This is a genomic window from Sulfitobacter sp. KMM 9851 (assembly GCF_057178245.1).
Genome location: NZ_CM169991.1, coordinates 3,122,738 through 3,180,408 on the forward strand (window position 1 = coordinate 3,122,738; position 57,671 = coordinate 3,180,408).

The 57,671-nt window shown below is 58.4% G+C and carries 50 protein-coding genes (2 of these 50 running past the window's edge); 24 read left to right on the forward strand and 26 right to left on the reverse strand.

Going from position 1 to position 57,671, the window contains the following annotated elements; genetic code table 11:
* The 3 genes from AC1965_RS15510 to AC1965_RS15520 all read right to left on the reverse strand — a co-directional run.
* Nucleotides 1-523, reverse strand: partial view of an ABC transporter permease gene (locus AC1965_RS15510; RefSeq protein WP_483884748.1) — the 5' portion only. 398 nt of this gene lie to the left of the window's left edge; the window shows 523 of its 921 coding nt (coding positions 1-523); the start codon lies at nucleotides 521-523; its stop codon lies beyond the left edge, outside the window.
* Nucleotides 524-593: 70 nt separating this feature from the next.
* On the reverse strand, nucleotides 594-2,042 hold the full coding sequence (locus AC1965_RS15515; RefSeq protein ID WP_483884749.1) for an ABC transporter substrate-binding protein: 1,449 nt from the start codon (nucleotides 2,040-2,042) through the stop codon (nucleotides 594-596).
* Between the two features lie 139 nt (nucleotides 2,043-2,181).
* Entirely contained in the window at nucleotides 2,182-2,796 is a 615-nt protein-coding gene (locus AC1965_RS15520; RefSeq protein WP_483884750.1) for an RraA family protein, read from the reverse strand.
* Nucleotides 2,797-3,193: 397 nt separating this feature from the next.
* Here AC1965_RS15520 and AC1965_RS15525 point away from each other — a divergent pair, with 397 nt between their 5' ends.
* Entirely contained in the window at nucleotides 3,194-4,126 is a 933-nt protein-coding gene (locus AC1965_RS15525) for a LysR family transcriptional regulator (RefSeq protein WP_483884751.1), read from the forward strand.
* Nucleotides 4,127-4,557: 431 nt separating this feature from the next.
* Here the strand turns inward: AC1965_RS15525 and AC1965_RS15530 are convergent, their stop codons facing one another.
* Genes AC1965_RS15530 through AC1965_RS15550 form a run of 5 tightly spaced genes read right to left on the reverse strand, consistent with a single transcriptional unit; the run spans nucleotide 4,558 to nucleotide 8,947 of the window.
* On the reverse strand, nucleotides 4,558-5,802 hold the full coding sequence (locus AC1965_RS15530) for a Zn-dependent hydrolase (RefSeq protein WP_483884752.1): 1,245 nt from the start codon (nucleotides 5,800-5,802) through the stop codon (nucleotides 4,558-4,560).
* A gap of 31 nt (nucleotides 5,803-5,833) precedes the next feature.
* Nucleotides 5,834-7,117 (reverse strand): TRAP transporter large permease, encoded by a 1,284-nt coding sequence (locus AC1965_RS15535; protein ID WP_483884753.1) that lies wholly within the window; start codon nucleotides 7,115-7,117, stop codon nucleotides 5,834-5,836.
* On the reverse strand, nucleotides 7,114-7,587 hold the full coding sequence (locus AC1965_RS15540; protein WP_483884754.1) for a TRAP transporter small permease: 474 nt from the start codon (nucleotides 7,585-7,587) through the stop codon (nucleotides 7,114-7,116). Before AC1965_RS15540 ends, AC1965_RS15535 begins: the two co-directional genes overlap by 4 nt.
* Nucleotides 7,584-7,961, reverse strand: coding sequence for a cupin domain-containing protein (locus AC1965_RS15545; RefSeq protein ID WP_483884755.1), 378 nt, complete (start codon nucleotides 7,959-7,961; stop codon nucleotides 7,584-7,586). Before AC1965_RS15545 ends, AC1965_RS15540 begins: the two co-directional genes overlap by 4 nt.
* The gene (locus AC1965_RS15550) at nucleotides 7,958-8,947 is read right to left on the reverse strand and encodes a TRAP transporter substrate-binding protein (protein ID WP_483884756.1); all 990 of its coding nucleotides are present in this window, start codon (nucleotides 8,945-8,947) and stop codon (nucleotides 7,958-7,960) included. The genes AC1965_RS15545 and AC1965_RS15550 overlap by 4 nt, the downstream gene beginning before the upstream one ends.
* Before the next feature lie 599 nt (nucleotides 8,948-9,546).
* Between AC1965_RS15550 and AC1965_RS15555 the strand changes: the two genes are divergently transcribed.
* From AC1965_RS15555 to AC1965_RS15585, 7 genes are all read left to right on the forward strand, one after another.
* Nucleotides 9,547-10,035, forward strand: coding sequence for a GNAT family N-acetyltransferase (locus tag AC1965_RS15555; RefSeq protein WP_483884757.1), 489 nt, complete (start codon nucleotides 9,547-9,549; stop codon nucleotides 10,033-10,035).
* A 382-nt stretch (nucleotides 10,036-10,417) separates the two neighbouring features.
* Nucleotides 10,418-11,638 carry a hypothetical protein gene (locus AC1965_RS15560; protein WP_483884758.1) on the forward strand — a complete coding sequence of 407 codons (1,221 nt, stop codon included), beginning with the start codon at nucleotides 10,418-10,420 and terminating at the stop codon, nucleotides 11,636-11,638.
* 1 nt (nucleotide 11,639) lies between these two features.
* The gene (locus AC1965_RS15565; protein WP_483884759.1) at nucleotides 11,640-12,740 is read left to right on the forward strand and encodes an aKG-HExxH-type peptide beta-hydroxylase; all 1,101 of its coding nucleotides are present in this window, start codon (nucleotides 11,640-11,642) and stop codon (nucleotides 12,738-12,740) included.
* The gene (locus tag AC1965_RS15570; protein WP_483884760.1) at nucleotides 12,733-13,932 is read left to right on the forward strand and encodes a SagB family peptide dehydrogenase; all 1,200 of its coding nucleotides are present in this window, start codon (nucleotides 12,733-12,735) and stop codon (nucleotides 13,930-13,932) included. The genes AC1965_RS15565 and AC1965_RS15570 overlap by 8 nt, the downstream gene beginning before the upstream one ends.
* A gap of 125 nt (nucleotides 13,933-14,057) precedes the next feature.
* Nucleotides 14,058-14,618: a JmjC domain-containing protein gene (locus AC1965_RS15575; protein ID WP_483884761.1), complete on the forward strand. Its 561-nt coding sequence runs from the start codon at nucleotides 14,058-14,060 to the stop codon at nucleotides 14,616-14,618.
* Nucleotides 14,612-15,511: a trypsin-like serine peptidase gene (locus AC1965_RS15580; RefSeq protein WP_483884762.1), complete on the forward strand. Its 900-nt coding sequence runs from the start codon at nucleotides 14,612-14,614 to the stop codon at nucleotides 15,509-15,511. Before AC1965_RS15575 ends, AC1965_RS15580 begins: the two co-directional genes overlap by 7 nt.
* A 182-nt stretch (nucleotides 15,512-15,693) precedes the next feature.
* On the forward strand, nucleotides 15,694-16,197 hold the full coding sequence (locus AC1965_RS15585) for a hypothetical protein (protein WP_483884763.1): 504 nt from the start codon (nucleotides 15,694-15,696) through the stop codon (nucleotides 16,195-16,197).
* 443 nt (nucleotides 16,198-16,640) lie between these two features.
* Here AC1965_RS15585 and AC1965_RS15590 read toward each other — a convergent pair whose 3' ends face one another.
* The 5 genes from AC1965_RS15590 to AC1965_RS15610 form a co-directional block, all read right to left on the reverse strand.
* Nucleotides 16,641-18,092, reverse strand: coding sequence for a sensor histidine kinase (locus tag AC1965_RS15590; RefSeq protein WP_483884764.1), 1,452 nt, complete (start codon nucleotides 18,090-18,092; stop codon nucleotides 16,641-16,643).
* A 347-nt stretch (nucleotides 18,093-18,439) separates the two neighbouring features.
* On the reverse strand, nucleotides 18,440-20,032 hold the full coding sequence (locus AC1965_RS15595) for a tripartite tricarboxylate transporter permease (protein WP_483884765.1): 1,593 nt from the start codon (nucleotides 20,030-20,032) through the stop codon (nucleotides 18,440-18,442).
* 10 nt (nucleotides 20,033-20,042) lie between these two features.
* Nucleotides 20,043-20,663 carry a hypothetical protein gene (locus tag AC1965_RS15600; RefSeq protein ID WP_483884766.1) on the reverse strand — a complete coding sequence of 207 codons (621 nt, stop codon included), beginning with the start codon at nucleotides 20,661-20,663 and terminating at the stop codon, nucleotides 20,043-20,045.
* Nucleotides 20,660-21,598 (reverse strand): tripartite tricarboxylate transporter substrate binding protein, encoded by a 939-nt coding sequence (locus AC1965_RS15605; protein ID WP_483884767.1) that lies wholly within the window; start codon nucleotides 21,596-21,598, stop codon nucleotides 20,660-20,662. The genes AC1965_RS15600 and AC1965_RS15605 overlap by 4 nt, the downstream gene beginning before the upstream one ends.
* A 34-nt stretch (nucleotides 21,599-21,632) precedes the next feature.
* Nucleotides 21,633-22,391 (reverse strand): GntR family transcriptional regulator, encoded by a 759-nt coding sequence (locus tag AC1965_RS15610; RefSeq protein ID WP_483884768.1) that lies wholly within the window; start codon nucleotides 22,389-22,391, stop codon nucleotides 21,633-21,635.
* Nucleotides 22,392-22,521: 130 nt separating this feature from the next.
* Between AC1965_RS15610 and AC1965_RS15615 the strand changes: the two genes are divergently transcribed.
* Entirely contained in the window at nucleotides 22,522-24,198 is a 1,677-nt protein-coding gene (locus AC1965_RS15615) for a gamma-glutamyltransferase family protein (RefSeq protein ID WP_483884769.1), read from the forward strand.
* Nucleotides 24,195-24,683 (forward strand): GAF domain-containing protein, encoded by a 489-nt coding sequence (locus AC1965_RS15620; RefSeq protein ID WP_483884770.1) that lies wholly within the window; start codon nucleotides 24,195-24,197, stop codon nucleotides 24,681-24,683. Before AC1965_RS15615 ends, AC1965_RS15620 begins: the two co-directional genes overlap by 4 nt.
* Before the next feature lie 724 nt (nucleotides 24,684-25,407).
* On the opposite strand, the gene AC1965_RS15625 is transcribed toward AC1965_RS15620, so the two are convergent.
* Nucleotides 25,408-27,687: an adenosylcobalamin-dependent ribonucleoside-diphosphate reductase gene (locus AC1965_RS15625; RefSeq protein WP_483884771.1), complete on the reverse strand. Its 2,280-nt coding sequence runs from the start codon at nucleotides 27,685-27,687 to the stop codon at nucleotides 25,408-25,410.
* 156 nt (nucleotides 27,688-27,843) lie between these two features.
* On the opposite strand from AC1965_RS15625, the gene AC1965_RS15630 reads away from it, so the two are divergent.
* Nucleotides 27,844-28,275, forward strand: a complete 432-nt coding sequence (locus AC1965_RS15630; RefSeq protein WP_483884772.1) for a DUF1489 family protein — start codon at nucleotides 27,844-27,846, stop codon at nucleotides 28,273-28,275.
* A gap of 56 nt (nucleotides 28,276-28,331) precedes the next feature.
* Here the strand turns inward: AC1965_RS15630 and AC1965_RS15635 are convergent, their stop codons facing one another.
* The 9 genes from AC1965_RS15635 to hisS form a co-directional block, all read right to left on the reverse strand.
* The gene (locus AC1965_RS15635; RefSeq protein ID WP_483884773.1) at nucleotides 28,332-30,152 is read right to left on the reverse strand and encodes an AMP-dependent synthetase/ligase; all 1,821 of its coding nucleotides are present in this window, start codon (nucleotides 30,150-30,152) and stop codon (nucleotides 28,332-28,334) included.
* Nucleotides 30,153-30,162: 10 nt separating this feature from the next.
* A complete protein-coding gene (locus AC1965_RS15640) occupies nucleotides 30,163-30,960 on the reverse strand; it encodes an ABC transporter ATP-binding protein (RefSeq protein ID WP_483884774.1) in 798 nt (265 codons plus the stop codon).
* A gap of 82 nt (nucleotides 30,961-31,042) precedes the next feature.
* Nucleotides 31,043-32,251: an ABC transporter substrate-binding protein gene (locus tag AC1965_RS15645; protein WP_483884775.1), complete on the reverse strand. Its 1,209-nt coding sequence runs from the start codon at nucleotides 32,249-32,251 to the stop codon at nucleotides 31,043-31,045.
* A gap of 35 nt (nucleotides 32,252-32,286) precedes the next feature.
* Nucleotides 32,287-33,357: a branched-chain amino acid ABC transporter permease gene (locus AC1965_RS15650; protein WP_483884776.1), complete on the reverse strand. Its 1,071-nt coding sequence runs from the start codon at nucleotides 33,355-33,357 to the stop codon at nucleotides 32,287-32,289.
* Nucleotides 33,354-34,358, reverse strand: coding sequence for a branched-chain amino acid ABC transporter permease (locus AC1965_RS15655; RefSeq protein ID WP_483884777.1), 1,005 nt, complete (start codon nucleotides 34,356-34,358; stop codon nucleotides 33,354-33,356). Before AC1965_RS15655 ends, AC1965_RS15650 begins: the two co-directional genes overlap by 4 nt.
* Before the next feature lie 79 nt (nucleotides 34,359-34,437).
* Nucleotides 34,438-35,199, reverse strand: coding sequence for an ABC transporter ATP-binding protein (locus AC1965_RS15660; RefSeq protein ID WP_483884778.1), 762 nt, complete (start codon nucleotides 35,197-35,199; stop codon nucleotides 34,438-34,440).
* 276 nt (nucleotides 35,200-35,475) lie between these two features.
* On the reverse strand, nucleotides 35,476-36,165 hold the full coding sequence (hisG, locus tag AC1965_RS15665; RefSeq protein ID WP_483884779.1) for an ATP phosphoribosyltransferase: 690 nt from the start codon (nucleotides 36,163-36,165) through the stop codon (nucleotides 35,476-35,478).
* Nucleotides 36,162-37,244, reverse strand: coding sequence for an ATP phosphoribosyltransferase regulatory subunit (locus AC1965_RS15670; protein WP_483884780.1), 1,083 nt, complete (start codon nucleotides 37,242-37,244; stop codon nucleotides 36,162-36,164). The genes hisG and AC1965_RS15670 overlap by 4 nt, the downstream gene beginning before the upstream one ends.
* The gene (gene hisS / locus AC1965_RS15675) at nucleotides 37,244-38,740 is read right to left on the reverse strand and encodes a histidine--tRNA ligase (RefSeq protein ID WP_483884781.1); all 1,497 of its coding nucleotides are present in this window, start codon (nucleotides 38,738-38,740) and stop codon (nucleotides 37,244-37,246) included. Before hisS ends, AC1965_RS15670 begins: the two co-directional genes overlap by 1 nt.
* A gap of 196 nt (nucleotides 38,741-38,936) precedes the next feature.
* On the opposite strand from hisS, the gene AC1965_RS15680 reads away from it, so the two are divergent.
* Nucleotides 38,937-39,143 (forward strand): SlyX family protein, encoded by a 207-nt coding sequence (locus AC1965_RS15680; RefSeq protein WP_483884782.1) that lies wholly within the window; start codon nucleotides 38,937-38,939, stop codon nucleotides 39,141-39,143.
* Here the strand turns inward: AC1965_RS15680 and AC1965_RS15685 are convergent, their stop codons facing one another.
* Together AC1965_RS15685 and dnaE are read right to left on the reverse strand one after the other, a co-directional pair.
* Complete coding sequence (locus tag AC1965_RS15685) at nucleotides 39,144-39,905, reverse strand: hypothetical protein (protein WP_483884783.1); 762 nt, start codon at nucleotides 39,903-39,905, stop codon at nucleotides 39,144-39,146. It lies immediately after the preceding gene.
* A gap of 106 nt (nucleotides 39,906-40,011) precedes the next feature.
* Entirely contained in the window at nucleotides 40,012-43,545 is a 3,534-nt protein-coding gene (dnaE, locus tag AC1965_RS15690; RefSeq protein WP_483884784.1) for a DNA polymerase III subunit alpha, read from the reverse strand.
* A 263-nt stretch (nucleotides 43,546-43,808) separates the two neighbouring features.
* Between dnaE and xdhA the strand changes: the two genes are divergently transcribed.
* The 12 genes from xdhA (at nucleotide 43,809) to AC1965_RS15750 (ending at nucleotide 57,176) form a co-directional block, all read left to right on the forward strand.
* Nucleotides 43,809-45,212, forward strand: a complete 1,404-nt coding sequence (xdhA, locus tag AC1965_RS15695; RefSeq protein WP_483884785.1) for a xanthine dehydrogenase small subunit — start codon at nucleotides 43,809-43,811, stop codon at nucleotides 45,210-45,212.
* On the forward strand, nucleotides 45,209-47,647 hold the full coding sequence (gene xdhB, locus AC1965_RS15700; protein WP_483884786.1) for a xanthine dehydrogenase molybdopterin binding subunit: 2,439 nt from the start codon (nucleotides 45,209-45,211) through the stop codon (nucleotides 47,645-47,647). The genes xdhA and xdhB overlap by 4 nt, the downstream gene beginning before the upstream one ends.
* Nucleotides 47,644-48,402, forward strand: coding sequence for a xanthine dehydrogenase accessory protein XdhC (gene xdhC / locus AC1965_RS15705; protein ID WP_483884787.1), 759 nt, complete (start codon nucleotides 47,644-47,646; stop codon nucleotides 48,400-48,402). Before xdhB ends, xdhC begins: the two co-directional genes overlap by 4 nt.
* Nucleotides 48,399-49,916 (forward strand): ABC transporter ATP-binding protein, encoded by a 1,518-nt coding sequence (locus tag AC1965_RS15710; RefSeq protein ID WP_483884788.1) that lies wholly within the window; start codon nucleotides 48,399-48,401, stop codon nucleotides 49,914-49,916. Before xdhC ends, AC1965_RS15710 begins: the two co-directional genes overlap by 4 nt.
* 48 nt (nucleotides 49,917-49,964) lie before the next feature.
* On the forward strand, nucleotides 49,965-51,047 hold the full coding sequence (locus AC1965_RS15715) for an ABC transporter permease (RefSeq protein WP_483884789.1): 1,083 nt from the start codon (nucleotides 49,965-49,967) through the stop codon (nucleotides 51,045-51,047).
* Nucleotides 51,047-51,967: an ABC transporter permease gene (locus tag AC1965_RS15720; protein ID WP_483887063.1), complete on the forward strand. Its 921-nt coding sequence runs from the start codon at nucleotides 51,047-51,049 to the stop codon at nucleotides 51,965-51,967. Before AC1965_RS15715 ends, AC1965_RS15720 begins: the two co-directional genes overlap by 1 nt.
* Nucleotides 51,968-52,024: 57 nt before the next feature.
* Nucleotides 52,025-53,098: a BMP family ABC transporter substrate-binding protein gene (locus AC1965_RS15725; RefSeq protein WP_483884790.1), complete on the forward strand. Its 1,074-nt coding sequence runs from the start codon at nucleotides 52,025-52,027 to the stop codon at nucleotides 53,096-53,098.
* A 271-nt stretch (nucleotides 53,099-53,369) separates the two neighbouring features.
* Nucleotides 53,370-53,963, forward strand: a complete 594-nt coding sequence (locus AC1965_RS15730; RefSeq protein ID WP_483884791.1) for a cysteine peptidase family C39 domain-containing protein — start codon at nucleotides 53,370-53,372, stop codon at nucleotides 53,961-53,963.
* Between the two features lie 79 nt (nucleotides 53,964-54,042).
* Entirely contained in the window at nucleotides 54,043-54,660 is a 618-nt protein-coding gene (locus AC1965_RS15735; protein ID WP_483884792.1) for a glutathione S-transferase family protein, read from the forward strand.
* Nucleotides 54,661-54,799: 139 nt separating this feature from the next.
* Nucleotides 54,800-55,738 (forward strand): aldo/keto reductase, encoded by a 939-nt coding sequence (locus AC1965_RS15740; protein WP_483884793.1) that lies wholly within the window; start codon nucleotides 54,800-54,802, stop codon nucleotides 55,736-55,738.
* A complete protein-coding gene (locus AC1965_RS15745; RefSeq protein WP_483884794.1) occupies nucleotides 55,735-56,391 on the forward strand; it encodes a DUF938 domain-containing protein in 657 nt (218 codons plus the stop codon). Before AC1965_RS15740 ends, AC1965_RS15745 begins: the two co-directional genes overlap by 4 nt.
* On the forward strand, nucleotides 56,388-57,176 hold the full coding sequence (locus tag AC1965_RS15750; RefSeq protein ID WP_483884795.1) for a glycoside hydrolase family 25 protein: 789 nt from the start codon (nucleotides 56,388-56,390) through the stop codon (nucleotides 57,174-57,176). Before AC1965_RS15745 ends, AC1965_RS15750 begins: the two co-directional genes overlap by 4 nt.
* 58 nt (nucleotides 57,177-57,234) lie before the next feature.
* On the opposite strand, the gene AC1965_RS15755 is transcribed toward AC1965_RS15750, so the two are convergent.
* Nucleotides 57,235-57,671 carry the 3' portion of a GcvT family protein gene (locus tag AC1965_RS15755; RefSeq protein ID WP_483884796.1) on the reverse strand. 2,056 nt of this gene lie beyond the right edge of the window, so 437 of the gene's 2,493 nt are visible here — the last part of the coding sequence; the start codon falls outside the window, past its right edge; the stop codon is at nucleotides 57,235-57,237.

Here is a 57,671-nt window from a genome sequence, read left to right on the forward strand (position 1 = left end):
GGAGGATATAGCCTTGCCATGTCTCAGCGCCGGAAATCGGCACCCAGCCATACCAGACCCCGAAGACGACAATCGCCATCAGACCAAGCCAGAAACTCGGGATGGCTTGTCCGGTAACGGCCAGCACCAGTGCTGCGCGGTCGATCCACCCGTTTGGGCGTAGTGCCGCGGCAACCCCCAGCGGAACCGCCACAACGAGAGCCAGTAAAAAGGACATGACGCCGAGTTTCAAAGTAACGCCGACACGATTGCCGATGATCTCGGTGACCGGAATATTAAAGTAGATGCTTTGGCCAAAATCACCCACCAGCGCGCTTCCGACCCAGTCGAGATATTGGACCAGAAGCGGGCGATCAAAGCCATAGGCGACGCGGATCGCTTCAGCGTCTTGCGCCCGTCCACCCGCACCTGCAATCGCAATTGCCGGGTCGCCGGACAGAAACATCAGCGCAAAACTTACCGCCGATACGGTCACACAGACGCACAATGCGACGAACAACCGTTTTAGAATGAATGAAACCATGATGTTTTCCCGAATGAAAGTCCGGGCGACGGGGAGAGCGCCGTCCGGACCATTGCCGTTTGAGGGCTGCCTATTTCCAGCTGGCCATCCACCACCGGGCAAATTCATCGGGATGTGGCGTGAAGTTCAGATCGTTGGACAGGCCGTAGTTGACGTTGAAATTGTACATCGGCATCCAATAGGCTTCGTCAGCGATCTTTTTGACAGCGAGGCTGTAATTCTCGGCACGCACATCACGGTCGGCTGCGGTGTCAGCCACGGTCAGCCAATCAGCAACTTCCTTGTCCTGCACCAGATCGTCCGCCCCGCCGCCAAAGAAGTTGGACAAGATAAAGACAGCGTCACCGATCCCGTAGCTGCCCCAGTTCGAGAAGAACGCAGGCAGTTCTTTGCCGCGCCATTGGCCGATGCCTGCCGCATACTGTTGTTCGTTCAGAACAAGCGTTACGCCGACTTTGGCCAGATCAGCAGCGATTGCTTCGGCTGTTGGGCGGGGCATGGCGGCAAAGACCATTTCAAGCTCAAAACCATCAGCGTAACCCGCTTCAGCCAGCAAAGCGCGGGCCTTCTCAGGGTCGTATTCATAGGTTGTCACATCTTGCTCGCAGCCGAACTGCGCAGGGTTGCAGGGCGTGTTCAGCACCTTTGACGCGCCGCCGGCAAAGGCGTTGACGATGGCTTCGCGATTGGTCGCGTGGATCAAAGCCTGACGCACGCGCTTGTCCGCAATCGGGCTATTGCCTTCCAGTGCTTCCGGCGCGAACCCGACGTAGCCGATGCGCATAATAGGTGCGCTGATGATTTGTACGCGGCCTTGCAGACGATCTGCCTGATCCGGGGCAATGCGCCAGATCCAATCCAGATCGCCAGACATCAGTTCAGCGAATTGCGTGTTCATCTCTGGCATGGTGCGGACCACGATCTTGTCGATCGCCGCGCCGCTTTTCGGACTATCGGCGTAGTGTCCTTCAAACCGTTCCAGCTCGTAGCGAATGCCGGGTTCCTGCGACACCAGTTTGTAGGGTCCGGTGCCGATGGGTGTTGCGGATATTCCCGCCGACCCGTTTTCGGCAAAAAACGCATGCGGATACATCGGCAGGGCGTCGGCCAGCATTTCCACCGCGCCAGCAAATGGCTTGGACATATTGATGCGGACTTTGTAATCGTCCAGCTTTTCTACGCTGTCGATCCAATCTACCGAAATCGAATAGCGGGTGCCATATTCGGCAGCGATCACGGTGTTAAGGGTCTCGACCACATCGTCAGCGGAAAAGTCCGAGCCGTCGTGGAACTTGACGCCTTTGCGCAGCGAAAACTCCATGGTGAGCGGCCCGGTGAATTCCCAGCTTTCTGCAAGCGCGGGTACGATCTCGCCGGTATCGAGGTTTTTATACAAAAGCCCGTCGTAGATGTGGCGTGCCAGAATAAGCCCTTCACGGCCCGCGATCTTGTATGTGTCCAGCGGTTCTGGTTCGGCGGCAAAGGCCACATTAAGGGTGTTGTTGGCCTTGTCAGCCATGGCCGGTGTCCCGGTCGAAAGAGCTGTGCAGGCAGCAAGCGCTGCAAACCCAGTCAAAATGCGTTTGGGTTGAAAGTATGTCATGAGGTCCTCTGTTGGTTGGGGATTGGTTGTATTTTCACGGCCTGTTTTTTCGGCTTCATGCGGACGATTTTTCGCCTCTGGTGATCTGGGTAAGCGTCTCTCCGGCACGCAGCCGGTCGAGGATCTCTAATTCCTGCTGCTGCATCAGGCGCGCACGCCGGCAGAACGTTTCGGCCTGACCGGGGTCCATGACGACGACGCCGCTTTCGTCAGCCAGCACCATGTCGCCGGGGGATACCGCAACACCGCCGCAGTTGATTGCGACATTCACATCCCCACCCAACCCTCTGGGCTTGGTCGTTATGGGTGAACGGCCACGGCACCAAACTGGAAAGGTTTCACCGATGATGGCCGAGCGGTCGGTGACAAAGCCGTCAATCACAACACCAACTACACCGCGCGATTTGGCCGCGCAGGTCGTGACCGCCCCCCAACAGGCATGGCGAAAATCGCCGCAGCGATCGACAACGATCACTTGTCCGGGTTGCGCGCAAGACAGAGCTTCGACCAAGGCCGATCCGTCATCACCAGGCATCCGTACGGTCAATGCCGGTCCGAACACACGTGTGTCACTCAGCAGAGCTTGGATCGAGGGCGCCATGAAACCATCGCTCAGAAAATGCCCAAGCGTCGCGGTTTCGATATCCGAGAGATCGAGATGAGAGTTCATGTGCGTTCCTGGCTTCTTTGCTGATGCCAAAACCTGAGCGCGGAATCGATCTTCGGTCAAATAGGCCCGAGCTATGACAATTATAGTCGGGTCAGATTTTTTCTTGGCCGCCGGAAGGGTTGATGCGATGGGACCCTTAGAGGGTTTGAGCAAGCAGCACCCACAGAAACGAACGACAAAACTTTGCCGAAACCTTGTTCAACACGGCAAATTTCACACCTTGGCGGGCCGGTGCTCGTCCCAGTTAAACCTTCACGAAATTGACCGGATAAGTGCAACTGCACACAATCCGCAACAATAGCGTATAGGAATGTGAAAAACAGCTTCACGCTATAATTTGATTCTGCAAATGGATGATATCACCGATCTGAGGCTTGGATTTTATGGGAACTCAAATATGGATGCCAATCTACCTGCGGAGATGAACTGGAACCTGCTGCGGATGTTCTACATGATCGCTAAGGAAAAGAGCATTACCAAGGCCGCCAAGCGCCTTGGCCTTAGCCAACCATCTGTCAGCAATGCCTTGCAGAAACTCGAGGCGCAGTTGGATTGTCAGCTGGTTTTTCGCGATAGCCGCCATTTCGAACTGACCATGCGCGGCGACAAGATTTATCAGGAATGTCGCGACATTTTCCATAGCGCAGAGCGGATTTCGATCCTGATCCGTGGCGCCACCGAAGAGGAGCGCGGCCAGGTCAGCTACCAGATCATCAGCAATCTGGTGTCACCGATGCTGGACGAACTGCTGCGTCTTTACCACCAGCGCCACCCGTCGGTGATGTTTCAAAGCGAGATTCATAACAGCCAGACCATTGTGCGCAATATTCAACAAGGGCGGCTTGGGCTGGGCTTCTGCCTGATGTCACAGCCGCTCGTCAACCTCAGCTCAATCCGTCTATTTCGTGAAGAATTCCGTGTGTTCTGCGGCGCCGAGCACCCGTTGTTCGGAATGGAAACTGTCAGTGTGCGCGACCTACAACGCGAACCCTTTATCTCGTTCGCCTGCGCCACCGAGAGCATGGGACTAGAGCCGATGTCGGTGCTGCGCGAAGGTACGCGGTTGGGCAATCGGATCAACGGGTTGAGCACCAATCTTGAGGAGGTCCGCCGCATGATCGTCGCGGGTTTGGGTATCGGGATATTACCGCTGATGTCCGTGACCAGTGACATCCGCGACGGCACCCTGTGGCCGCTGAAGATTACCGATGAACCAATTGGTGCGGATGTCTACTTGGTTCATGCGCCGCTTGAAAAGTTGAGCCCCTCCGAGCAAAAGTTTGTGCAGATGGCGCAAGAATTGATTGCGCTCTATCCCAACATGACATGATCACGGGCCCAGATTGGGGTGCCTTCCCATGGCCGCAGGGATCAATGATCAAAAGCGGGGGGGCATCTTCGGGGGGCAAATAACCGTCGGCGAACGCCGAGATCGCTGCCGTGCCGTCACTATGTCGACGTCCAATGTGACTTCCTCCCCGCCAACCTACCCACAAAAGAATGGACGGCAGGTGTCAATTGCGGATCTGCCTTTCACGGCCCTTTCCGGAAGGAAGGTTACCAACTTTATCCCCGAGATACGCAGCGGGGATCTAAGCAGGCACGATCAATGATGACCCTCACTGGCCTCACGGCACCAGATGGTCGGCACCTGACGCAAAGGGGCTTTGACTGCGTTCTCGTGATCCCGTTCCCACAGTCTGCCAGTCAGCGCAGATCAGCCCAGCGCTTTGTCCAGCGCATCAAGTGCGATCAGGGTGCTCACCTATCCGCCCGCGCCACGACCGCATGCAGCAAAATATTGAGACCAGCAACGAAATCAGCAGGCTCACAGCTTTCTTCGTTGTTGTGAGTGATGCCGTTCTTGCAGGGGGTAAAGATCATTGCAGTGGGGCAATGAGTGGCGAGAAAATAGGAGTCATGCCCCGCCTGGCTTTGGATGTCGCGCCAGTTGTAATCCATGCGAATTGCTTGGGTGCGCAGACCGTCGATCAACTCCGCGTCAAAGATGTCGCCGCCCCATTCCCATTCATCCTCAATCACCGCTTCGCAGCCACAGCGCGCAGCGGATTCAAACAGCGCGCGGCGCATTTTTTCGGTCATGACCAGGGTGGTGATCGGGTCGGGGTGGCGCACGTCGCAGACCGCCTCGGCTGTGTCCGACAGAATGCCCGGCTTGTTCGGCCACGCGGTCAGGCGCGCCGCTGTCGCCTTGCCGTCGTGCACGGCAAAATCCCAACCGATGTCATCGACAGCCGTCAGCCAACGAGCGCCCGCCGCCAGCGCATTGCGGCGCAGGTCCATCGGGGTTGGGCCGGTGTGCGCTGTCTGGCCCTTGAACGAGGCACGCATCCCACGCACCGGGTACCCGCCCGTGACAATGCCAACCTGTCGGTTTTCCGCATCCAAGATTGGCCCCTGTTCGATATGAAGCTCAAAATAGGCGTCGATCTCTCCCGCCGTGCAGGGCCGATCGCCTTTATAGCCGATCCGCTCAAGCTCGTCGCCAAAGCGCGCGCCGTCGTCGCTGATCAGGTCATGCACCCAGTCGATGCTGTACTTCCCAACAAAACAGCCCGACGCGACCATCGGCGGCGAGAACCTCGCGCCTTCCTCATTGGTCCAGTCGACCACCACGATCGGGCGGCGCGTGGTATGACCAAGGTCGTTGAGGCATCGGATCACTTCCAACCCCGCCAGAACACCCGCGATGCCGTCAAAGCGGCCCCCGTTAATCTGGGTATCCAGATGGCTACCGATCAGGATCGGTGGCAGGGAATTATCGGTCCCGTCGCGGCGACCAAAAATGTTACCTGCGGCATCCACCTCGATACTCAGGCCCGCGTCCTTGCACCACGCGCAAAACAAGTCGCGCATCTGGCGGTCGTCGTCTCCCAGCGTCAGGCGTGACAGGCCTCCGGGGCGGCCCTTGCCGATCTTGGCAGAGGCTTCGATGGTGGTCCAGAACCGCTCAAGGTCAACGCGGGCGTCAGGTGTCATCGGCATGTTCGTGTCTTTCTGTCAGAAGGGAGCGAGATCAGAAAAGGATCCCGGGAAGGTCGGTGATCAGGGCGGGGAAAAGCACCAGCAAAAACAGCACCCCCACCATTACGCCAAGGAAGGGCAACAGGTATTGAAAGGCATCACTCAGCGGGATCTGTCCAACGCGACAGGCAGCCATCAGATCAATCCCCAGCGGCGGGGTATTGGCCCCAATCGCCAGATTGATCGTCAGCAGGATACCGAAATAGACCGGATCAATGCCGTAATGCTGTAGGATCGGCAGAAACACCGGCGCAAGGATCAAGATGATCGCGATGGACTCCATGAATGTGCCGAGGATCAGCAGCACCAGCATCATCAGCAGCAGGGCGACAGTCGCGCTCTGCGTGGCGTCCGTGATCCCCGCCACCGCCATTTGCGGAACCTGCTCGGCCGCCAATATCCAGCCAAAGACCGATGCCGAGGCAATGACCAGCAGAATAACGCCCGTCATCTCTGTCGTTTCGCGCAGCAGTTTCATCAACAGTTTTAGGCTCAGCGCGCGATAGACAAACACGCCGATGAACAGCGCATAAGCCACGCCAATGCCTGCCGCTTCGGTCGGGGTGAAAATACCCAACCGAATGCCGCCCACGATGATCAACGGGGCCAACATGGCCAGAACCGAACCCTTGGCCGCCCGCCCCAATTCAGGCCAGGAAAATGGCTCGCCGCCCTGCCAGCCGTGTTTGCGCGAAATCCACCAGGCGACGATCAACAGGCCGATTCCCAGCAGCACACCCGGCACAATCGCTGCGACGAAAAGCTGTCCGATCGAGCTGTTGGTGGCGGTGCCGTAGACGATCAGCACGATTGAGGGCGGGATCACCGTGCCCAGCGAACCTGCACAGCCTAGCGCAGAGGCACTGAACCCCGGCGCATAGCCTTGGTCGCGCATGGCGGGTAGCATCATCGTTCCGATAGCGACGACATCAGCAACACCCGAGCCGGAGAGCGAGCCAAAGAGCATGCAGGCAATGATCATCACCATCGCCAGCCCGCCCGTACGCCGACCGATCAGCGCTGCGCAGAATGCGATGATGCGCGGTGCAAGGCCACCATGAACCATCAAAAGCCCGGCCAGCAGGAACAGCGGAATGGCCAACAGCGTAAAGCTGTCAATTCCGGCCACAGCGCGCTGCGCCACTACGATCATCGGCGCGGTATCGGCTATCAGTAAATAGAACATCGACGACATGCCCAAGGCCACGGCAATCGGTGCGTCGATCAGCACCAACGCGACAAACACCACCAGCAACAAAATCAATGCGATGCTCATGCGCGTCCGCCTTTCAAGATAAGGCCGAGAAGGGCGAAGCCGCAGCTCACCGGCAAGGCGAGGTAGAATAGCCCCACAGGCAGCGACAGGGCGGTGGTGCTGTGCGACCAAGTCATCCCAGTCAATTGCGCCCCGGTATAGAGAAACACCAACAGGAATGTCGCTGTGGCGAGGGCGGCCAACATGCGCAGTGCCCGGCGCAGCGCCGGTCGCAGGGCGATCAGGTCGAGTAATCCTGCACGAAAGTGGCTACCACGTACGAACCCCGATACCGCGCCGATAAATGTCAGCCAGACCAGCAGCAATCGCGGCAACTCTTCAGCCCACCGTGGCGTTGATGAGAACAGGTAGCGTGAGGCAACGACATAAACCACCATCGCGGCAAAAACTGCCACCAGCCCTGCGCCGCCCCATCGCGCGGCACGGTCGATAATATGCGCCGCTCTGAGCGACTTGGCAGACAGGGTCATGGTTTCATTAATCCTTCGGGGCCACGGCATAGCATGCACTCATCGCAATAGGCGGCAACAACCACCCATTCATCTGAGATAACTTCGACGGTATGATCCAGACCGGGCGGCAAGCGCACGGCGGTCCCTTCGGTCATCCGGTATTCCTCACCTCCTGCACGCAACACTGCCTCGCCTTTGAGGGTCAGCGTAACCTCATCACGAGGATGGCAATGGGCGACGGATTTGGCGCCCTTTTTGCCAGTGGTAACCGTCAGCTTGATAAAGCCCTCACCGCGTGCAGCAGGCGAAAACAGCACCTTCTGGGTGAAGTCGTAAAGTTGCACCGGCTCCACCGATGCAACTTCAGTTATTTCAGGACGCAGAGTGGTCATTTTCTGTAGGTATTCAGAATGACCAGCAGGTCTTCGCCGTAAACCTCTTTCTGGCTTTCCCAGATCGGTGCGACGGCATCAATGAAGGCAGCTTTGTCAACGTCGTTGAACTGCATGCCTTTTTCCTCAAGCTGCGCGACCAATTCAGCGTTGGCGGCAGCAACCATTTCGCGCTGTTTTGCCCCCCATGTGGTGGCGGCTTCGCTTACGATGGCCTGATCTTCGGCAGAAATCTTGTCCCAAACCGATTTGGACATTGTAAGGGTCGCAGCACCCCAGATGTGTTCAGTCAACGAGACATATTTCTGAACTTCAAAGAAGGACGAGGAATAAATGATCGCCAGTGGGTTTTCCTGCGCGTCAAACACGCCCTGTTGCAGCGCGGAGTATAGCTCACCGAAGGACAATGGCGCAGGCTGCGCGCCCAACAATTCGAAGGTGGCGAGACGTACCTTATCGGGCGTCACGCGGATTTTCAGACCATCCAGATCGGCAGGCTTTTCAATCGGGCGTACGTTGTTGGTAATGTTGCGGAAACCGTTTTCCCACCAGCCAATGACTTTGATGCCTTTGTCGTCGAGCATGCTTTCCAATGACGCGCCCAGATCACCATCAAGGGCTGCAAACGCCTGCTCGCGTGCGCCCCAAGCATAGGGCATCTCGATGATCCCCATACGCGGCTCGATCGCCTGGAACGAACCCGATCCGATCAGACCGGCTTGCACTGACCCAAACTGAAGTCCTTCGATCACCTCTTTTTCGCTGCCCAACTGGCCAGAGGCAAAAACCTCAATCGCCACGCGCCCTTCGGTTCGGGTGCTGACTTCGTCTGCGAAACCGGTCGCCGCCTGGTGCCAGCTATGACTTTCGGGCAGCACATGTCCCAAGCGGATTTTCACATCATCAGCCAGCGCCATAGGTGCCGAAAGCGCGGCAAGGCAGACCGCCATAAGACCGCTTTTGATTGTGTTTCGATGGTGTTTCATTTTTTCTCTCCTGTTGGCCGCATAATTTTGGAAATGAAATACTGGTTCCTGGTCCCACGCAAATAGGCTCGAACTATGGTTGGAATAGCTTTCATGAATGCCTTGCGATCCGCTCAAGCAATGCGCCAGCACGAGCGGTTTGCGCAACGTGAAACGCAAAAAATTGCTCTCTAAGTCGCAGCATAGAGGATCACTGCCTTTGCAGCTTCGCCTCGCAGTTTGCCTTTGAAAGTGCGGTTCACGTGCTCGGATCGGGCGGATATTTTCGTGCTTGGCAGGATTGTGAGTGAGTGTGGGTCAGCCACCTGTTGAGGGCACCCGTGGGCTTTCCAAAAACCGTCAAAATTCAAAGGGTTCGTGAGCAGGCATCACCTACAATAATTTCCTGCCGACGTTATTTGTCAGCTTGATCAAAAAAAGGTTGTTGATCATGGTCGTCTGACTCGCCGATTTTTCTGCTTCAGGTCATTTAATGCGATCATTTTAAAGCGTGTCAGCTCTGCGCTCCCCAGTATTTATGGATTCCGCTTGCCTCTGTAGGTATTTGTAAAGCTCAGGCATAGATCTGAGGAACTGCGCGAGGCGCAATGTCAAAGAACGTGAAAGACCGCATTTTACTGGTGCCACAGGCACCTGACGCATCCCCGGATGTGCTGGAGCGTATAAGAGCGGCCTTTGTTGAACACCTCAGGGTCGACCGCGGGATCGGATCGGAGGAGGCAAGACGGCGATCTGTCGAGACACTCGGACGTGAATTGGCCGCGATTCGCGCTTTGTGCCAAGACGATTTTCTGTCGATCCAGATGCACGGAAAGAAGATCGGGACGCTTTGGAAAAGCTTCCGGATCATCGAAGGACGAAGGACATGGCACATTTTGTACATTGAAGTGGACGATGCAAATCGGCAAATGGGAATCGCCGCGAGGGCGATGAGAGAACTTATTGTTTTGGCGAAAAAAGATGACGTGTTCGAGATAACTCTCAACGTGTCCCCTAGGAATATTCCGGCCTTGGCGCTTTACAAAAAGCTTGGATTTCTGGAGCGGAATGGCGGCCTGACTCTGCGCCTGGATTCTGACGAAAGTTAGAGCTTTGCCGACTGGTGAAGTACCAGATTGACTTTTTAAGTTTTCATGAATACAATTAGTAGTTGAATTTTGGGTTACTTTTAATTTTTAAAAGGCCAAAAAATGGACATTGAAAACTCAATTCTCGTTATCTGAGGCCGCATATTTAGCGACATAATCGACCCGCGTCTCGCGGCAATTGCCTTGGCAGAGTAACGTTTACTGTTTTTGAATGAACCAGCCGCTTTTACGTTTTTCAGGCAAGTGATGTTCGCGCAGTTCTTTGTTTCAATACTAAGGGAGCGTTTATGCTATGCCACAGCCAAATCAATCTTCCAAATCCAGTATTTTGAACAAGCTTGCTGCGATCTTGGATCAGCAGCAGCAACAGGGTTCGCGGCGTATGTCCGATCTTGCTGCCCTTCTTGATCAGCAGCAGCAACAGACCGGAAGCCGCGGGCTTGACGCATTGGCCGCAATCCTGGACCAGCAGCAGCAACAGGGATCAGCCAAGTTTGACAATCTAGAGGGTCTTGCCGCCCTTCTTGATCAACAACAGCAACAGACCGGCAGCCGTGGGCTTGATGCCTTAGCCGCGATCCTAGACCAACAGCAGCAACAGGGATCAGCCAAGTTCGACAATCCCGCAGGCCTCGCGGCGCTTTTGGACCAACAGCAGCAACAGGGCGGTAAGCGCCTGATGGAAAATCTTGCGGCGCTTCTGGACCAACAACAGCAGCAAGGGTCGGCCAAGTTCGACAATCTTGAGGACCTCGCGGCCCTTCTTGATCAGCAGCAACAACAGACAGGCAGCCGTGGGCTTGATGCTTTGGCGGCGATCCTGGACCAGCAGCAGCAACAGGGATCAGCCAAGTTCGGTAATCTTAAGGACCTCGCAGCGCTCCTTGATCAGCAGCAACAACAGACTGGCAGCCGTGGGCTTGATGCCTTGGCGGCCATCTTGGACCAACAGCAGCAACAGGGATCAGCCAAGTTCGGCAATCTTAAGGACCTCGCGGCGCTCCTTGATCAGCAGCAACAACAGACAGGCAGCCGTGGGCTTGATGCTTTGGCCGCGATCCTTGACCAGCAGCAGCAGCAGGGATCAGCCAAGTTCGGCAATCTTAAGGATCTCGCGGCGCTTCTTGATCAGCAGCAGCAACAGGGCGGTAAGCGCCTGATGGAAAATCTTACGGCGCTTCTCGACCAACAACAGCAGCAAGGGTCGGCCAAGTTCGACAATCTTGAGGACCTCGCGGCGCTCCTTGATCAGCAGCAACAACAGACAGGCAGCCGTGGGCTTGATGCTTTGGCCGCGATCCTTGACCAGCAGCAGCAGCAGGGATCAGCCAAGTTCGTTAATCTTAAGGATCTCGCGGCGCTTCTTGATCAGCAGCAACAACAGACCGGCAGCCGTGGGCTTGATGCTTTGGCGGCGATCTTGGACCAACAGCAGCAACAGGGATCAGCCAAGTTCGGCAATCTTAAGGACCTCGCGGCGCTTCTTGATCAGCAGCAGCAACAGACCGGCAGCCGTGGGCTTGATGCCTTGGCGGCCATCTTGGACCAACAGCAGCAACAGGGTGGGAAAACACTGTTTGGCGGCATGGGCGGAGGACGTTGAGATGCAAACGCAAACTCAGGAGGTTGCTTGGCCAGCCTCTTTCCATCCTGATTCTGATCCGGGCAATTTGCAGGCAATGCGTGATGCCTTTATCGGCGCACGCCGGGATATGGCGAACCGAAGTCTAGAGGTATCCGCGAAAATCGCTCCCGAGACCACCCATCTGGCAGTACGCAACGGCATCTTGGACATCTTTGAGAAGAAGACAGCGAGTGAAGATCATCTTTATGGCGACCCGGTGTTTGCGACATGGATGAATTTTCTGAACCGCGCGTTTGCGCGCGGGGACGAGAAAGAGATACAATTCCATTGCGAGAACATTTCGCAGGTGATGGGGCGTGTAAAGGGGCGGCTGAATGGTGATGAAAATCACTACGTTGCCGGCACGCGGATCGCGTTGTTGCAGGCCGACTTCGACCCCTACATCATGGCAGCCACGCCGCCATCATACGATTTCAAAGTACAGATGCAGTCGGAACAGGGGTTGAACGGTTATGGTCATCCACTGGCGATGCAACAGGAGCTTTTGGGATTTGCATTTGAGAACATAGAAAAAGCCTGGCCCGAACTACGTACCCAGATCGAGGACTATGTCCAGATCGTAGGCTACCTACCCAACGCAACATTCAGAAGTTGCTCTGCGGCACGCTATGCTGGGGTCATCTACCTTGGCAACATGGACGAGCGACTTCTCGATATCGAGGAATCTATCGTGCACGAGACAGGTCACCAGGTTCTCTACCGGCTTGGTGAGTTGGTGGAACTCGTCAAGGACGGCACGCCCAAGACAGATGACTACACCCTGCCCTGGTCAGGGTCGAAACGCGATCTCTTTGGATTTTTGCACGCCTTTTACATTTATACGCTTCTGACCAAATACTTTTGGCGACGCGCGCAGATCAACCAGAGCGAATACAAGGATTGCGTACTGCGCGCTGCATACATTCTCGTGGGATCAGAAAAGGCAATTCCGATGCTCTTGGGAGACGACAACCTAAGCAAGCAAGGCAGGTACGTTGTCGAGGCGCTGGCAGACGATATGGAGGCATTGCGACCGGCTGTCGAAGAGGCGTGGAAAAAGATCGCCAAAGATCATGGCTGAATCCGAGGAAAACAAACCGGCGGCAAGTGGTTCGGAATTGACCGTCAGGTTGTCCAAGGCCGCAGTTGTCGGCATGGACGAAGAGCGCATCTTGATCGGAAATCGCGACAGGGGCACGCATGGGTTCTGGCCGCGGTCAGAGGAGGAAGGTCTGGGTCGTTATCTGTCCTGGCGGTCTGTCCACGACATCGTAGATCAGGCAGCTTCGGGCGCGCAGGACGACCAAGAAGCAGCGGTTCTGGTAGATGCCGAATTGGACCGACTGGCAGCACTTCTTACCCTCGGTGTACTGGACGAACGCAGTACCGATCTCAGCGGACAGCAACTCGCCTCGCCGGGCCCTGCGTGGGACACCGCAATGCGTTTTTTGCTGTCGACCCGCACCACCGCAGACACGATTTTTGCCGTTCCTGAGGAATACAATCAGATGCTTTCCGAGCGGGCAATGCTTGATCGGCAACCTTCGGCATACCTTGAGCGGCCCGACGCCAGCTTTCTCGCACTGTCTGAGCCGAACGGGCGAAGCGGTGGATCGGGCCGCAAGAAGTCTTTCAAAGAGGTGCTTCTGTCTCGGCGCACGACACGCAGGTTTTCGCACGAACCTATGACGGAGCCGCAGCTTTCGACCTTCCTGCATCTGGGGTGGGGCAGTACCGGAACCGTTGAAAACCCACTGGGTGATGTCTTTGTTCGCAAGACCTCGCCGAGTGGCGGATCATTGCATCCGATCGAGATTTATCCGGTGATTATGAACGTAGAAGGCGTGCCAAGTGGTCTCTACCACTATTCGGTACGGCGACACGGGCTAGAGCAAATATCGCTTGAGGATCCACGTGAATGGATTGGCCACGCCACAGGTGACCAGCATTGGGTTGCGGAAGCGGGAGTGGTTTGCCTGCTCTCGGCCTTCCTGCCGCGTACAGCTTGGAAATACAATTACGCAAGGGTCGCCCGCGCGGTCATATCAGAGGTTGGGTTTAGTAGCCAAAGCGCCTTTCTGACAGCAACCTGGCAAGGCCTCGGCGCCTTTCACACCATCGCCCTGCGCGACCAGATATGGGAGGAGAAACTCGGCCTCGATCCGCTACGAGAGCCCGTGTTCGGCGTGACAGGCGCGGGAACCCTGGAAGAAGATATTGACGACCATTCCCGCCCCCGCAACGAGGTGGCGCGCGGCGTAGCAACCTCATGACCGTGGGGGCACAAGACGTGCCTACTGCGTCTTTCGGGATCGTGGCAGGACATAACCCGAGTGTCGGCCATGGCGCGTTTGAACGGCCGATACTGGATGCTCTCGCCAAATGCAGTTGCAAATTCATGTTTCGCGATACTGCCGGACAGCACCAGGAAATCCAGCTTGGTCACGGGCTGCGAAAAGTCGCGCGGCGTGGAACCTATTGCAGCATGCACCTCGAAAGCGAGAACAAAGATCTCGCTGCTGGGCTGTCACCAACTGGTCTTGAGAGCGCCCAGATCGACCGCATCAATCTTTATATCTCTCCGCCCTGTTCCGGCGCACCTCTGCATTTCGACACCCGCTGGATAATTGTGGTGCAACTCAGCGGCAGCAAGCTGTGGCAAGTCGGGCCGGGACCCGCTGTTGTCAAACCTAGGTGCAACGTGTTGGCGAACGAAGGCAAGGGATTGGCCCATCACAACGGCGAAGACCTGGCTTTGCCCGACCAAATGCGTTTCGTCCTGCTGCAAGCTGGTGATTGGCTCATGGTGCCTTGGGGTACATGGCACGGCACCTATTCACACAACGGATCAGTATCGGCGACCTTGGCTTTCGCGGATGATGTACAGCCTGAATTGCCCCCTGATTTTACCGTCGGCAACACGATCCACGTAACAGAGGGGCCGCGGCTGCTATGTTGAAACAAATCCAGCAAATTGCCTGCGCAGAACGGTTTCAAAAACGCGCCTCCGAAAGGCAGGAGCGTCTGAGCACCTTGTCTTCGCTGATCTCCGGTGCCGCGGTTGATCCCAATTCCATTGAAACGGCGGAGCGTCGACAAGAGCGTGCACGTCTGCTGACGCACGCCAGCCCTACCTCACCCGGAAAAGATTTCGACAACGGGCGGCATATCCTCGAAGCGGTAGTGGGCCGTGACGACCGACTGCCACGCAATTTTCTGACCCTCGGCGGCCGAACGGCAGACGCGATCTGCCGCGTAGCGACATCCACCAATACCGGTGAGCGTTCGCTCGGGACAGGATTTGCGGTTGCGCAGGGGCTGATCCTCACAAACAATCACGTTTTACCAACAGAGGCTTGGGCGGCGCGCGGTCAAATCGAATTCGGTTACTGGTCCAGCACGCCCGATTCACAACAGCGCCGCGTAACACTTGCGCTCGACCCAGGGCGGTTCTTTCTGACAGACCTGCAACTGGATTTCACGTTGGTCGCGTTCGAAGAACGCGCCCGCGACATCATTCACGAGGTTTTCGGTTCAATTGACATCCTGCCCCAGTCGGGAAAGGCCCTGATCGGTGAATCCGTCAATGTCATCCAACACGGTGGGGGTGGCCCCCAAACCGTCAGCCTGCGCGACAATGTCGTGGTCGACATTTTCGATGACTGGTTGCATTACACCAGCGACACGGATGAAGGCGCATCAGGCGCGCCAGTACTCAACGACCAATGGCAGCTTGCCGCGCTGCACCACGCCGCTTTCGAATACACCGCCGCAGACGGCAGCCGCATTCTGGTGAACGAAGGCGCGCGGATCAGCTCTATCGCTAGGTCGATTGCGGGGATGTTGAATTGATTTCACCGCAGTTCATTCGTGCCGCTCGAACACTGGACGGCCAATTCGGGACCGAATCCGCAGCACCACTGCTGTATGCACTCGTCCGGTTCATCCGACCCCGGCGGGTTTTTGAAGTCGGGGCCGGATTAAGCTCTCTCTATCTCTTACAGGCGCTTGCTGATTGTGCAGAAGACTGTCGCTTGGATCAGACATCCAATCGTAATATTTACGGGAAGACAGATTGGTACGACGAGCCTTACCTGCCGCGACTTATGACCTTGGACGATCGGTCTCACGGGAACAACAAGGTCGACCAACTGATGAAGGCAGTGAATGATCTGGGCGTCGCCCCGTACCTAGATTTACGCAGTGAGGTTTTTGAAGGCTTTGCACGCAAGATGCCGACAGAGATGCTGCCGCTTGATCTCGTATGGTTCGACTGCGGCGGTGCACGGGAATATATTGAGTTCACGTTGCAGTTTTGGCCTCTCATCAATCCAGACGGCGGAATTATTGTTTACCATTCGACACTGACAAATGCCGACCTGCGCGTCTTTCTCGGCGTTCTTATTGAACGACAGCGGGCAAGAAGCGAGTTCGAACTTCTCAATCTACTGGAGCCACACAAGAAGTTGCAGAATAGTGTTTCAGTCCTGAGACGCCGTTCCGGCACAGTGGCGCCGTTGTACACTTGGGAGCCGTAAAACTGGCTAACCCCTCGTATTGTAGACGCATTCTTCCCTATTTTTGAGGCAAGGAGGCCGAGAACCGTAGGCTTAAGAGTGAGCTTGCGCGAATGACCGAGGAGCGCGACATCTTAAAAGAGGCTGCCGCGCACTTCGCAAAGGATGAAGCATGAACGCATTCGCGGTATGATCGACAAAGCTCGCCAAGGCGTCAGACAAGACAGCACAACGTGAACCAAGAAGGTGTCTGGGGAACTAGGGGCTATTCACGTCTCACCAAAAACTTCAGCAGCAGATTACAACCGGCGCAAACCACATTCAGCGTCAGAATCTGCCCCCCCCCAGGGAATTTTTTTCTGGGCACGACGATGCACAAATTGGCCGCCTAAAGTCACAGATTTTCGCCCTAACTACTTCGCGTAACCTGAAGGGAGCTTCGGGCTCAGGTCCGGCACTTTACACTAGGCTGCGCTATTCAATCGCAAACTGCTCCCAGCTCCTAGGCTGTTCGGCAGGAAGACCGTAAATTTAGTGCCCTTGCCGACGGCGCTCTCAACGGCAATATCGCCGCCGTGCGCGATAGAGAGCTTTTTGCTGATGGCAAGGCCCAGGCCTGTCCCACCTTCAGTGCGATCCTCGGCGTTCTCAAGTTGCGTAAAAGCTTGAAATATCCGCAGTAAGTCTGGCTGCTGAATGCCGCGCCCGTTGTCTTCTACTTCGAGATTGACACCCTTGCCATTGACCCGGGCCCGGACAAAGATGTCTTTCCCATGAGAGAATTTGAGCGCATTGCCAACCAAGTTGATCAAAATCTGCAAACACCGGTTGCGATCGGCTATGATGGTTATGTCGTCACATTCGGCATGCAACGCTATCGACTTCTCCGCGGCCAAGCCCTGAAACTGTTCGTCTAACATCGACATCAATTCACTTGCCGAAAATTCGGTCTTGTTGAGTGTGATATCGTTCAATTCAATGCTGGTATAATCCAAGATATCGTTGATGATCGTTAGCAGATGATCACCTGCGGATTTGACGCGCTGACCATATTTCTGCGCCTGATCTCCGATCGAGTGAAAGTGCACCTCCGCGACCTGCTCGTCCGGCTTGAGCTTGCTAAGCGTGCTGCTTTTCAGCGTTGTGAGGAAGCTGGCATAGCCGATTACAATCGTCAGCGGCGTTCGCAGCTCATGGCTCAAAACGCTCATGAACTCTGACTTCGCGCGGCTTGCACTTTCCGCCTCGTCGCGGGCTTTGCGCAGCTCGTCGATACTTTCCATCCGAGTGCGATTTTCGATAACGAAGGTAAAAAGACCACCCAGTACAATCATGGTAGCCGTCCCCGCGATAACGAGTGCGAGCAGCTTGAACTCGCCGGGGTTTTCATATTCTGAAAAGGACTGGATCGACGTTACCTTGAACGCTGCCATCCCAGTAAAATGAAGCCCGATGATCGCAAGGGTGAACAAGGCAGTCATTTGAATGATACTTGCTTTGGTTTCCCTGCGGCCCAGCGAAAGTGCCAGTGTGGATAGGACGACAGCCACGATTACGGATGCAATCAGATAGCTGCTGTCCCAAGAGATCGCTCCTTGTACGCGGTAGGCGATCATGCCGGTATAATGCATCGCAGACACGGCAAGTCCGAAGATAGTTCCGCCGATCAGTGTGGCTGAGATGGACCGGAACATTCCGGCGATCAAAATTCCAAAAGAGCAGCCAACTATTGCAATTACCAAGGACGTAAAAGTTAAAGCCAAGTCAAAGTTTACAGGTGCGTCGGGTTGATAGGCCAAGATTGCAATGAAATGGGTACACCAAATCGCCACCCCCGCAGTGACTGAGGTCATGAAATACCAAACGATGGCCTGAGAGAACGGCCGAGACAAGGCATGCCTATACAGTCTGGACATGACCCAACTACCGAAAGCACATAGGAAGCCCGCAAGTATGACAAGACCCAGATCGTGATCGTGATGGATGGTGTGGAAAACCGACAACATTGTGACTACTCGCAACTTTTTTCTTACAATGTCCCTTAAGGGGCCCAAAACAGAAGCCCTTGATGGCATTGCATAAAGAATTAATGTGAGACTGTAACCTTGCTGCACATAATGCGGAGGAACCCCTTAACGGCTGCCTAAGCTTGTGGTCCCGGCAGTTGATGGGTCTATCAATCTTCAACTTTTCCGGCCCAGACGTTCGGGTGCAATCGCTGCCTCTTCAGGGTCGACCAAGCGGAACATGCTGCCGTTTAGGCCTACGCCTCCCGACCTGCGCGGCTCTGACGGAACATCCGCACCAACAACCATACCGAAAGCGCCAGCATCACCACCGCAATCGGAGACTTAAGCAGGAACAACGGGTCCCCGCCAGACGCGGTAAAACTGCCCCGGATCAGCCCCTCCAACGCCGGTGCAAGTAGAAAACCGATCACGAAGGGTAGGATGGATATCCCCAAACGGCGCAGGAAATACCCGATGACGGCAAAGGTGCAGGCACTGAGCAGGCCGACATAGCCGCCATCCTGCACATACGCTGCGGTCAGGGACACCGTTAGGATCACCGGCAGCATAACGTCCTTTGGAATGTGGATAAGCCGCCCCAATTGGCCCATCAGGAAACTGCCGACGCTCCAATTGCAGAGATTGGCGATAACCATCATCGTGAACAGCCCGAAGGCCATCACCAGATCCCGGTTCATGATCGTATCGAAACCTTCGATTTCTTTGATTGGGGTAAAGCGAAAGACCTGTGGTCCAAAGGCAAAATCACCGATGGTCTCGACTGCCAGAATGATGAACACCGCCGCGAAGTTACCCGGAATGCCCAGGCTCATCACCGGGATCAAATTTGCACCCGACACGGCAGAGTTTGCCGACTCCGTGGCCACGACTCCTTCGATCGCGCCTTTGCCAAACGCCTCGGGCGTTTTTGAGCGCCGTCTGGCCGTATCATGTGACAGGGTCGCCGCTGTGGTGGTGCCGATCCCCGGTAGCGCGCCGATCATTGTGCCGATGCTTGCGCCGCGCAAGATCGCGGGCATCATCCGCCAGCGCTCGCCCCAGGTCAGTTTCGGCCCCATCTCGGGCGTTTTGACTGGCTCCCTCGCCTGAATGCGGTCCCGGCGCATGTCTTCGACAGCGATCAGCACTTCGGACAGCACCAACACACCCAACACACAAGAGGTCAGCGGCAGCCCGCCGCCCAACTCTGGGATGCCAAGGGTCATGCGCGGGCCATCCCCTGACATGGTCGTGCCCACCAAGGACACGAACATGCCCAGCAAGCCGCCGATCAGACCCTTCAGAGGGGCCTTGCCCACAACAGCCGCCATAAAACACAGCGACAGGATGATGAGGGCGGATTTCTCCGGCAGACCCAAGACCCGCTCGACGGCGACAGCGAGCACCGGCGCGGCAATAAAGAGAACTAGATCAGAGAAGTTATCCCCCACCACAGAGGCAAAATGCGCGGTCTGGATTGCCCGCCGTCCCTGCCCCTTTTGCGCCAGTGGATAGCCGTCCACTGTGGTTAGGAAAGCATCCGGCGTACCGGGCGTATTAAAGAGGATTGCGGGGACCGCGCCGCCCACCGTCGCGCCCTTCATAATGCCCAAGAGGCAGCCCAACACCGGATATAGCGCCTCATTCCCGTAGCCGAAGATCGACACCAGAACCGGCAAAGCAATGGCCATAGCAAACGGCCCCGAAAGACCGGGGGTCGCCCCGACGAGGATGCCGATGATGACACCGGCAAGTACCATGGCAATCGGCATCAGCCATAGGCTGCCATCTGCCGCCGTGAAGACTGAGCTAATTCCAAGCGCGAGATATTGCAGCAAAAGGTCCAAGGGTTATCCTTTAGAGGTCGGCGTTTGGAGGCAGTTGGATGTTGTCGAGCAATCCCGCAAAGATCAGGATCAACAAAGCCGCTGACAGCACGGAAACTAGCAAATCGCGGGTCCGGAGCTTGCGACGGGTGATATAGATAAAACTGGCGCTTAACGCCGTACCGCCCAGAAAGAACCCCGAGACATTATAGGGAAACGTTCCGGAGGCCGCGCGGTAGCCGGTGAAATTAGACAGCCCCACCGCGTTGCTGATCCAGACCACCATTGGCCCGCCCACGGCCATTAAAGCGAGCGATCCAACCGTTGCGAGGCTAGCATAAAGCATGAACAGAAGGTTGTGCCGACTGACACGACCGACTGCTTCGCCCCCCTTGGCATCGGGGCGCAACGCTCCGACGATCAAAAGCAGAGCCAAGGGCACCATCAACATGACCAGTAGCACAGGAAAGAAAGCATCGCCGGGGATGGTATTGCCGGTCAGGCTTTTCTTGAGAAAACCACTGCTGATGTCCCGCGGAAACCAGACAAAAAGGCAGAGCGCGACAAGCACGAGCGTGCCGCCCCCCAACCAAAGATTCCAGCGCTCCCCAGAGGGAGCGCCTTCGTCAGTTTCCACGGAAACTCGCTTCATTCAGCCAAGGCCTTCATCATCGAGACGTTTGCATCATAGGTCGACAGGATCTGCTCACGCAGTTCCTCGCCCTGCGTCACGATCGGCGCGGGGGGATATTGCTTTTCGATGAACTGGCGCGTCTCGCTTTCTGGATCAGCGAGAATTTCAGCAATGACACTGCCAATCTCTTCACGGATTTCATCCGACATGCCTGCGGGCCCGGTGATAATGTACTGATACCCAAGGTTCAAATCGATCCCTTGGTCCATCAGCGTGGGCATCTCGGGCGCCAAGGCCACCGGCCCGGTCTCTGCGGAAGACAAGATGACCAATTCACCGGCTTCGACCAGCGGCTTTTGCACACCGCCGCCCCAAGCGACATTCGCGTCCATCGATACCAGCGCGTTCAGCGTGCCACGGCCACCTTTCATGCGCAGGTGGTTTACGTCGATGCCCAAGGCCCGCGCGACGATCTCGGCACCTGCCTCAACCTGTGTACCCCAGTTGGCCCAGACGATCTGCTCATTCGCGGCAGCCGCCTTGAGGTCGTCCAGTGTTTTCCAGCCGCTTTCTGCACGGGCCAGAACCGCCATCTGCGACCCGGCGGTTGTGGTGATATAGGTGAAATCCTCTGGCGACAGGTTGTCGCTGTTCATTGGGGCAAAATCATATGTTGTCGTGATCGCAAAGCCTAAGGTCTGGCCGTCAGGTTCTTCGACTTTCAACTGTGCCGACATCACCGTGCCATCGTCACCGGCTTTGTTTTCGGGAATAACCTGCCAACCACGTTTGGCTTCGATTTCCTTGGCTAGGGTACGGCCCTGCACATCGGTGCCACCACCTGCGCCATAGCCAATCCAAAGGCGAATCGGCCCATCGGGGTTCCATTCCGCCAAGGCTGGTCCGGCGGCCAGCATCACAGATGCGGTGGTCATCAAAAGAATACGTTTCATGTTATCTCCACTGTTGGTTTGCGTGTTTCCGGGGCTAGAACCCCGGTTTTGTTTCCACGATTTCCATCGGACGATGGCCGCGGGGTAGTTCGAAACGTTGGATCAGCTGCAATTTGTCTTGGCTGTCATGTTCATAGGCGTCCCAGATCATGCCGACATGCGGTGCCGCGAGGTCCAGATGTGCGCAGGCTTGGCGCGATAGCAGGTCCGCCCTTGAGCTGTGGCGCACGGTCGCTGTTCTGACCCGAAAATCTTCCCAAAGCATGCGGTGGTAAGAGATACCGTGCAGCTCCTCCAATGGACGTTCCAGCAGCGGCTCAGCATGATCGCAGCGTAAGAACATCGTGCCAAATGCAGGCTGTGATCCCGTGACCCAGACCAGCCGGTCAATGCGGATCGCCTGCTCGGCGTCAAAACCAATCAGCAGCGGCCCAAACTCAGCCGTCGGCACGCGCTGGATATCAACCACACGGGTATAGGGCATCTTCCATTGCCCTGTGTTGGGATCGCGAAAGCGATAGACATGCACCTCAGGCACCTGATGGCGCGAGTCAGCGATGAAACTGCCCAGCTTGCGACGGCGAATGATCAGCCCCTGCTCCACCAAAAGCGAAAGCGCCTTTTGCACGGTCGACAGACCAATAGGCAGGGACGCTGCAATCTCCGTTTCGCCGGGCAGATGCCCGCCGGGGCCATAGGTGGCTTGTTGAATGCAACCGCTAAAAGCCTCCGCCAACCGGAGGTACTTCGGACGGCCCTTGCCCTCAGGCTCCAAGGCCTCCCAGGCTGCCACAAGTGGCGCAAGCGAAAGTTTATCAGACGCGTTATCCATGTTTACTATGATAGAACAACAGATATTACCCTTGTCAACTACGTAGTTAATTATTATTCATGGGCTGTAAGACAGATTTGAGAGGCGCGCGATGCAGGACAACTGGGCAGCGGCAACCGGGCACCCCATCGCCACAGGCGCGGCCACCCGCATATTAGAATCCGGTGGCAACGCGGTGGATGCGGGGGTTGCGGCAGGCATCGCGCTTGGTGTGGTGCAGCCAGATCTCGTTTCTTTCGCGGGGGTCGCGCCGATTATCCTCTACCGGGCTGATGATGCGCAGGTGGTTAGCTTTGACGGTGTTGGCGTCTGGCCACGCGCGGCAGATGTCGCCACCATGAACCGCGACCACGGTGATCATGTGCCCGAAGGACTGCTGCGCACCGTCGTCCCCGCCGCCCCGGCAAGCTGGATCAAAGCCTTGGCGGACTACGGCACGCTCAGCTTTGTCGATGTGGCGGCAGAGGCCTTGCACGCCGCGCGCGAGGGCTTTGAGGTCTACCCCCTCTTCGCTGATTTCGTCGCCTCCCGCGCCGAAAAATACGCCCGCTTCCCTTCGACAGCGGCGATTTTCCTGCCCGCTGGCCGCCCCCCACAGGTGGGTGAGATATTCCGGCAGAGCGACCTAGCAGCGACGCTTCAGACCCTGATTGATGCTGAGGCTGATGCGCGCGCAACTGGTGGTGACCGCCTGGACGGACTCGCCGCCGCACGCGCCGCTTTTTACACCGGGCCAATCGCCAAACGCATTCTGGAGTTTCACGCCGCCAACGGGGGACTGTTGCGGAGCGACGATTTGGCCGATTACGAGGTCCGCGAAGAGCCGACCCATGCGGTCAAATTCCGCGGCGCTCAAATCCATTGCTGCGGTGCTTGGTGCCAAGGCATCACCATGGCCGAAACCCTTGCAATGCTAGAGCTCGCAGGCCCGCAAGCGGTGCAACAGGATGGTCAAATCAACCTGCATTTTCTGCTCGAAGTCCTAAAACGCGTGTTCGCGGACCGTGAAGCCCATGTGACCGACCCCCGCTTCATGAAGATCGACCCCGAAGCGCTCCTTTCGCCTGAATTCTTGGCCGCGCGCCTCGCCAGCATCGGCCAAACCTCCGACCCTTTGCCCGCCCCCGCTGTGCCTGCCTCGTGCCCCTCGGGCGAAGCCGCCGTTTTCGAGGTGGGCTGCGCCGATACTTCGCATGTCAGCGTAATTGACGCAGACGGCAATATTTTCTCCGCGACGCCAAGCGACCCCAGCTATGACACCGTGGTCGTTCCGGGCACCGGGCTTTCGGTGTCTTCGCGCGGGTCACAAAGCCGGGCAATACCGGGACATCTGAACGCCCTGGCACCTGGTAAAAGGCCACGGCTGACACCGAACCCGATCTTGGGACTGAAGGATGGCAAACCTTGGATGGCCATGGGCACGCCCGGCGGTGATGTACAGGTTCAGGCCATGGCGCAGGTGCTGATTAACCTGCTCGATTTGAACATGACGCCCGAGGAAGCAGTCAATGCGCCTCGCGTCTCGACCTACGCCTTTCCGGGCAGCTTCGCGCCTCATGATGTCCACCCCAACAAGGTAATGTTCGAGGCGGACCTGCCGCCGCATCAAGTTGAGAGTTTGACCGCGCGAGGACATGACCTTGCCCCATGGCCTGCCCGGACTTGGATGGCAGGCGGCATTTGCGTCGCCCTGCGAGGGCCCTCAGGCGTCACCGCCGTCGCTGATCCACGGCGGGCTGGCACCTCAAAAACCGGAATGACCTCATGATTGCTGACATCTGCAAGCGCATCGCTGATCGAAACACGCCCCTAGAGAACGCATTTGGACTTTGCGGCACCGCCATCGACAACGAGCTTTTCACGGCCATGCGTTTTCACGCCAACACGATGGAGGTAGAGCGACTCTATTCAACGCTGCCTGTTGTGTACCCCGTGAGCGGGCGTAAACCCAAACGCGATACGGCCTGGGGGGATAAGGTCCTGGTTCATCAACAGATAAATAACGGCTTCGGGGCGGATGATATTGAATGGGCCTTTTCGGATCACGAAACCATTCTGGGGCTGGGGTTGAATGCCGTACTGAACGTTCCAATCGTCGACGGGGGCACAGTTCTGGGCACGATCAACTTCTTGCGCGGTGGTCGGCCTTTCAACAACCAGGATGTAGCGATAGGCCAGCAACTTGCCGCAGCACTAGGGAGCCGGACGGATTACTTGGAACTTCCAACCAGTTTTCAAGAAAGCTTATGTTGATTTAAGGGCTTCATTCATGAAGTGTGCTGGCGTCTCTTGGGTCACGCGGCAGCTTGGCTGGCCTAACCCATGCGGCACCGCACCGTTGCAGATCTCGACAATCGCTAATCTGAGGTTCATCGCCTCAATCATGATCTTCGTCGTGGCGGTCTTTGTTTTTGGCGAAGACTTCGGACGCGCGCGGATGATCGCCTTTCCGATGATATGGGCGGCCCTGATCCTCTACTCATTATCAATGCTCCAACAGATGCGTCGGAGCAGTTCTTCCAAGGGTCCTGTAAGCCACAGGTAAAGCGGTAGATATCTGTGACCGAAGGCTGCTCAAAGTCTGCGACCCGATCCTTTCAAACAATGCTGCGCTTAGACACGTACGTTCCAAAAGAAAGTTTGGCTTGCTTCCACCAATGCGTGCTCATCCGCGAATATATCAACTACAACGCTGTTCAGAAGCGGCTGTATTGCAAAAAAGGCGGAGATCTCCTCCGGATGTCCATATTGGACGGAAAATTCCAGGTTCTGGGAATTTGCGAAGAATACAAACGGCGAAGACTAACTCGAAAAACCATTTTAAATAATTTTGGCCGAATTTGTCCATTCGGCCAAAATTATTTTAATTCAGCACGTTACAGAGACGAGGCGAAACTTACTCTGCATCGTGGCAAACCAAAACAGGGGTTTTGGCATAACTACGTCCGTCACGACAATCACAACCGCCCCTTATCCCTCACCCACACTTACTGTGCCCACAAGAGGCACAGGTCATGCAGCCTTCGATCATACGCACCTCAAACTGCCCACAGGACGGGCAAGACTTCCCGCGCGGGGCGTCCAGGCCGACGATTTTGGCCTTTGGATCGGTTTTCAATCCCAAACCTTCGCCAGCGATGAACCCGGTTGCAATCATGTGCTGTTCGATCACACCGCCAATGGCCGCGAGGATCGAAGGAATGTATTTGCCTTGCATCCAAGCGCCACCACGGGGGTCGAACACAGCCTTGAGTTCTTCCACCACAAAAGACACGTCGCCACCGCGCCGAAAGACGGCGGACACCATCCGCGTCAGCGCCACGGTCCAGGCAAAGTGCTCCATGTTCTTGGAATTGATAAACACCTCGAACGGGCGGCGATGGCCGTTCAGCACGATATCGTTGATCGTGATGTAGAGCGCATGTTCGCTGTCTGGCCATTTTACCTTGTAGGTATTGCCTTCCAGGCCGTTCGGGCGGTCCAGTGGTTCGGACATATAGACGATTTCGCCACCTTCGCTGACCTGTTCAGGGCCATCACCGGGCGCCTTGTCTGTCGCCTCCGAGGATACGCTCAGCACCGATCCGGTCACATCGTTGGGGCGGTAGGTCGTGCAGCCTTTGCAGCCCAGATCCCAGGCCTGCATGTAGACATCTTTAAATTCGTCAAAGCCGATGTCTTCGGGGCAGTTGATGGTCTTGGAAATGGAACTGTCGACCCATTTTTGCGCCGCTGCCTGCATCTTGACGTGATCGGCAGGGGGCAGTGTCTGTGCGTTGACGAAGTAGTCCGGCAACGGCTCTTCACCCTTCAGGTCGCGCCACATCTGCACGGCGTAATCCACCACTTCTTCTTCGGTGCGACTGCCATCCTTTTGCAAAACCTTGCGCGTGTAGGCATAAGCAAACACCGGCTCGATCCCCGAACTGACATTCCCGGCATAGAGGCTGATCGTCCCGGTCGGCGCGATCGACGTCAGCAGAGCGTTGCGAATACCGTGTGTGCGGATCGCTTCGCGCACATCGTCATCCATCTGCATCATCGTACCAGACGCCAGATATTTATCGGCATCAAACAAAGGAAACGCGCCCTTTTCCTTAGCCAACTCCACCGAGGCCAGATAGGCGGCGCGCGCAATAGCGTGCAACCAATCTTCGGTCTGACGCGCCGCCTCGTCCGATCCATAGCGCAAGCCAACCATCAGCAATGCATCCGCCAGCCCGGTCACGCCAAGGCCAATCCGGCGTTTCTGTTGCGCCTCATGCGCCTGTTCGGGCAACGGGAATTTCGACACGTCCACCACATTGTCCATCATCCGCACGGCGGTTGCCACCAACTCGCTCATCGCGCCCTGATCCAGATGCGCGGCACTCTCAAACGGGTCCGCCACCAACCGTGCAAGGTTGATCGACCCCAGCAAACAGGCGCCATAGGGCGGCAAGGGCTGTTCACCACAAGGGTTTGTAGCGGCGATGGTTTCGCAATAGCTCAGATTGTTGGCAGTGTTGATCCGGTCAATGAAAATGACCCCCGGTTCGGCATAGTCATAGGTTGCCTGCATGATCTTGTTCCACAGATCACGCGCCTGCACCGTGTGGTAAACCTTGCCACCAAACGTCAGTTCCCAAGAACCGTCGGCCTTAACAGCCTCCATAAACGGGTCGGTGACCAACACTGACATGTTGAACATGCGCAGGCGGGCCGGGTCGGATTTGGCGGTGATAAAGTCCTCGATATCAGGGTGGTCACAGCGCATTGTCGCCATCATCGCCCCGCGGCGCGATCCCGCGGACATGATGGTACGGCACATCGCATCCCAGACATCCATGAATGACAGCGGGCCAGAGGCATCCGCCGACACGCCCAGCACATCCGCGCCGCGTGGCCGGATGGTCGAAAAATCATAGCCGATGCCACCGCCCTGCTGCATCGTCAACGCGGCTTCTTTGAGCATGTCAAAGATGCCGGCCATGCTGTCAGGCACTGTTCCCATGACAAAACAATTGAACAGGGTCACACGCCGCGCAGTACCCGCACCCGCAGTGATCCGGCCCGCGGGCAGATATTTGAAATCTTCCAGCGCGGAGAAAAACCTATCTTCCCAAACGGCTGGCTTGCCCTCGACCTGGGCAAGGTCGCGGGCAATGCGGCGCCAGGTATCTTCAACCGTGGCATCGTTTGGCGTGCCGTCGGCAGCCTTGAAGCGATACTTCATATCCCAGATTTGTTCGGCAATCGGGGCAGCAAAGCGGGACATGAGGACACTCCTGAGTGGTAAGGGCAGGCAACCAACATACGCAGGTCTGCTGGAAACGTGAAGCCGCAAAGGGACAATTAACCCACAAGAATTTGCATGTGGCGGAAAACCAACTACCTTATATGGCGTGGGTGAATATGAGTCTCTGAGGGTGATGTGGCAAAGACGATCAATCTAATAAAGCTGTCCGTTGGAACAGAAAGCGTCGAAGGCCTCGCCGCATGGCACGCTGACAAACGTGCCCAGGCTGCCGACGGCCTGCCGCGCCACGTGACACGTATGTGGCCCAAACGGGCCGAGGAAATCCTGGCTGGTGGGTCGATATACTGGGTGATTAAAGGCGCAATCCAGTGTCGACAGCGAATCTTGCGGCTGGATGAAGTCACCCGCAGCGACGGCATCCGCCGTTGCGCCATCGTCCTAGACCCGCAAATGGTCCGCACCCAAAGCAGTCTGCGCCGGCCGTTTCAAGGCTGGCGATATCTCTCCCCCGAGGACGCCCCACGCGACCTGCCCCATGGTCGCGAGAACGAGGCCGAATTGCCAGTGGAGCTAAATCAGGCACTGGCAGAGATCGGGGTTCTTTGAAAACGCGCCACCACGCGCCCCGCATGGTGTCTATTTGGCCAAATCGGTTTCGCCCGTCAGGTCGTGTATAGCGCTTCAATCTCATCCGCATAGATTTCGTAAATCTTGGCACGCCTGACCTTCATCGTTGCCGTGACCTCGCCGTCATCGTGATCTAGTTCCTTGCGCATAAGCCAGATCTTCTTGATCTGCTCGACCCGCGCCAGGTCAGCGTTGCGTTTCTCCACTTCACTTTCCAGCAGCGCCTGCACCTGCGGATGCTCCGCGAGGGACCGAAAGGTTGTATACGCGATCCCCTGCCCTTCGGCCCATAACCGCACAGTGTCCATATCTAGCTGCACCAACGCGCCCACATAGGGGCGTTTGTCGGCGACCACGACCACCTCCTTGATAAACGGACTGGCCTTGATCACGTTTTCAATCAGCGCCGGTGACAGGTTTTTGCCCGCCGCGTTGATCATGATGTCCTTCTTACGATCAACAAGGGTGATAGAGCCATCAGCCTCCAATTTCCCCACATCACCCGTGTGCAGCCAACCATCCTGGATCGTTTCGGCTGTCGCCTTGGGGTTTTTGTAATACCCCTTAAAGATCGTAGCGCCGGAAAACAGCACTTCGCCGTCCTCGGCAATGCGGGTCCGCACCCCACTGACGGCAAAGCCAATGCGCCCGTCGCATTGCCCCCAGGATCGCTGGATCGTCCCCACACCCGAGGTTTCGGACATACCCCAAGCCTCGCGGATGTTGACGCCGATGCCCCGCATGAAGCCCAGTAGTTCAACGCTGATCGGTGCGGCGGCGGAGATCGCGAATGTTGTGCGCCCAAGCCCGAGGTAACTGCGGATGTGGCGGTACACCAGCGCGTCCCAAAAGGCATGGCTCAGCCGATCGCGCGCTGTCCACTGGTCCCGCCTTATCATCCCACGCCGCTGCGCACCCTTGAGCGCCAGCAAGGTCAGCGCACGGCGCAGCCGCCCCGCCGTCTGCGCCTGCACCAGAATACCGGCCTGCATTTTTTCCCAGATACGCGGAACGCCGAAAAAGACCTGCGGCGCGACCTCACGTAGATCCAACGTGATAGTGCGCAAACTCTCGCCGAAGTTCATCACGAACCGCTGGCTCAACCCGTTGATCACGGTCACCGCCTGTTCCGCGATGTGACACAGTGGCAGATAGCTCAGCACGTCGGTGCCGGGTGGATATGCACCAAAGACATCGCGCGCCACCGCAACCCCGGCGTGGATGTTGCCATATGAAATTTCGGCGGCTTTCGGCAATCCGGTAGAGCCAGAGGTAAAGACCATCATCGACGTATTGTCCGGTTCAATCGCCGCCTGACGCGCGCGCAGATCATCAACCAAGTCACCGTGCCGCCCGCGCCCCTGCGCAATCAAATCATCAAAACTGATCAACCCCAGCAGGTCGTCACCGCGCGTGCCCTTGGGGTTGAAAATCACCAACTGGCGCAGCTTGGGCACCCGCCCCTGCAGGTCCTTGATCTTGTCCAGCTGCTCCTGGTCTTCGATGAACAATACCGTGGTGTCGGACGCATTGATCAGATGCTCCAGTTCCGCCGCCGGGCTGGTCGGGTACATCCCCACCACGACACCCGCCGCGGCATTGATGCCAAACTGGGCCTGCACCCACTCGCTGCGGTTTTCACTCAGGATGCCCACATGGTCGCCCGGTGCCAGCCCCAAATCGACCAATCCGGCGGCGATGGCCTGCATGATCTCTTGCAAATCGGCCCAGGTCACCTCTTTCCAGATGCCGAATTCCTTTTGCCGCATTGCCACGCCCGCAGGGCGCAAGGCTGCGTGGTCGTGGACCATCCGCACCAGCGGTACAAAATCGCCTTTATGTTCATCAAATGCCATCGCGACCTCTCTAGCTAAGCCAGCGCTTGCGGCGTTTGTAGTGTTTCACATCCCGAAAGGACTGGCGCGCGTCGCTGCCATCATCCGACAACCCCAGGTAGAACGACTGAATATCCTTGTCGCCGCGCAGCTTTTCAACATCGCCTTCCATCACGATCTGGCCGCTTTCCATGATGTAGCCATAGTCAGCCACCGAAAATGCCACACCCGCGTTCTGCTCCACCAACAAGATCGCCGTGCCATCCTCGACGTTAAGTCTCTTGATTGTCTTGAAAATTTCGGCCACGATCTTGGGTGCCAGCCCCAGCGATGGCTCATCCATCAGGATCAACTCAGGCCGCGCGATCATCGCCCGGCCAAAGGCCAGCATCTGCTGCTCCCCCCCCGACAGATATCCCGCGATCTGCTTACGGCGCTCTTTCAGGCGGGGAAAGAAGTCGTAAACCTTGTCGTAATCCGGCTTTACCCGCCGCTGGTCCAAGGCATAGGAGGCCGCGATCAAATTGTCCTCGACCGTCATTTCGCTGAAAATTCGCCTCCCCTCGCGGACGTGAAACAGCCCCTGCTGCACCAGGCGGTTTGGTTGGATCGTCAGGATCGACTTTCCCTTGAACGAAATCCGCCCCTCGCCCACCTCGCCGTTTTCCAGCGCCAACAGATTGCTCGCAGCCTTAAGCGTCGTGGTCTTGCCCGCGCCGTTCGTGCCGAGCAATGTCACGATCTTGCCGTCCGGCACCTCCAGCGACAGCCCGCGCAACGCTTGCACCGTGTGATGATAGGTCACTTCGATGTTTTCGATGGTTAGCACGCGGCGCCCCTGTCTCTTTTTGGTCAAAATATTCCTGGGGGTCCGGGGGCAAAGCCCCCGCACCTTTCTGCGCAACGGTCAATCAGACCGACAGCCAATCGGATTTCGGTGTAAACAGCCCATCCTCTGGATTGTAACCATAGACACGGCCCGTCCCGATCGCATTGTTCACCATGCTTACCGGCCCACCAAAGAACCCACCGGAATCCCAATCCTTGATGTTTGAAAGGGTTTCGGCGATGTTATCGGCCGTCAGTTCCTTGCCCGCCTCTGCGGTATCACGAAAGGACTTCATCGCAATTTCCAGTCCGCACATAGTCTGCAAGGCCCAGGTCGACATATAGTTTTCCAGCGGCGTTCCGGCAAACATCACCTTGCTCAACTCAGCGTACTGCTGATAGCGCGGCGCGTCTTCACGGTCATAGAAATAACGGTAGGGCATGACCCCTTCGTAGCCCGCAAGGAACGGTCCGGCCTCGGCGGTGATGCGATCGGCGATCAGCTTTTCCATGCCCCAGAACGTGCCCTTGAACTTTACCGGCAGGCCGAACTGACGCGCGCCACCAATAAGTTGTGGCCAGACCCCTGTGACATAGCCTTGCAGGATGCAATGATCCGCGCCGGACTGCGCCAGCTTGGTAACATGTGTCGGGATATCCGCGCCTTCGGCCTTGGTGCTCTCTTCCAACACGACTTCCAGACCCAACTCTGCCGCCCGCATCTTGCCGTGCTCAATCGGGTCGCGGCCAAATTCGGTGTTAGAGAAGATAAAGGCCACCTTCTCGCCGCCTTCGTTCTTGATGTTCTGTAGCAGGATATCGAACTGACTTTGATAGCTCGGGCCGGACATATACTGATAGGGATGGGTCGTTGGATCGGCCAATTCCGACGCGAATGAGGTCGACCCCATGATGCGCGCATTCTCGCCTTTTAACTCCGGCGCGATCAGTTTCATTGCGCCGGTGCTGTCGGCAAAATAGCCGATCATGTTCTTGCCTTCAGACGCCAGCGCGCGCTGATAGTTGTTCAGCGCGTTCTGCGGCACATAGCCTGAATCCTCGGTGACGAAACGGATCGGCGTGCCTGCCACGCCGCCTTCGTCATTGAACAGCTTGGTTGCCATCGCAAAGGCCGGCGCGACAAGTTGGCCCGCGGTGGCAAAGGGGCCGGTCAGCGGCAGTGAGGCGCCCAGCACGTATTCCTTGGGCTGCGCACGCAGGATCATCGGGGCCCCGGTCAGCGCCGTCGCGGCGGCCGAAGTGGCTAGGAAGGATCGGCGGTTCATGGTCATCTTGTCTTCTCCCTGAAATGTGGCCTGTGTTGAAATCAACCGCGCGCAAACGGCCATCTGTTTGCCGCACGCAGTATTCTGTCGACGATCTGATTGATGCCCAGCGGCTCCTTCAGCAGGAACAGCACCAGCAGGACACCAAAAGCGATTTGCTGCAGGGGTGCGCGCAACTGCCCCACCCCTGCGGAATCCCCGGCCAGTGCGCCAAAGAGGACCTTGATCAGTTCCGGCACCAGCACCACGATGATCACCCCAAAGACTGGTCCCATTGTGCGCCCCATGCCGCCGATGATCAGCGCCGCCACCAGGTTAAGCGAGAGTGACAGTTCAAACTGCTCTGGCAGGATGCGGGCATAGAAGTAGGCAAAAAGAGCGCCGGACAGACCGCAATAGGCCGCCGAAATCGCGAAGCTGGTTAGCTTATACCGTAGCAGCGAGATACCGAGAATCTCTGCCGAATAGTCACGATCGCGGATGGCGATGAATGCCCGCCCGATCCGCGTTCTTATCAGGTTCTGCGCCATCATGAGTGCCACAAATCCAACCAGTGCGATCAGCCCGAACATTTCACGCTTGGTGTCCAGCACCCAGCCAAAGAAATTGGGGCTGTTCGTGGTCAGCCCCACCATGCCGCCTGTCCACGGGGCAAAGAGATCTTCCTCGATCAGGAAAATCACAATGAAATTTGCCGCCAGCGTCGCCACCGCGAGGTAAAGCCCCTTTACCCGCAGGCTGGGCAGCCCCACCAGCACGCCGACCGCCGCCGCCAAAAACACCGCAAAGGGGATCGAGAAGAACGGCATGATCCCCGCCGGAATTATCCCCGTTGCGACGTTGTTGAAAATGGTGACCGCATAGGCCCCGATCGCAACAAAGGCGCCATGACCCAGCGACACCAACCCGGTGTAGCCCGTCAGTACATTGATCCCCACAACCGCGATCAGCAGAATACCCATCTGGCACGCGATCAAGATCAGGTAATCACTGGCAAAGGCGGTGAACAGTATCAGCAGCGCGATCATGCTATACACGAACGCCTGCTTGTAACGGTTGTTCAACACCCGTTCGTCGGCGGCATAGCTGGATTTGAGGTTTGCGTTGATCATATCCGCTCGACCTCTTTCTGTCCCATCAATCCATGCGGGCGCCAGACCAGCACGACCAGCACGGTCACATAGGGTACGATCTCGGCCCAGCTGCCGCCCATCTTCCACTGGGTCATAGCCTCAAGCACACCGACCGTCATCGCCGCGATGAGTACACCGACATAGCTATCGAGCCCCCCCATCAACACAATCGCCAACACCGAGAAACCAAACAGCCCAAGGCTGGGCGATATCCCGTTTCGCGTCGCCAGAATGGCCCCCGCAATAGCGCCCGTTGTGCTGGCCAGCACCCATGCGCGGCTGAACACCTTTGGTACCGATATGCCCATCGAATAGGCGGTTGACTGGTCTTCTGCCGTGGCACGGATGGCGATGCCGCCCTTGGTGAACTTTACAAAAGCGACGATGCCACCAAACAGCAGCAGTGCCACAATCATGTTCACCAAATCGGTGCCGAATAGAAAGATCATCGTGCCAAACAGTTCAAACCGGATCGGCATGTTGGGCGCGATATAGGGCACGCTTGCCGCATCTGCCGTCCAGATCAACTGCGCCCCGCCCGACAGGATCGAGATCAAACCGACGGTCACCATGATCATTGCAAAAACCGACTGGCCCATAAGCGGACGCATCAGCACTCGTTCGATGATCCGGCCCAATACCGCGTTACACAGCAACGCGCCCACCAGACCCAGGATGATGCGTGGCACATTGGACAGCCAGTCCAGCACTGCCGCCACCGGCGAGAACATTGGCAGATCGCCCTTCATGGTGATCATCCATTCCGGTTGCCAATTGGCCAGCCATGCGGGCGCCCATTCCTGCCCCGGCACGATCACGCTGAAGGTGAAATAGAAATAGGCACCGAACATGATCAGGTAACCATGGGCAAAATTGACCACCTTGGTCGCCTTGTACACGCTGACGATGCCCACGGCGATCAGCGCGTAGATTGCGCCCGACATCAGCCCGTTGATGGCAAATTGAATAAACTGTCCCACTATGCCGCCGCCTTCCATTGCCCTGCTGCGGAATTTTCAAAAAATTCCGGTCCGATTTCTTCAAAAGAAATCGCCCCGCTCACGCCGCCGCCCCCAGATAGGCTTCGATCACCGCCGGGTTTCTTGACACTTCCGCAGGTGTGCCGCTGGCAATCTGCTGGCCAAAGTTGAGCACCACGATGTGGCTGCAAATATCCATCACCATGTGCATGTCATGCTCCACCAGCAGGATCGTGGTGCCGAACTGCTCCTGCACATCCAGAATAAACCGCGCCATATCGGCGGTTTCCTCCCGGTTCATGCCCGCCACCGGTTCATCGAGCAGCAGTACCTTGGGCCGCATTGCCAGTGCCCGGCCCAGCTCTACCCGCTTTTGCAAACCATAAGGCAGCATTGTGATCGGGTACTTGCGAATGTGATCAATCTCGAGAAAATCAATCACTTGTTCCTCAATCTCGCGGCGCAATGCCAGTTCTTCGCGCTGTGCTGCGCCAAAATACCGCAAAGCTTGCCAGACATTCGTTGTCAACCGCGTGTGTCCGCCCAGTTTGATATTGTCCAAAACTGTCATACCGCGAAACAATGCGATGTTCTGAAATGTTCGCGCCAGCCCCAGCCCTGCCCGCTTGTCAGGGCTCATCGCTGTGATGTCTTTGCCTTCGAAATACACCCGTCCCCGGTCCGGTGTGTAAAAACCCGAAATCGCATTGAATAGGGACGTCTTTCCCGCACCATTGGGGCCGATCACGCCGGTCACTTCGCCCGCCCGCGCCTCAAAATTGATGCCTTGCAGCGCCTTGATGCCACCAAACGACAGATGCAGGTCTTCGATCTTTAACAATCGCCATCTCCCACGCGCCGACAACGATAGACGCCCTCGAAAAGGCATACTAACCGGTCTTCGGCGGACCTCCCTATATTTGCCAGTGTGATCCTGTTTCTTGCGGACCTTCAAAGGCAAGGCTGTTGTCCCTTCACCCTAGCCGAGTGAAAGCATCCCGCAAGAGGCTTGATGGTGGCCCCTGCGTCAGCATCGCTAAAGAAATTAGTAAATAGCTAAATTATATAGTGATAATTGACGCTTAACCGTGCGAAACAACCACAGATTAACGCTGCGTCACGTCAATCTGGCGATCAAATCCTTCAATGCCTTGCGGCTTGGATCCTCCAACGGGGCCATGCGCGACCGCCACAAAGTGGCCTGAGATTGCAGGATTAAGCCGTCGCTGAGGATCTTGAGATGATTGGCCCGCAGGGTCTCACCGCTGGACGTGATATCGGCAATCGCCTCTGCGGTTTCGTTCTTGACGGTGCCCTCGGTCGCGCCTTGGCTGTCGACCAGCGCGTAGTCCGCAACGCCGCCCGACCGCAGAAAATTCCGCACCAGACGGTGATATTTCGTGGCGATCCGCATCCGAAAACCGTGTTGCGCCCGAAATGCTGCTGCCGCCGCATCCAGATCGTCCAGCGTGTCCACATCGACCCAGGCCTGCGGCACCGCGATCACCAGATCGGCGTGGCCAAACTTCAATTCTTCAATCGGTTCGACCAATTGTTCCCACAGTGCCAGTTTTTCCTGCACCAGATCGGTGCCCGTCACCCCCAGGTGTATCCGCCCCGCCGACAACTCGCGCGGAATTTCCCCCGCCGACAACAGGATCAGCGATACATCGTCAATCCCCTCGACCTTGCCCGCATATTCGCGGTCAGACCCGGTGCGCTGCAACGATACCCCACGCGCGCCGAACCATTCAAAGGTCTTTTCCATCAGCCGCCCCTTGGACGGTACACCCAGTTTGAGGGTCATTGCCCGCCCTCCAGTTCCAGCATCAGACCGGGGCGCATTACACCGCCCACTGCCGGGATTTCGCTGCCTTGTCCCAAGCGGCGCGTCAGCGCGTCGTAGCGTCCACCCGTTGCAATCGCAGGCAGATCAGGGCGCGCCGTGGCCCGAAAGCCAAAGACGAACCCGTCGTAGTATTCCATCGACGCCCGGCCATAGCTTGCCTCGAATACCAACGCGTCGGTGTCGACACCGCGCGCGCGCAGCGCTTCGGCCCGGTCTGCCACGCGCGTCACAGCATCTGAGATCGCGGGCATATCCACCGCCAGATCGCGCAACCGGCTCAGCGCATGGGGCATTGTCTCGCGCACGTCTAAAAGCGCCTCGATCAAATCCACCTGATTGGCAGATATAGGGGCTGCCGCAGCATCCTCGGCCAGCGCGGCGACCCGCGCGTCGATCTCGTCCTGCGACCGCATCCCGATCAGTGGGGCCGCGGATCGGGGGGCTGTGCCCTCCAACAATGCCTTGCGTGTCGGCGGTACGGCGCTACGCCCCGCAAAACGCTCCAACAAAGAGCGAAAGCGCCGCGGCCGCCAGATGTGCCGCATCAAGGCCTGCTTGCGCCGCGCCGTGGTCTGCAACCCATCAACAGCAGCCATCAGCACGCCGATATCACCTGTCACGGCCCGCACAGGCAGGCCCGCCATCGCCTCTGCGATTAAGGCAAACACCTCGGCATCCGCCGCGGCCGGGTCGACCCGGTCAAACACCTCAAAACCGACCTGGATATATTCATTGGCCCGGTTTGGATCATGTTCCTGCCGGCGAAACACCTCGCCTGCATAGGTATAGCGCGCAGGCTCCGCCCCATGCGCCATATGCATCTGCACCACAGGCACCGTGAAATCCGGGCGCAACATCTGCTCACCCCGCAGAGCGTCCGATGTCACATAGGCGCGCGCGCGAATATCCTCGCCATATAGGTCTAGCAACGTATCCGCAGGTTGAAGGATCGGCGGCTCCACCAGAACCGCGCCCTGCGCTTCGAACATCGCGCGCAACCCTGCCGCCCGCGCCAGCGTTTCCGACCGTGTAGGCATCAGTTTGGCCGATCCAAGATATCACGCACCGCCTTCACCAGATCAGCGCGCTGAATTTCGTATTGGTTGGGCCGTTCTTTCCATTCTTCCAATGTCGCGTCCTGCGCCAATTGCGCGCCCAAAATCATATCCTTGATCTGCACAACACCGCGCGCGTGTTCGTCACCACCCTCGATCACCACCACCGGGCTGGCACGTTTATCGGCATATTTCATCTGGTTGCCGAAATTCTTGGGATTGCCCAAATAAACCTCAGCACGAATGCCCGCCTGGCGCAACTCGGCCACCATCGCCTGATAATCCGCCATCCGGTCGCGATCCATCACGGTCACAACAACGGGGCCAGCGCCCGCATCCGACAACCGGCCCTTGGCATCCAGCGCCGCCAATAACCGATCGACGCCAATAGATACGCCCGTCGCAGGCACTTCTTGCCCGGTGAAACGCTTGACCAGATCGTCATAACGCCCACCCCCCGCAACAGAGCCAAAGTTGCGCACACGGCCCTTTTCGTCCTTGATCTCAAAGGTCAGCTCCGCCTCGAACACCGGCCCGGTGTAATAGCCAAGGCCGCGCACGACCGAGGGGTCAATCTCAACCCGATCCGCGCCATAGCCACCCGCGGCCAACAGATCAGAAATCAATTCCAACTCATCTACGCCCTGCGCACCAATGTCAGAGCCAGCCACCAGCTCGCGCAACCGTGCCACCGTCTCAGTACCGCTGCCCCGTTTGGCCTCCATGAACCCCATGATAACTTCGGCCTGCGCATCCCCCAGCCCAGCCCCATCGGTGAAATCGCCACTGTCGTCCTTACGCCCAGCACCCAGCAGCGCACGCACGCCCTCCGGCCCGAGCCGATCCAATTTATCAATCGCGCGCAAGACGATACCGCGCTCATGTTCCTTATCGTCGCCCGACAGCCCCGCAACCTCCAGCACCCCATTGAGCACCTTACGGTTGTTCACCCGCACGACGTAATCACCGCGCGCGATGCCAACCTCTTCCAGACAATCGGCCAACATCGCGCAAATCTCGGCATCCGCCGCCACCGAAGGCGCACCAACAGTATCCGCATCACACTGGTAGAACTGCCGAAACCGGCCCGGTCCGGGCTTTTCATTGCGCCAGACCGGCCCCATGGCATAGCGCCGATAGGGCACGGGCAAATCATTGCGGTGCTGCGCATAAACCCGCGCCAATGGTGCCGTCAGATCATAGCGCAGCGCCAACCAGTCACCGGGCTTGTCGCCCTCGGCATCCTCTTGCCAGGCGAATACGCCCTCATTGGGCCGGTCCACATCCGGCAGGAACTTGCCCAATGCCTCAACCGTTTCCACCCCTGCCGATTCCAGCGCGTCAAAGCCATAGCGATGATAGACCGCCGCGATCTTGCCCAACATCTCGGTGCGATGCGTAACCTCGGCCCCGAAATAATCGCGAAAGCCCTTGGGCGTTTCGGCCTTGGGGCGGGGGGTCTTCTTCGGCTTGGCCATGGCAACGATCCTAGCATCATCATTCGGCCTCGCGTCTAGCCCAAGCCCCCCGCAAGAGCAAGCGACGCAGCCAGCGCCACCCTTTTTACCCCCTCTTTTTGGTCCTAAATATTCCTCGGGGGAGGCGCGGCACGCGCCGGGGGCAGACAGCCCCCTACCCACATTCATACCACCATGCTAAGCCCGCAAAAAAAGGATGCCCGCCGTGACTGACAAACTTGAAGAACAAATCGCCCATCTTACCCGCACTGTTGACGATCTGTCTGAAGTGGTCGCGCGGCAGGAACGTGAGATTGTCACCCTCAACCGCCGTGTGCATATGCTGATGCAGCGCGAAGGCGAACGCGACGCATCCGGTGGCGGTGGTGTCGTCATGGGCGACGAACGCCCACCGCATTATTGATCAACTGCCAGATTTAACCGCCGCAGCCATCAATGCGCCGTCGTGGACCAGAACTTCAGACCAGCGCGCGTTGTCGCCAAGATGCTCATAGGCGCTGACAAAGAACGTTGTCTTGTCCAACTTGCCGATCTTGCGCCCACAGGGTTTGCCGTGCCCAGCACCGCAAACCTGTGACTTCACCGTATCATAAGCCTTGTCAGTTTCGCCGTAGGGCAGGTTTTCGCCCCCCGGCCCGTAGCGCAATTGCTCATAGAACGATGGCGTTCCCAGCAGCACATTAGCCGCCGTTAACTGGCGCGGACAACCATCGGAAAATCCTGTGATATAGAACGTCCGCGCCCCCGCGCCGCCCGGTGCGGAATCAAAAAGCTGGTACCCGCGCGCCGATCCATCTTTGACCTTTGCCCCCAGCTTTTCACCCACCGCGTCACAGACCCGCGCCACCTGGCCAAAGGGCAAGCGCGTGCCAAAGGCGACGTCGTCGCTCGCATCTTCAGGCTGTGCCGAACCGCCGCCGAATAGCCCAAGCAGCCCGCCGCCTTTCGCAGGTTTGGGCGCACTCAGCCCTTCCGGCAGATTACCACCTGCCGCATCCGTGCCAAAAAAACCTTCACGCGCGATCTCATCCTCCGTCGGCAACGCCTTGGGGGATGTTTTACCATTGGCAAGCTCGACGTCGGCCAAGCGCGGCACATCCGCCAGAGGATCACCGCAACCCGACAACACCGCCAAGCAAAGGATGAGAATCGCAGTTCTGAACATGAGGCCCCCCGGGAAACGCCGGCTGTTGCTACAGCATGCCTGCGTTTTCGTCCAGCGTGGCCGGCAAGCCCTCGCCTGCAGAGGGTGGCGACGGCCATCCAGCGCCCTAGATTTCCTCGACTTCCATCACCCCATCGAGCGACCGGATCGCCCCCTTTATCGCCGGGGTAACGGGATACTCAAGCCCCAGATCGACCTCGACTTCGCCGGGCAGTCCGGGGTCCATCAGGCAGAACTGCACTGGCCCCCGCGCTGCCGCTTTCGCCGCTTTGCGCGCGCCGTCCAGCACATCGGCCACTGCCGAAATCGCCGCTGGCCCGTCGATGAATACCCGAAGGCCCATGCTACCGACATCCGCAACCGCTGTCTCAATCGGCACCACAGAGCGCCCCAGCAGCTTCAACTGCTCGCTCTCCATCGTCGCCTCGACGGTGACGATCACCTTTGATCCGACCTCAAGGTGTTCGCGCGCTGTTTCCAGCGTGTCGGAAAACAGCGTCACCTCATAGCCGCCCGTCGTGTCCGACATCTGCGCAAATGCAAACCTATTGCCCCGCGCCGATTTCCGCTCCTGCCGCCCCGCGACGACACCTGCGATACAGGCGTTCATTGCCCCGCGCACCGATACCTCTTGCGTCAACTCATCCAGCGTAAGGAATTTCACCGCCTTGCCGGTATACTTGCGTTTCAGCGCGCCCATATAATCGTCCAGAGGGTGCCCGCTGAGGTAGAAACCCACGGCCTTAAATTCTTCTGTCAGCCGTTCCGCCGACTGCCAATCGTCGCAGGGCAACACGCGCGGTTCGGGCAGATCATCGCCCGCCTCGCCAAACAGCGACACCTGATTGCTGGCCTTTTGTTCGTGGATCGCCGCAGAATAGCTCACCAGACCATCCAGTGCCTGAAACACCCGTCGACGGTTGCTGTCGAGCACGTCAAACGCGCCTGATCGCGCCAGCATCTCCAGTGGCCGTTTGCCGACCCGTTTCAGATCCACCCGCCGCGCCAGATCAAACAACGTCGAGAACGGGCGATCGGCCCCTTCGACCCGACGACCCTCGGTGATCAGCTTCATTGCCTCGACACCGACGTTTTTCAGCGCGCCCAGCGCATATACCAGCGCCCCGTCGACCACTTTGAACGTCGCATCTGATCGGTTCACGCAGGGCGGCACCCACGGCAGTTCCAGACGCTTGCGTACTTCCTCAAAATACACCGCCAATTTGTCGGTCAGATGGATATCGCAGTTCATGACACCGGCCATGAATTCGACCGGGTGGTTCGCCTTTAACCATGCGGTTTGATAGCTGACGACCGCATAGGCCGCCGCGTGCGATTTGTTGAAACCATAGTTAGCGAACTTTTCGAGAAGGTCGAAAACCTCGGTGGCTTTCTTCTTGTCCACCCCATTGGCCATCGCGCCCTTTTCAAACTTGGGGCGCTCCTTGGCCATCTCTTCGGCGATTTTCTTACCCATCGCCCGGCGCAGCAGATCAGCGCCACCAAGCGAGTAGCCCGCCATGACCTGCGCAATCTGCATCACCTGTTCTTGATAAACGATGATGCCTTGGGTCTCTTCCAGAATGTGGTCGATCGACGGATGAACCGATTCCAACTGGCGCTGGCCGTTCTTTACCTCGCAATAGGTCGGAATGTTTTCCATCGGGCCGGGACGGTAAAGCGCCACAAGGGCCACAATGTCTTCGATACAGGTCGGCTTCATGCGCTTGAGCGCATCCATCATGCCGCTGGATTCCACCTGAAACACCGCCACCGTCTTGGCACTGGCGTAAAGTTTATAAGATGCCTCATCATCCAGCGGGATCGTGGCGATATCATCCACGTGGCCCTCGGGTGGGGCGTACAATTCGACCCCATCGGCGCGAAGGTGCAAATGCCGACCCGACGCTTTGATCTGATCCACCGCGTTCTGGATGACGGTCAGGGTTTTCAGGCCCAAAAAGTCGAATTTGACCAGCCCGGCCTGTTCAACCCATTTCATGTTGAACTGGGTTGCAGGCATATCGGATCGCGGATCTTGGTATAGTGGTACCAGCGCATCCAGTGGCCGATCACCAATCACCACACCCGCCGCGTGGGTCGAGGCATTGCGCAGCAGCCCTTCGACCTGCTGACCGTAATCCAGCAACCGTGCTACCACCTCTTCGTTGCGCGCCTCTTCACGCAGGCGCGGTTCGTCCGCCAGCGCCTTTTCGATGCTCACAGGCTTTACGCCTTCGACCGGGATCATCTTGCTCAACCGGTCCACCTGGCCATAAGGCATCTGCAGCACCCGGCCGATGTCGCGCACCGCCGCTTTGGACAGCAATGCACCAAAGGTGATGATTTGCCCCACTTTGTCGCGCCCATATTTGGCTTGCACGTATTGGATCACCTCCTCGCGACGATCCATGCAAAAATCGATGTCAAAGTCAGGCATCGAAACCCGCTCAGGGTTCAAGAACCGCTCGAACAGAAGGTTATAGCGTAGCGGGTCAAGGTCCGTAATTGTCAGCGCATAGGCCACAAGAGAACCCGCACCAGAACCCCGCCCCGGCCCCACCGGAATGTCTTGATCCTTGGCCCATTTGATAAAATCGGCAACGATCAGAAAATAGCCGGGAAACCCCATGCCTTCGATGATACCCAGTTCAAAATCCAGCCGCTTTTCGTAATCCTCGACCGACACAGCGTGGGGAATAACCGCCAGACGGCCCTTCAGCCCAGCGTGGGCCTGACGCTTGAGTTCTTCAATTTCGTCATCGGCAAATTTCGGAAGGATCGGGTCACGGCGATAGGCCATAAAAGCACAGCGTTTGGCAATCTCTACCGTATTGGCCACCGCCTCGGGCAGATCGGCAAACAGGGTTACCATCTCACTTTGGGTCTTGAAATAATGCTGCGCGGTCAGACGGCGGCGCGGCTGCTGCTGATCGACGTAGGCACCTTCGGCAATACAGATCAACGCGTCATGCGCCTCGTACATTTTGCTGTCAGGGAAATAGACGTCGTTGGTCGCCACCAGCGGGATCCCCATAGCATAGGCCATTTCAACAAAGCCGCGCTCGGTCAGCCGTTCCGCCTCGGGCTGGCCGTCTTCGCCCGGATGCCGCTGCAATTCGACATAAAGTCGGTCGCCAAATGCCGCATGCAACCGCGCCATCAACGCCTCAGCCGCCGGGCGCTGCGCGCTGCGCAGTAACTGCCCCACCGGACCACCCGGCCCGCCCGTCAGGCAGATCAACCCCGCACTCCGTGCCTCCAGCTCTGCCAGCGTCACCTCTGCCGTGGCGCCACCCTTATCTAGATACAGGCAGGAATTGAGCTTCATCAGGTTCTCATAACCCTGCTCGTTCTGCGCCAGCAAAACCACCGGGGCAGGGGCGCGTGGTTTTTCGCCGGGCTGCACCTCGACATAGGCCAGATCGACCTGACAGCCGATGATCGGCTGCACCCCCGCGCCCGCCATCGCCACGGAAAATTCCAGCGCCGCAAACATGTTGTTGGTGTCGGTCAGCGCCAGCGCGGGCATGCCGGCCTTGCGGCACATATCTGGCAGCTTTTTCAGCCGCAGCGCGCCTTCCAAAAGGGAATATTCGGAATGGCTGCGCAGGTGAATGAATCGGGGGTCATTTTTCATGTCGCCAACTTAGGCCAGCCGCCGGGGCTACGCCAGCGTCGGAATCCCGTCAGGTCGCACAGGTCGGTCGATCACCGGAATAGGAAGCCAATGGCCCGCCGCCCGCTGCGTGATCTAAAGTCGGGCAGTCCCCAAACGCTTTTTCCTTGCCAAGCCGCCCCCCGCCCCGCTAGCCTGACCTCTACCAAGCTCGCGCCCGGTTCTACGCCGCATCGAACCCCGCGCATTAAAGGGCCATATTGTACCGCGGCGGGTTTGAAACCATGGACATCACTTTTCTTCTCAACGGAGAAGTCGTGTCGCTCTCCGACATTTCGCCCACCACCACCGTGCTAGATTGGCTGCGCGAAGAGCGCGGCCTCACAGGCACCAAGGAGGGTTGCAACGAAGGCGACTGCGGCGCTTGTTCGGTTATGATCACCGATGAAACAGGTTCGCGCGCCCTAAACGGCTGCATTCTGTTTCTGCCTCAGATCAACGGCAAATCCGTCACCACCGTTGAAGGGCTGCGCGCCCCGGATGGTACGCTGCACCCTGTGCAGCAGACGATGATTGACCACCACGGCAGTCAATGTGGCTTTTGCACCCCCGGCTTTGTTATTTCGATGGCTACGGCACACTTGAACGGTGCTACCGATCACGACGTGCAACTGGCGGGTAATCTATGCCGCTGCACCGGCTACGCACCCATCATCCGCGCCGCCGATGCTGCTGCGGGCAAACCCGTCCCTGACCATTTGAAAAACCTCTCTCAGGTTTTGGTTAAGGATATCCCTGCGCCCCGGCCACCTAAAACGCCTGTCCGCGGGCCTGCACATATCCAACCTGACAATAGCGATACCCTCGCGGCATGGTATCTCGATCACCCAGACGCCACCCTCGTGGCCGGGGCGACGGATGTGGGTCTCTGGGTCACAAAAGGTTTTCGCGATCTCGGCACAGTGGCCTTTCTCAATCAATGCAGCGACCTGCGCGGCATAACCGAAACAGACAGTGGGTTTCGCATCGGTGCCATGACAACGTTGACGGATGTGGAAGCAGCCCTTGCCCCGCATCACCCCAGCCTTGGTGCGATGCTGCGCCGCTATGGTTCAACCCAAGTGCGCAACGCCGCGACCATCGGCGGGAATATCGCCAATGGCTCGCCCATTGGCGACGGCCCACCTGCACTGATCGCCCTCAATGCATCACTCCACCTGCGCCGGGGCGATACCCGCCGTACCATCGCGCTTGAGGATTTCTTTATCGACTACGGCAAACAAGACCGCGCAGCGGGCGAATTTGTCGAAGCGATCAGCGTGCCAAAACAACGCGATACACTGCGCTGCTACAAACTGTCCAAGCGATTTGACCAGGACATCTCTGCGGTCTGCGGCTGTATCTCCATCACCGGGGATGGCAAGACCATCACCGCCGCCCGCATCGCCTTTGGCGGTATGGCCGGCACCCCAAAACGCGCCGCAGCATCCGAGGCCGCGATGACAGGCCAGCCGTGGACCGTCAGCACAATCCGCGCCGCCATGGCCGCCATGACGCATGATTTCCAACCCCTCAGCGACATGCGCGCCTCTGCTGAATACCGCATGCAAAGCGCGCAAAACATGCTGCTGCGCTATTTCCACGACGCAAACGGCAGCGCCACCAATCTGCACGAGGTCACGGCATGAGCGTCACGCACCCCCTGCCCCATGACGCCGCTGCCCTGCATGTCACCGGTGCCGCGCGTTACGTCGATGACATTCCCACACCCCGCGACACGCTGCATCTGGCATTCGGCCTTAGCACCGTGGCGGCTGGCACGCTCATGGCGCTTGACCTCGACGCCGTGCGCGCTGCGCCGGGTGTGCTGCATGTCCTGACAGCTGCTGATCTGCCCAACGACTGCGACACCTCGCCGTCCAACCATGACGAACCTCTGCTGGCCACCGATACCGTACATTTTGCAGGCCAACCGCTGTTTCTGGTGATCGCCACCAGCCACCTTGCCGCCCGCCGCGCGGCGCATCTGGGCAAGGCGCAGATCGCAGCCACCGATCCGATCCTCACCATTGACGCCGCCCTTGCCGCGGGCAGCCGTTTCGAGGATGGCCCGCGCATCTATCAAAAGGGCGACGCGCCCAGCGCCCTTAAAAACGCGCCAAAACGCCTGTCAGGTCAGATCGACATCGGCGGTCAGGAACATTTCTATCTCGAAGGCCAAGCCGCGCTCGCCCTGCCGCAGGACAACGGCGATATGCTGGTGCATTCCTCGACCCAACACCCGACCGAAATTCAACACAAGGTCGCACATGCCATTGGCCGCCCGATGCACGCCGTGCGCGTCGAAACCCGGCGCATGGGCGGCGGCTTTGGCGGCAAGGAAAGCCAAGGCAACGCGCTGGCCATCGCCTGCGCCGTGGCCGCCGGGCTAACCGGCAAACCCTGCAAAATGCGCTATGACCGCGACGACGACATGATCGTGACCGGCAAACGCCATGATTTTCGCATTTCCTATGACGTAGGTTTCGACGCAAGCGGGCACATTACCGCGCTTGATTTCATCCAATATGCCCGCTGCGGCTGGTCGATGGACCTTAGCCTGCCAGTGGCGGACCGTGCGATGCTGCACGCTGACAACGCCTATCACCTGACAGATATTCGCATCACTTCGCACCGTCTGCGCACCAATACCACCAGCGCCACCGCCTTTCGTGGATTTGGCGGGCCGCAGGGGATTGTCGGGATCGAGCGTGTGATGGATCACATCGCCCACCACATTGGCTGCGACCCGCTGGCGGTGCGCCAGGCGAACTACTACGCCGATAGCACTGGCCCGGCAGCGCAGGTCAGCGACACTGGCACCGCTATCGACAACAGAACACCCCCCGCGACAGAGGCCGACCTGGCATCGCGCGGCACGCCACCTGCGCACGACGGCAATGCCCCGGTGATGCCGCACGGCGGTAATGCCCCGATAATGCCGCAGACCGACGCGCAGACCACCCCCTATCACCAGCCGGTGACAGACTGCATCATCAACGCGCTGACAGACCGGCTGGCACAAACCGCCGATTACACCAAACGCCGCGCCGCCATCGCGGAATGGAACACACGGAACCCGCTGCTGAAGCGTGGCATCGCACTGACCCCGGTGAAGTTCGGTATCTCCTTCACGCTCACTCACCTCAATCAGGCGGGCGCGTTGGTGCATGTCTATCAGGATGGTTCCATCCACCTGAACCACGGCGGTACGGAAATGGGCCAAGGGCTGTTTCAAAAGGTAGCCCAAGTCGCCGCCGCGCGCTTTGGTGTCTCGCCCGACGTGGTGAAAGTCACCGCCACCGACACCGCCAAAGTGCCCAATACCTCCGCCACCGCCGCCTCTTCTGGCTCCGACCTCAATGGCATGGCCGCGCAAGTCGCCTGCGACACGATCCGCGACCGTATGGCGGACCATCTGGCCGAACGCTATCAAACCACGCCCGACAAGGTGCGTTTTGCAAGTGGCATGGTCCAGATCGGGGCCGAAGAAATCACCTTTGCCGCCGCCGCCGCATCGGCCTATGAAAACCGCGTCAGCCTGTCGGCAACCGGGTTCTATAAAACCCCCGACATCGAATGGGATCGGATCACAGGCAGGGGCCGCCCGTTCTACTACTTCGCCTACGGCGCTGCCTGTACCGAAGTTGTCATTGACACCCTGACTGGCGAAAACCGCATCCTTCGAACCGATATCCTGCACGACGCCGGCGCGTCGCTGAACCCCGCGCTCGACATCGGGCAAGTCGAAGGCGGATACGTGCAGGGCGCAGGCTGGCTCACCACCGAAGAACTGATCTGGGACGATCGCGGCACCCTGCGCACTCATGCGCCCTCGACCTATAAAATCCCTGCCTGTTCCGACCGCCCCCCAGTGTTCAACGTCGCCCTGTGGGATCAGCCGAGTCCGGTCGATACCGTCTACCGCTCAAAGGCCGTGGGCGAACCGCCCCTGATGCACGGCATATCCGCCTTTATGGCGCTCAGCGATGCGGTATCAGCATGCGGTCCGCGCTACGGCGATTTGCAAGCCCCCGCTACTGCGCAATCTGTTTTGGCTGCGATTGGGCGGGCGCAAAAATGACAGCGCTCTATGTCGAGATAACCGCAACCCGAGGATCGGCCCCGCGCGACGCAGGCACCGCGATGAAGGTTACGGTACTCGGCACAGAAGGCACCATCGGAGGCGGCGCATTGGAACACTTGGCCATCGCTCATGCCCGACATCTGCTGGCCGCGGGCCGCACCGATGACACCCGGACCATCCCGCTTGGCCCCGGTCTGGGTCAGTGCTGCGGCGGATCGGTGACCTTGCATTACACCGACCAGCCTCGCCCCCTCGACACCGCGACGCCCTTGCCGCTTGAGATGTGCGGCGACATAAACACGCCGCTATGGCTTTGGGGCGCGGGCCATGTGGGACGCGCGGTGGTGGCCGCCTGCCCGCCCTGCGCATTTGACATCACATGGGTCGACAGCGCCCCCGACCGCTTTCCAGACAAAGTGCCAGCGCATGTCACTGTGACCCCGACCGCCGACATGCCGCGCCTTGCCGCCCATGCGCCCGCGCAGGCGCACCATCTGATCTTTACCTATTCCCACGACATTGATCTGGCGCTCTGCGCCGCCTTGTTGAGAATTGGGGCCGCCAGTATCGGCCTTATCGGGTCTGACACAAAATGGGCCCGATTTTCCAAGCGTTTAACGGCGATGGGGCTGGACCCCTCGCCGATCATCTGCCCTATTGGCGACAAAAGTATGGGCAAAATGCCCGCCCAAATCGCCCATGGCACACTGACCGCCCTCATGGCCCATATCCAGCCAAAGGTATCCGCATGACCGAGCTGCTTCTCGACCTCAAGGGGCTGACGAAAGCCTATCCGGGCGTTGTTGCAAATGATGACGTGTCTCTCAGCATCGCGCCCGGCGAGGTCCACGCACTGCTTGGGGAAAACGGCGCGGGCAAATCGACGTTGGTCAAAATGATCTACGGGTTAGTCAAACCCGACGCGGGCCAGATGAAGATGCACGGGCATTCCTTTTCCCCGGCTGATCCACATGCCGCACGCACGGCTGGTGTCGGTATGGTGTTTCAGCATTTTTCGCTGTTCGACGCACTCAGCGTGGCCGAGAACATCGCACTTGGCATGGAAAACCCACCCAAGATGCGCGCGCTCAGCCAGCAAATCCGCGATGTGTCCGACACCTACGGGCTACCGCTATCGCCGGATCGGATTGTCGGTGATCTGTCGGCGGGTGAACGTCAGCGCGTCGAGATCATCCGCTGCCTGCTGCAAGATCCCAAGCTTCTGATTATGGACGAACCCACCTCGGTACTTACGCCGCAAGAAGTTGAAATACTGTTCAAAACCCTACGCAAGCTTTCCGCCGAAGGTACCGCGATCCTTTATATCTCACACAAGCTCGAAGAAATTCGCAGCCTGTGCGACAGCGCCACAATCCTGCGTCTGGGCAAGGTGGTGGGCCATTGCACCCCGTCGGAAACATCGGCGCGCGACATGGCCGAAATGATGGTGGGCAGCGTGCTGCAAACCCCGACGCGGGCGGGCAAAGCACCGGGTGACGTTGTTCTGGAATTGCGCGGTCTGTCTGCAAAATCCCCCAGTGCCTTTGGGATGCCGCTGCGTGATATTTCGGTGCAGGTGCGGCGCGGCGAGGTGCTGGGTATTGGCGGTGTGGCGGGCAACGGGCAGGATGAATTGCTCGGCGCGCTATCAGGTGAAATGCGCAGTGCGCCGGGAATGATCCATTTTCAAAACCGCGATATTGGCCTGCTCGGCCCCACCCCCCGGCGCGCAATGGGGATACTGACCGCCCCCGAAGAACGGCTGGGCCATGCGGCCGTGCCTGACATGTCACTGACCGAAAACGCCATGCTGACCGGTGCAGCACGCGAAGGGCTGGACCGGGGCGGGATGCTTGACTGGCGCGCGGCGCGGGTCTTTGCCCAAAAGATCATCGAAACTTTTGATGTGCGCACCCCCGGACCCGGCAATGCCGCACGGTCACTGTCGGGCGGCAACCTACAAAAATTTGTTATTGGCCGCGAGGTGTTGCAACGCCCCGACCTACTGGTGGTGAACCAGCCGACTTGGGGTGTTGATGCCTCTGCCGCCGCTGCGATCCGGCAGGCGCTGCTGGATTTGGCCACAGGCGGCACGGCGGTGATCGTGATCAGCCAGGATCTGGATGAGCTGATGGAGATTTCCGATAATTTTGCCGCCCTGAACGAAGGCCGCCTATCTGCCCCCCGCCCTGCGCAGGGACTGACGGTAGATGAGATCGGCCTGATGATGGGCGGCGCGCATGGCATGGAGGTGGCGCATGTGTGATCCGTTGCGCTTGGGTTTATGTGGCACAGTGAACCTGGAGGGCAGCGCGTGATCCGCCTTGAAAAACGCCCGCAGCCCAGCCGAACGCTGTCGCTGGCCACCCCGCTGATGGCGGTTTTGGCAACGATGCTTTTTGGCGGCTTGCTGTTTGCCGTGTTGGGCAAAGACCCGTTGGTGGCGCTTCAGACAATTTTCTGGGACCCATTGTTTGGCAAAAACGCGTTTTACTACCGCCCTCAATTGTTGATCAAAGGCGCGCCATTGGTGCTAATCGCCATCGGTCTGTCGCTGGGGTTCAAGGCCGGAATCTGGAACATCGGCGCCGAGGGCCAGTACATCATGGGCGCGATATTCGGCGCGGGTGTTGGACTGGCGTTTTACCCGGCAGAGGGCTGGTATATCTTCCCACTGATGGTGCTGGGCGGGGCCTTTGGCGGCTGGCTTTGGGCGATGATCCCCGCGTTTTTAAAGGTGCGCTTTGGCACCAATGAAATTTTGGTTTCCCTGATGCTGGTCTATGTAGCCGAACAATTCCTATCCTCCATGGCCTTGGGATTGATGAAAAACCCCGAAGGCTATGGTTTTCCGGGTTCGCGCAACCTGCAACAATACGCCCCCGCCCATAACGCCGAAATCTTTGCCGGATCGGGGATGCACTGGGGCGTGGTTGCCGCGCTGATCGCGGTGATCTTTGCCTATGTGCTGCTGACCAAACACCGTCTTGGCTTTGCCATTCGTGTGACAGGCGAAGCGCCCCGCGCCGCGCGTTTTTCCGGTGTAAACCCGGTGCGGCTTGTGCTGTTCTGCATGGGTATGTCGGGGCTGCTGGCGGGCCTTGCGGGTATGTTCGAGGTCGCAGGCCCCGCCGGGCAGATCACCATTGATTTCAACGTGGGCTATGGCTTTACCGCGATCATCGTGGCCTTTCTGGGCCGCTTGCACCCCATCGGCATCCTGCTGGCGGGGGGGCTGATGGCGCTCACCTATATTGGCGGTGATATCGCGCAGTCCAGCCTTGGCCTGCCTGCCGCCGCCATCCAGGTGTTTCAGGGGATGTTATTGTTTTTCCTACTCGCCCTTGATGTTCTCACCAATTACCGGCTGCGCTTTGGCGCGGCGGAGGCTGCATGATGGATTCTTCCGCAATCAACCCCGTTCTGTTTGTCGCAGGCTTCCTCGTCGCCGCGACACCTCTGATCTTTGCCGCTATCGGTGAATTGGTCGCCGAGAAATCGGGCGTGTTGAACCTCGGCGTTGAGGGTATGATGATCACCGGCGCGATCTGCGGCTTTGCCGTCGCGGTGGAAACCGGGTCACCGATCATGGGCTTTGCCGCAGCAGCAGTGGGAGGCGCGGCGCTGTCATTGCTATTTGCCTTTCTCACGCAGATCGCGCTGGCCAATCAGGTCGCCTCTGGTCTTGCTCTCACGCTCTTTGGGCTGGGCTTGTCAGCCCTGCTGGGGCAAAGCTATGTCGGGATCAAACCACCACGGCTCGGCGATATCGACTTTGGTCCGCTGGCCGATATTCCGGTGATCGGGCCAATCCTGTTTACCCATGATATCATCTTGTACTTCGGCATTGTCCTTGTGGCTGCCGTCTGGGCGGTCCTGAAATTCACCCGCGCCGGGCTGATCCTGCGCGCGGTGGGCGAAAGCCACGATGCCGCCCATGCGCTGGGGTACAAGGTCAAACGCATCCGCACCGCCGCAATCCTGTTCGGCGGGGCCTGCGCGGGGCTGGGCGGCGCCTACATCAGCCTGATCCGTGTGCCGCAATGGACCGAAGGCATGACCGCCGGCATCGGCTGGATCGCCCTCGCGCTGGTGGTCTTTGCCAGTTGGAAGCCATGGCGGCTGATCCTGGGGGCCTATCTTTTCGGCGGCATCACCCAATTGCAGCTTAATCTACAGGGCGCAGGCGTTGCCATCCCGGTGGAGTATCTGGCAATGTCGCCCTACCTCATCACCATCCTTGTGCTGGTGATCCTTTCTGCGGATAAGAGTGCCGCACCGGCCGCATTGGGCCGCACGTTCCACGCCTCGAGTTAGGGGCATCACGATCAACCCACCCGGCAAGCGGGGGGTGATAACAACAGGGAAAACCACATGAAATTATCTGCACTTCTGACCAGCGCCGCTGTGGCGCTTGGCATCGCGACAGGCGCGATGGCACAGGACAAGACCAAAGTCGGTTTTGTATTTGTTGGCCCTGTGGGCGATGGCGGCTGGACCTATGAACATAACGAAGGCCGTCTGGCCGTCGAAAAAGAATTTGGCGACGCGGTTGAAACCGTATTCGTCGAAAACGTCGCCGAAGGCCCGGATTCCGAGCGGGTGATGACACAGATGGCCCTCGACGGCGCCGATCTGATTTTCACGACATCGTTCGGCTACATGGACCCGACAATCAACGTCGCCGCCAAATTCCCGGATGTGAAATTTGAACATGCCACCGGCTACAAACGTGCCGATAACGTGTCCACCTACTCCGCCCGCTTCTACGAAGGCCGCGCCATTCAGGGTCACATTGCCGGGTCGATGACCAAATCCAACATCGTGGGTTACATCGGGTCCTTCCCAATTCCCGAAGTGATCCGGGGCATCAACTCCGCCTATATCCACGCCAAAAAGGTCAACCCCGACGTGCAGTTCAAAATCGTCTGGGCCTACACTTGGTTTGATCCGGCAAAAGAAGCAGACGCCGCCAAGGTTCTGATCGAACAGGGTGCCGACGTCGTTCTGCAGCACACAGATTCGACCGCGCCGCAGGCCGCAGCGCAAGAAGCAGGTAACGTGATCACGTTTGGTCAGGCGTCGGATATGGCACAATACGGGCCATCGCCGCGCGTGTCCTCGATCATTGACAACTGGGCGCCCTATTACATCGCACGCACCAAGGCGGTGATGGATGGTACATGGGAAAGCACAGACACATGGGATGGCATTGGCGCTGGCATGGTCGGCATTGGTGAGATTACCGACGCCGTTCCCGCCGAGGTCAAAGCCGAAGCGCTCGCGCTGAAGGACAAGATCGCATCGGGCGAATACCACCCCTTCACCGGCCCCATTAAGAAACAGGACGGCTCTGACTGGCTGGCCGACGGCAAGACTGCCGATGACGGCACATTGGCCGGCATGAACTTCTATGTCGAAGGCATCGAAGGCACGATCCCGAAGTAATCCGGCAATTTCCTAAGATCTTGGAAGGGCGTGCAGACAACTGCGCGCCCTTTCTTTTTGCGCCATGTCACCGCCCTGCGCCGGGTACACTGGCCGCTCAACCGGGGTCAGGATCACCTTACCTTGCGTCAATTAAAATTTGTCTTATCATACGAGGGATTCCCCTTTCCTGTTACCACGCCGTTTTTTTGGGCGTGACAAAGCTTTTTTATGCATCCGCAGCGGCCTTTTCATTTCAGGTTGGCCCCTGCCCCCATGGAGGTTTACTGCCATGACCGTATCGCTCGCGACCGACAGTGCAGGCAATACTTATCAACTTTGGGCACAGCGACAGGCCAATTCCTGCGCCGTTGCGTCAATCTGGATGGCGCGCGGCATTGCGCGGCAGATGTCCATAGACGAAAGCGAATGGGACCTCGCCAATCGCATGTACAATCAAGCGATCGCCGGTATGTCACCCGAAGGGGGGCCACCCCCGCCCGGTGCACCAATGTCGCTTGACCCAGGGTCATACGACGCCAATCAAAGTTCGATGGCCAATACCTTTGCTTCGACCGGGGTTTATGCCCGTCAGGTGGCCGACATGCTGCGCCAAGAGGGCTTTAACGTCCGCCACATGAGCGCGCGTTCAATACTTGGTGACTGGCTTACGCCCACGCGGCCTGCCATAATCCTTGTTGGCTGGTACCCGCAGGGCAAAGGCCAACCTCGGCGCGGCGGCCACTTTATCGTCGCGGCTGCCAAACGGCGCGATGGGCGTATCGTGTATCTTGATCCATGGGGCGGGGTGCTGCGCGAGGTGCGCAACAATGGCCGCTACCCCCAAACGGGCATCGTCGAAGAGGCGATCTATTTCCGCGACTGACCCCGCCGGGGCAAAGCGGCTTGTAGCGCGCGACGCCCGCGCTACACTGTCCTTCAACGCTGTTTGAAGGGCACCCTTTATGATCACTGTCCACCACCTCAACCGGTCGCGCTCGCACCGGATCCTTTGGCTTCTCGAAGAGCTGGAACAGCCCTATACGATCTCGCAATACATCCGCGACGCCACGACCAATCTCGCGCCACCCGAACTCAAGCTTGTTCATCCTTTGGGCAAATCCCCGATGATCGAAATCGACGGGCAGTTGATCGCTGAAAGTGCCGCTATCGTCGAAGTGCTCTGCGCGCGGTTCGCCCCGGAAATGATCCCCGAGCGTGACACCCCTGCCTACCTGCGCCACCTTGAACTGATGCATTTTGCCGAAGGCTCGGCCATGACGCCGATACTGATGAACCTCTACGTCTCGCGCTTGGGCGACGCCGGCGCCCCGCTGCAGCCGCGTATCACCTCTGAGTTGGACAACCACTATAGCTACATGAACAGTCTCGTGCGCCCTTCCGGGCATTTCGTACAAGACAGCCTCAGCGCTGCCGATATCATGCTCAGCTTTCCAGCGGAGATCGCCATGCGTCAGGGCCGCGCGGCGGATTATCCAGCGCTGGCGGGGTTCGTCGACATGATCCAGAACCGTCCCGCCTATCAACGCGCCACAGAAAAGGGCGAGCCTGAAAAGGGTTGAGTTCCGTCCGCCCGGAGCAAGTCGCAGGCGCCGGGCCTCGCCCCCGACAAATAACACCTTGCCTCCTGCATCCGCCGATCTGGCGCTGCACCGGGCTTCCCCGTTGCACGGCCGCCGCGCCCGTGCCAACACTCAACGTATGAAAAACACCCTCACCAGCCCCAACGGCACCCCCGCAAGCCGCCTCGCCTTTGGCACCATGCAATTCGGCGGCCGCGCCGATGCCGCCGCCTCGAGGGCAATGTTTGATGCCTGTATCGGAGCGGGCATCACCCATTTCGACACGGCTCACGTCTATACCGATGGCGCGTCGGAGACGTTGCTGGGCGGCTTTGTACAAGACCGCCGCGACGATCTGATCATCGCGACAAAGGCGGCCTATACCGGCGGGGCCACGCGGGAAAATATCCTGTCCTCCGCCGAGACATCACGCCAGCGGATGCAGCTCGATACGCTCGATGTCCTCTATCTGCACCGTTTTGACCCCGACACAGAACTATCCGTCAGCTTCCAAGCCTTTGCCGAACTCAAGGCCCGCAGTCACATCCGCCACATCGGCCTGTCGAACTTTGCCGCATGGCAGGTGGTCAAGGCCGCACATGTGGCCGCCGAACACGGGCTGGGCATTGCAGTGATCCAGCCGATGTACAATCTGGTCAAACGCCAGGCCGAGGTGGAAATCCTGCCCATGGCAGACGATCTGGGCATCCTCGCAGCACCCTATTCCCCCCTCGGTGGTGGCCTTCTGACGGGCAAATACGCAGGCGGCGGTGGCGGGCGACTGACCGAAGATGCCAGATACGCCGCGCGCTATGGCCAAGACGCCATGCACCAGGCTGCCTCTGGGCTTGCCGCGATGGCGGCCGATCTGGGCACCAGCGCGGCTACGCTCGCGGTCGCTTGGGCGGCCGCGCACCCCACCGGCCCCAGCCCGATCATCTCGGCGCGCTCGACCGATCAACTCGCGCCCTCTCTCGCGGCGCTCGACTACACGATGACGCCAGAAGTTTACCAAGCGATATCGGCACTTTCACCCACACCTCCCCCCGCGACGGACCGGCTGGAAGAACAGACATGACGGGCCGCCTTCCGCCCAGCGCCAGCATCGCCGAACCAGCAACCGGCGACCGGCTTATCGCACCCTCGGCCGCGCGTAACCTCGCCCCGCTTAGTGATCTGGTTGCCGCTCATGCCCCGACACATGGACGCGCTTTGGAGATTGCGAGCGGGACTGGGCAACACGTGGTCGCCTACGCCACGCGCCTGCCCGGCGTGCACTGGCATCCCAGCGAGATCGACGTCACCCGCCGTGCCAGCATCAATGCCCATATTGGCGACGCGGACCTGCCCAACGTCGACCCTGCCATCGCGCTGGATGCCACGCAGCGAGGATGGGCTGCGCAACATCAACCGTTTGATTTCATTATCCTTTCAAACCTGCTGCATCTCATTGCCACAGACGCTGTTCGGACCCTGATCACCGAAGCCGCAATCGCGCTCGCTGACGGGGGCACGCTGATCCTTTATGGCCCATTCAAACGCGGCGGAGTGCTGACCTCGCCAGGCGACGAGAAATTCGACGCCGAGCTGCGCGCCGCCGATCCGGCCATCGGCTACAAGGATGATCTCGACATGGCGCGTTGGCTCAGCGATGCTGGGCTCAGCCCCATCGACGTGGCAGAGATGCCCGCCAATAACCTCGCCTTCATCGCAGGAAAACCAACCGAATGAAATTAGCTAAACGCCTTGTTTTCCTGTCGCTTTTTGCCCTTGCCGCCTGCGGCGCCCCCCGCAGTGCCGTACCGCCTGCCGAACCGGGTGTTCTGTTTTCGGCCAATTTCGGCGATCGTGATCCGGTGGCATTTACCGGCCAAAGCCCGAACCGCTTTGCCGTCCATGGAATCGACGCCGCCCGCTTTCAGAAAAGCGTCGATTGGCAGACCGCGCGACGCAACGGCGTGAATTTTGCCTTTATCAAAGCCACCGAAGGCGGTGATCTGCTGGACTCTGAATTCAACACGCACTGGCGGGGTGCGGGCAATGCTGGGGTCGCGCGCGGCGCCTACCATTTCTATTATTTTTGCACCTCGCCCGAGGATCAGGCGCGCTGGTTTATCCGCAACGTGCCGCGCGGCAACATGCTGCCGCCGGTGCTGGATATGGAGTGGAACCCCTTCTCGCCGACCTGCGCCCACATTCGTCCGCCAGGCAACGAGGTGCGTGACCAGATGCGCCGCTGGCTGGCGGTGGTTGAAGCCCACTACGGCCAACGCCCGATCATCTACACCACGCCCGAATTTTATCGCCAGAACGGGCTAAGCAATTTTAAAGGTTATGATTTCTGGCTTCGTACAACGGCCAAGACGCCCGCCGAGGCCTATCCGGGTCAGAGCTGGCGTTTCTGGCAGTACAGCGCTACCGGCACCGTGCCCGGCATCGCCGGAGATGTCGACCTGAACGCCTTTTCCGGAAGCCGCGCCGACTGGCAGGCCTGGGTTGCGGCCCGCGCGCGGTAACGATTTCTTTTAAAGAAATCGGGCCGGAATTTTCAAAAAATTCCGGCCCCGCAGGCGTTCACCCATCCACGCGGATGGTGGTGTTTTTCGGATCATAAGGGCTGTCTTCGACAATCGTCGCGTCCCACAGTTGGTCCATGATCTTGACCTGCAACTTGGTACCCACTTCGGCGTGTTCCTGTTTGACGTACCCGATGCCGATGCTCTTGCCAAAGGCCACCGAATACCCGCCCGAGGTCAACCGCCCGGTGCGCCCATCCGCATGATACAGCACTTCGCGGCCCCACGGATCGGCGTCCTCTGGCCCGTCGATCAGGACCGTTACACATTTGGTTCGGATGCCATGCGCCTGCATCGCCTCCTTGCCGTAGAAGTCCTTGGAAAGGTCCACAAATCGCGGCAGGTCGGCCTCTAGCGGTGTGGCGTCACGGCCCAGTTCATTGCCGAAGGCACGGTAGGATTTTTCCTGACGGAGCCAGTTCTGCGCCCGCGCGC

What these genes read in the sequence shown, in the direction of transcription:
- AC1965_RS15515 (WP_483884749.1), bottom strand. Translation starts at nt 2,042, where the DNA reads ATGGCTGACAAGGCCAACAACACCCTTAATGTGGCCTTTGCCGCCGAA.
- AC1965_RS15520 (WP_483884750.1), bottom strand. Translation starts at nt 2,796, where the DNA reads ATGAACTCTCATCTCGATCTCTCGGATATCGAAACCGCGACGCTTGGG.
- AC1965_RS15525 (WP_483884751.1), top strand. Translation starts at nt 3,194, where the DNA reads ATGGATGCCAATCTACCTGCGGAGATGAACTGGAACCTGCTGCGGATG.
- AC1965_RS15530 (WP_483884752.1), bottom strand. Translation starts at nt 5,802, where the DNA reads ATGCCGATGACACCTGACGCCCGCGTTGACCTTGAGCGGTTCTGGACC.
- AC1965_RS15535 (WP_483884753.1), bottom strand. Translation starts at nt 7,117, where the DNA reads ATGAGCATCGCATTGATTTTGTTGCTGGTGGTGTTTGTCGCGTTGGTG.
- AC1965_RS15540 (WP_483884754.1), bottom strand. Translation starts at nt 7,587, where the DNA reads ATGACCCTGTCTGCCAAGTCGCTCAGAGCGGCGCATATTATCGACCGT.
- AC1965_RS15545 (WP_483884755.1), bottom strand. Translation starts at nt 7,961, where the DNA reads ATGACCACTCTGCGTCCTGAAATAACTGAAGTTGCATCGGTGGAGCCG.
- AC1965_RS15550 (WP_483884756.1), bottom strand. Translation starts at nt 8,947, where the DNA reads ATGAAACACCATCGAAACACAATCAAAAGCGGTCTTATGGCGGTCTGC.
- AC1965_RS15560 (WP_483884758.1), top strand. Translation starts at nt 10,418, where the DNA reads ATGTCCGATCTTGCTGCCCTTCTTGATCAGCAGCAGCAACAGACCGGA.
- AC1965_RS15565 (WP_483884759.1), top strand. Translation starts at nt 11,640, where the DNA reads ATGCAAACGCAAACTCAGGAGGTTGCTTGGCCAGCCTCTTTCCATCCT.
- AC1965_RS15570 (WP_483884760.1), top strand. Translation starts at nt 12,733, where the DNA reads ATGGCTGAATCCGAGGAAAACAAACCGGCGGCAAGTGGTTCGGAATTG.
- AC1965_RS15575 (WP_483884761.1), top strand. Translation starts at nt 14,058, where the DNA reads ATGTTTCGCGATACTGCCGGACAGCACCAGGAAATCCAGCTTGGTCAC.
- AC1965_RS15580 (WP_483884762.1), top strand. Translation starts at nt 14,612, where the DNA reads ATGTTGAAACAAATCCAGCAAATTGCCTGCGCAGAACGGTTTCAAAAA.
- AC1965_RS15590 (WP_483884764.1), bottom strand. Translation starts at nt 18,092, where the DNA reads ATGTCCAGACTGTATAGGCATGCCTTGTCTCGGCCGTTCTCTCAGGCC.
- AC1965_RS15600 (WP_483884766.1), bottom strand. Translation starts at nt 20,663, where the DNA reads ATGAAGCGAGTTTCCGTGGAAACTGACGAAGGCGCTCCCTCTGGGGAG.
- AC1965_RS15605 (WP_483884767.1), bottom strand. Translation starts at nt 21,598, where the DNA reads ATGAAACGTATTCTTTTGATGACCACCGCATCTGTGATGCTGGCCGCC.
- AC1965_RS15615 (WP_483884769.1), top strand. Translation starts at nt 22,522, where the DNA reads ATGCAGGACAACTGGGCAGCGGCAACCGGGCACCCCATCGCCACAGGC.
- AC1965_RS15620 (WP_483884770.1), top strand. Translation starts at nt 24,195, where the DNA reads ATGATTGCTGACATCTGCAAGCGCATCGCTGATCGAAACACGCCCCTA.
- AC1965_RS15625 (WP_483884771.1), bottom strand. Translation starts at nt 27,687, where the DNA reads ATGTCCCGCTTTGCTGCCCCGATTGCCGAACAAATCTGGGATATGAAG.
- AC1965_RS15635 (WP_483884773.1), bottom strand. Translation starts at nt 30,152, where the DNA reads ATGGCATTTGATGAACATAAAGGCGATTTTGTACCGCTGGTGCGGATG.
- AC1965_RS15645 (WP_483884775.1), bottom strand. Translation starts at nt 32,251, where the DNA reads ATGACCATGAACCGCCGATCCTTCCTAGCCACTTCGGCCGCCGCGACG.
- AC1965_RS15650 (WP_483884776.1), bottom strand. Translation starts at nt 33,357, where the DNA reads ATGATCAACGCAAACCTCAAATCCAGCTATGCCGCCGACGAACGGGTG.
- hisG (WP_483884779.1), bottom strand. Translation starts at nt 36,165, where the DNA reads ATGACCCTCAAACTGGGTGTACCGTCCAAGGGGCGGCTGATGGAAAAG.
- AC1965_RS15670 (WP_483884780.1), bottom strand. Translation starts at nt 37,244, where the DNA reads ATGCCTACACGGTCGGAAACGCTGGCGCGGGCGGCAGGGTTGCGCGCG.
- hisS (WP_483884781.1), bottom strand. Translation starts at nt 38,740, where the DNA reads ATGGCCAAGCCGAAGAAGACCCCCCGCCCCAAGGCCGAAACGCCCAAG.
- AC1965_RS15680 (WP_483884782.1), top strand. Translation starts at nt 38,937, where the DNA reads ATGCCCGCCGTGACTGACAAACTTGAAGAACAAATCGCCCATCTTACC.
- AC1965_RS15685 (WP_483884783.1), bottom strand. Translation starts at nt 39,905, where the DNA reads ATGTTCAGAACTGCGATTCTCATCCTTTGCTTGGCGGTGTTGTCGGGT.
- dnaE (WP_483884784.1), bottom strand. Translation starts at nt 43,545, where the DNA reads ATGAAAAATGACCCCCGATTCATTCACCTGCGCAGCCATTCCGAATAT.
- xdhA (WP_483884785.1), top strand. Translation starts at nt 43,809, where the DNA reads ATGGACATCACTTTTCTTCTCAACGGAGAAGTCGTGTCGCTCTCCGAC.
- xdhB (WP_483884786.1), top strand. Translation starts at nt 45,209, where the DNA reads ATGAGCGTCACGCACCCCCTGCCCCATGACGCCGCTGCCCTGCATGTC.
- xdhC (WP_483884787.1), top strand. Translation starts at nt 47,644, where the DNA reads ATGACAGCGCTCTATGTCGAGATAACCGCAACCCGAGGATCGGCCCCG.
- AC1965_RS15710 (WP_483884788.1), top strand. Translation starts at nt 48,399, where the DNA reads ATGACCGAGCTGCTTCTCGACCTCAAGGGGCTGACGAAAGCCTATCCG.
- AC1965_RS15720 (WP_483887063.1), top strand. Translation starts at nt 51,047, where the DNA reads ATGGATTCTTCCGCAATCAACCCCGTTCTGTTTGTCGCAGGCTTCCTC.
- AC1965_RS15725 (WP_483884790.1), top strand. Translation starts at nt 52,025, where the DNA reads ATGAAATTATCTGCACTTCTGACCAGCGCCGCTGTGGCGCTTGGCATC.
- AC1965_RS15730 (WP_483884791.1), top strand. Translation starts at nt 53,370, where the DNA reads ATGACCGTATCGCTCGCGACCGACAGTGCAGGCAATACTTATCAACTT.
- AC1965_RS15735 (WP_483884792.1), top strand. Translation starts at nt 54,043, where the DNA reads ATGATCACTGTCCACCACCTCAACCGGTCGCGCTCGCACCGGATCCTT.
- AC1965_RS15740 (WP_483884793.1), top strand. Translation starts at nt 54,800, where the DNA reads ATGAAAAACACCCTCACCAGCCCCAACGGCACCCCCGCAAGCCGCCTC.
- AC1965_RS15745 (WP_483884794.1), top strand. Translation starts at nt 55,735, where the DNA reads ATGACGGGCCGCCTTCCGCCCAGCGCCAGCATCGCCGAACCAGCAACC.
- AC1965_RS15750 (WP_483884795.1), top strand. Translation starts at nt 56,388, where the DNA reads ATGAAATTAGCTAAACGCCTTGTTTTCCTGTCGCTTTTTGCCCTTGCC.